Here is a 53,846-nt window from a genome sequence, read left to right on the forward strand (position 1 = left end):
AAATTCGCTTTTTTAAACAAATACGGTTTCTATTTTTTCAATATAATATTAAACCAACTTTCACTCTCTCTACCTTCTCTTACATCAGAAGTTTTAAAAATTTCTATACAGTTTTCTCTATACTGTGGAAATAAATTAAAAAATTTTTCCTCAGTAAAATTTATAAATTTTCTTCCATTTTTTATATAATTTTCATCTCCATATTTGAATGAAGCATAGAATATTCCACCTTTTTTTAAGCTTTTAAATATTTTTCTAAAAACTATTTCAATATCTTTTATTTCAAGATGTAAAATAGATGCACAAGCCCACACTCCTATAAATTCATCTTCATATTCAATATCCCTCATATCTCCAATAATTACATTTTGTTCAATATATTTACTAGCTTTTTTTGCCAACTCTTCTGAAGCATCTATAGAGATTACTTGAAATCCTAAACTTTTAAAATATTTAGAATCCCTACCACTTCCACAACCTAAATCTAAAATTTTTCCACTCTTCTTAGTCAAGTTTTCTAAAAACTTTTGATACATATAGGTCATGTCTGCTTTTAAAGTCTCATAAAAAAAGCTCTCACTATTTTCATTATAATATTTTACTGACATCATTCCTCCATATATTTTCTATGAAAATAATTTATCTTCCTATACTCTATCCTCTCTTTTACCTCTTTTAAAAACTCATCATTTTGTAACTCTTTATATAATTGATCACTTAAAATAAAATTGGGCTTAATATATTGAAAAAATTCGCTATTTTTTCCTTTTTCTGTTAAATATTTAATTGGATTATCCTCAGCCAATTTTTCAAATTTTTTATTATCCCAATTTATCAAATCACTATGCTTTTTATTATTCAAATCTTTTTTATGATAGCTTAAATTATAAAATCTCTTAAAATAACTGCCTATCTCCTCTATGCTTATATTTTTATTTAAATTTTCTATAAAAGATAACAATAAAGGTATTTTATAGGATTTTGTCATTGAGGTACTTTCTATAAACTCTAAAAATTCTAAGCCTAACTTTGAATAACACTTTTGTTCTGTTGTTAAAACATCCATAATTTCTTGAAAATTATACCAATTTTTAAAGCACCTTATGTAACTATTTACTGGTATATCACCATAAGTATATACATCCATTATACTTGGAACTTTCTCTAATTTTTCCATAAGTTCTAAATACTCAGTTTTTATGAGCTCTTCTAGCTTAATATTTTTTCTTTTTAACTTTTCAAACTCTTCAATGAGTTCAAAACTAAACTCTGCACTACATCCCTCTGGTAATAAAAAATTTTTATCTGTTACATTAACAATCTTACTTCCTCTTTTATAATTACCTGTTAAAAATAAAGGTCTATATTCTGCTCCCTTGTAGTTTCCTACAAAATCCAAAACTCTTAATTTTTCTTTTCCTTCACAAGTCCTTAATCCTCTTCCAAGCTGTTGAATAAATATAGTATATGAATTTGTAGGTCTCAAAAACAAAATAGTATCTATTTCTGGAATATCTACACCTTCATTAAATATATCCACAGTAAAAATTATATCTATCTCTTTACTTTTAAATTTTTCTATTATATCTTGTCTTTTTGCTATAGGAGTTTCACCTATTATTATTTCACTCTTTATACCTTTTCTTTTAAAATACTCATTCATCACTTGACAATGCTTTACACTTGCACAAAAACCAATACTATATTTTTTTCTAAACTCAATATACTTATCATAGACCAAACTCAGTCTTTTCTCTACTATTAAAGCGTTCTCAAGAGCTAATAAATCATATTTCCCACTTCTCCAAGGAATAGCTGAATAATCTATACTATCATATATTCCATAGTACTCAAAAGGTACAAGCCAACCATTATTTATCCCAACTCTAAAATCACATTCATATGCTATATTATAATCACATAATTTATAAACATTTCCATTATCATTTCTATCTGGAGTAGCAGTAAGTCCCAATAAGAACTTAGGTTTAAAATATTCAAGAACTTTAAGATAACTTTTGGAACTACTATGATGAAACTCGTCTACTACAATATAATCAAAATAATTTTCATCAAAATAATTCCTATTTAAATACTCTTTTTTACAAATAGTTGAAATACTTGCAAAGGTTATATCTCTTCCACACTCTTTTTTCTCTCCATTAAAAAAACCATATGTTCTTTCATCTTTATAAACATTCTCAAAAGAATTCTTAGCTCCCTTCAAGATCTCATCTCTATGAGCTATAAACAAAATCCTCTTATAATTCATAGAATCGAAAACTGCAAGATAAGTCTTTCCTAATCCAGTTCCTACAACTATCATTGCTTTATTATAACCCTCTTCTCTTGTCTTTGAAAGTTCATATAAAGCTGGAATCTGAAATTTTATAGGTTCAATTACCTTTTTCTCTACTCTTTCTTTATTATCAAAAAGCTCTCCATAGTCACTTTTTTTATATCTTTTTTCATACTCTCTAAGCCATTCTATAGTTAATTCAAAACTATTTTTTTCATATAGCTCTGTAAATTCATCAAGTATCTGTTCAATCTCACTAATCTCTTTACTAATAAAGTGATAGTTCCACTCAACACCACTTATCAATGCAGAATATGATATATTTGAAGATCCCACATAAAATTCAAAATCATTTTCTTTTCTAAAAATATATGCCTTAGGGTGAAATGATCTATTTAAAGGATTTTCAAATATCTTTATTCCACCTATTTCTAGTAATCTATATAAAGCATTCGGTTCAGTTACCTTCATATAGTCACTCGTTAAAATTCTAATTTTTTTCCCTTTTTCTTTAGCTCTTTTTAAATCATCTATTAATAATTTCATTCCAGAATCTCTTATAAAAGAAACATTCATTATAATTTCATCACAATTATCAATAGACCTTTTTAATGATTCATACATTGTAATATTATTATTAGAAATTAACCCATATAATTCACCAATTCCTGTTTTTTTCTTGCTTTTCTCTATTCTATCACGTTTTATTCACATTTTCAAATATAAAAAGAACTGGTACCTAAGTACCAGTCCTCTGTAATGATTTATTATGTAACAGTATAACAGTTTACTATTATTTTTTCTCAGATGAGAAGTCCATAGCAGCAAGTCTGTTGTATTGTCTCCATCTTCTTTGAGCTTCTGCTTTGTTTCTTTCATATAGATCTTTAGCTTCTTCTGGATTAGCTTTAGATAGAGTAGCATATCTTACTTCTCCTAATAAGTACTCTTCATATTTATCCCAGTTAGGCTCTTTACAATCTATTTGAAGAGGGTTTTTACCTTCTGCTTCTAATGCAGGGTTATATCTGAATATTGGCCAGTATCCACATTCAGTTGCCATCTTCATTTCGTTTTGAACTTTAGACATTCCTTTTTTCAATCCGTGGTTGATACATGGTGAGTAAGCAATGATTAGAGATGGTCCATTATAAGCTTCAGCTTCTTTTAATGCTTTTAAGTATTGCTGTTGGTTTGCACCCATAGATACTTGTGCAACATAGATGTGTCCATAAGACATAGCTATTGCAGCAAGGTCTTTCTTCTTAACTGATTTTCCTGCAGCTGCGAATTTTGCAATTGCTCCTGTAGGAGTTGATTTAGAAGCTTGTCCTCCAGTATTTGAGTAAACCTCTGTATCTAGTACAACAATGTTTATATCTTCTTTAGAAGCTAATACGTGGTCAACTCCACCATAACCGATGTCATATGCCCATCCGTCTCCTCCGAAGATCCATTGAGATTTCTTAGCTAAGTATTGTTTTAAGCTTAAGATTTCTTTACATGCTTCACAGTCTTTTCCTTCTAAAGCAGCGATTATCTTATCAGATACTTCTCTTGATTTAGCAGCAAATGATCTGTTTTCTATCCATTCTTTGAATAACTCAGCAACTTCAGCTGAAACTTTATCCATATTTTCTTCCATTATGTTTTGAAGTCTATCTCTCATAGTTTCTACAGCAACGTGCATTCCCATTCCGAACTCAGCGTTGTCTTCGAATAGAGAAGATCCCCATGATGGTCCGTGTCCATCTTTGTTAGTTGTATATGGAGTTGAAGGAGCTGATCCACTGTATATTGATGAACATCCAGTAGCGTTAGCTACCATCATTCTTTCTCCGAATAATTGAGTTATTGCTTTTAAGTATGGAGTTTCTCCACATCCAGGACATGCTCCGTGGAATTCGAATAATGGTTGAGAGAATTGAGATCCTTTTACAGTATCTTTAGACATTAAGTCACTTCTGTACTCAACTTTGTTGAATAAGTACTCAGCTTTCTTATCTTCTTGTTTCTCTAATGATTCTCCTATAGATACCATTACTAATGCTTTCTCTTTAGCTGGACATACGTTAGCACAAGATCCACATCCTGTACAGTCTAAAGTAGAAACTTGCATTCTATATTGTAATCCATCTAATCCTTTTCCAACTGGTTTAATTGTTGTTAACTCAACTGGAGAAGCTGCTTTTTCCTCTTCTGTCATTAAGAATGGTCTTATTACAGCGTGTGGACATACATAAGAACATTGGTTACATTGAATACAGTTTTCAGCTTTCCACTCAGGTACGTGTACAGCTATTCCTCTCTTTTCAAATGCAGTAGTTCCGTTTTCGAAAGTACCATCTTCGTATCCGTTGAATGCAGAAACTGGTAAGTCGTATCCTTTTATTGCGTTTATAGGTTTAGCAATTCTTTCTACGAATAACTCAGTTTTTGATTTCTCGTGGCATCCACAAGATCCTCCACAACAATCTTCTTCAACTGGTTTTAACTCTTCAACTGGTAATTCAGCCCAAGCTGGATCAACAGTTACTTCGATTAATCCTTCTGCTCCTTTATCGATTGCGTTATAGTTCATTTGTACTATATCGTCACCTTTTTTAGCATAAGATTTTTTAGCATAATCTTTCATATATTGTTGAGCTTCATCAAATGGAATAATGTCAGCTAATTTAAAGAAAGCAGCTTGCATTATTGTATTTGTTCTTTGTCCTAATCCGATCTCTTCAGCTAATTTAGTTGCGTTGATTATGAATAATCTAGCTCCGTTTTTAGCTAAGTCTCTTTTTACTTTATTAGGTATTTGTTTTACAGCTTCTTCAGCATCCCAGATACAGTTGATTAATAATGATCCACCTTTTCTGATTCCTGAAGTCATATCATATTGATGTAAGTAAGCTGGTACTGAACATGCTACGAAATGAGGGTTAGAAATTAAGTAGCTTGCTTTTATAGGAGATTTTCCAAATCTTAAGTGAGATCTAGTAACTCCTCCTGATTTTTTAGAGTCATATGCGAAGTATCCTTGAGCATATAAATCAGTTTTATCTCCGATTATTTTGATAGAGTTTTTGTTAGCTCCAACTGTTCCGTCAGCTCCTAATCCGAAGAATAGACACTCTTTTACATCGTCACCAGTTACAGTTACAGGTGCTCCTACTTCTAGTGAAGTAAATGTAACGTCATCTACTATTCCTACAGTAAATCTATCTTTTGGTTGATCTAATTTTAAGTTATCAAATACAGCTATAACTTGAGCTGGAGTAGTATCTTTAGAAGATAATCCGTATCTTCCTCCGATTATTACTGGAGCATTTTCTTTTCCGTAGAATAGAGATTGAATGTCTAGTAATAATGGCTCAGCTTGTGATCCAGGCTCTTTAGTTCTATCTAAAACTGCAATTTTCTTAACTGTTGATGGGAATACATCAAAGAAGTATTTAGCAGAGAATGGTCTGTATAGGTGTACAGATAAAATTCCTACTTTTTCTCCTTTAGCATTTAAGTAATCTATTGTCTCTTCTGATATAGGACAAATTGATCCCATAGCAACGATTATTCTCTCAGCATCTGGTGCTCCATAGTAGTTGAAAGGTTTGTAATCTCTTCCAGTTACTTTAGAGATTTCAGCCATGTAGTGTGCTACTACATCTGGTACTGCATCATAGAATTTGTTTTGTGCTTCTCTTGTTTGGAAGTAAACGTCATCGTTTTCTGCAGTTCCTCTAGTTACTGGGTGCTCAGGGTTAAGAGCTCTTTCTCTGAAAGCTTGAACTGCTTCCATATCGATTAAGTTCTTGAATACTTCGTAATCCATTACTTCAACTTTTTGAATTTCGTGTGAAGTTCTGAATCCATCAAAGAAGTGCATGAATGGAACTCTAGTTTTGATAGCTGCTAAGTGAGCTACTCCTGCAAGGTCCATAACTTCTTGAACTGAGTTAGTTGCTAACATTGCAAAACCAGTTTGTCTAGCTGCATATATATCTTGGTGGTCTCCGAAGATAGATAGAGCTTGAGCTGATAATGCTCTAGCTGAAACGTGAATTACTCCTGGTAATAACTCTCCAGCTATTTTATACATGTTAGGCACTTTTAATAATAATCCTTGTGAAGCTGTATAAGTAGTAGTTAAAGCTCCTGCTTGTAAAGAACCGTGTACAGTTCCTGCTGCTCCAGCCTCTGATTGCATTTCTACAACTTTTACAGGTACTCCAAATATATTTTTCATTCCTTTTGAAGCCCATTCATCTGTGTACTCTGCCATTGGTGATGATGGAGTGATAGGATAAATTCCAGCTACTTCAGTAAACGCATATGAAGCGTAAGCTGCAGCTTGGTTTCCATCCATTGTCTGCATTTTTTTAACCATTACAATTTCCTCCTATAATTCTTTTATGAAAGTATTTTTATAATTTACTTCTATACTATTATTTTAAATCATATTTAAAATTTGTCAACAATTATTTAAAATTTTTCAAATTTATTTTTTTATATAACCATTTTTATTTTTTATATATGATTTTCTTACATATTTTATTATTTTCCAGTAACAATTCTGTAAGTATCTCTAGCAATTACTAACTCTTCGTTTGTAGGTATTTTGTAGATTAATACTCTTGAATCATCTGTAGATAATTTTACATTTCCTTTTTGTCTTACTGAGTTTACTTCTTTATTGATTTTTGCTCCTAAGAACTCTAATCCTTCGATTACTCTCTCTCTTATTCCTGCTGCGTTCTCTCCAATTCCACCAGCAAAACAGATAGCGTCTACTCCACCCATAGCAGCTGCATAAGCTCCTACATATGATTTGATTTTGTAGATGAACATCTCTTCAGCTAATTTTGCTCTCTCGTCTCCAGCAGCTACTCCATCTTCCATATCTCTACAGTCTGATGATTTTCCGAAAATTCCTAAGATTCCAGATTCTTTGTTTAATCTGTTATCCATCTCTTTATCAGTTAATCCTCTTTTGTTTTTAACAAATAATACTGCAGCTGGGTCGATATCTCCACATCTAGTTCCCATCATTAATCCTTGTAATGGAGTTAATCCCATTGATGTATCTACTGATTTTCCATCTAATACAGCAGAAACAGAAGCTCCATTTCCTAAGTGACAAACTATTATTTTTGAATGCTCAGGATTTCCCATTATCTCTCTCATTGTTTCAGATACGAATAAGTGAGATGTCCCGTGGAATCCATATTTTCTTACTTTTAATTCTGTGTAATCAGCATATGGTAAAGCATACATAAATGCTTTTGCTGGCATAGATTGGTGGAAAGCTGTATCGAAAACTCCTACGTTAGGTTTTCCAGGCATTAATGCCATACAAGTTCTTACTCCCATTAAGTTAGCTGGGTTGTGTAGTGGAGCTAATTCGTTGTTAGCTTCTACTGCAGCCATTACCTCTTCAGTTAATAATACTGAACTTGCAAAAGTTTCTCCTCCGTGAACTACTCTGTGTCCTATTGCTTCAACTTCTTCTACAGATGCAATTACTCCGTGCTCTTTATCAGTTATTGCTCCAATAACTAATTCTAAAGCTTCTTTGTGAGTTGGCATTGGTTTTTCGATTTTTACTTCATAGTCTTTAGCTGGTACTTCATATTCCATTCTAGAACCATCTATTCCTATTCTTTCACATAATCCTTTTGCAAAAACTTCTCTTGTTTCTGGATTCATTAATTGGTATTTTAATGATGAACTTCCACAGTTAATTACTAAAACTTTCATTCTATTATATCTCCTCTTAAAATTATTATTCTGCTGCTTGTACTGCTGTGATTGCTACTAAGTTAACGATATCATCTACTGAACATCCTCTTGATAAGTCGTTAATAGGTGCTGCAAGTCCTTGAATTAATGGACCATATGCATTTGCTCCAGCTAGTCTTTGAACTAATTTGTATCCAATATTTCCTGCTGCTAGGTTAGGGAATATTAAGATGTTAGCATCTCCTGCTACTTTTGACTCAGGGCATTTTTTCATTGCTACTGATTTAACTAATGCAGCATCGGCTTGAACTTCAGCTGTGTAAGGAAACTCAACTTTTCTCTCAGCTAAGATTTTTCCTGCTTCGATAACTACATCTATATCTGGGTGGCTTGCTGATCCTTTAGTTGAGAATGTTAATAAAGCAACTTTTCCTTGCATTCCAACAACTTTATCAGCTGTTATAACTGATGCTTCAGCTATATCTGCTAATTGCTCTGATGTAGGAACTGGTATTACTGAACAGTCTCCGAATAATAAAACGTCTCCGTAAGTATCTTGTCTTTCAGTTAATTCCATTACGAAAACTGATGATACAGTTTTTATTCCTTTTCTTGTTCCGATTACTTGTAATCCTGCTCTTAGTACATCTGCAGTTGGAGAGTCTGATCCAGATACCATAGCATCTGCATCTCCCATTTTAACCATCATAGCTCCATAGAAGTTAGGATCGTTTAATAAGATCTCTCTAGCTTGATCTACAGTCATTCCTTTTTTAGCTCTTAATTCTGCTAATTTCTCTGCATAAGTTTCTAGTTTTGGAGGATTTTTTGCTTCGATTATCTCTACTCCTCTTAAGCTGATTCCTAAGTCGTTAGCAACTCTTTCCATATCGTCTCTGTGTCCTAAAACAACTGGTCTAGCTACTCCTAGCTCAACTATTTTAGCTGCTGCTGTTACAACTCTTTCATCTGTTCCTTCTGGTAATACAACTGATTTTTGTACTTCTCTTGCCTTTTCTCTGATTTTTACTAAAAAACTCAAAATACTCACTTCCTTAATTTTTTATCTTAAATATAATTTATATACAAATAAACACATCATTTTATGATGTTAAGTATATACTAACAAATTTTAAGTATAAATACAAATACTTTTTTAAAAGATATACAATATATATATTATTTTTTAATCAAATATAGCTTGTATATATTCTTTAGCTTCAAATTTTCTCAAATCTTCTATCTTTTCTCCAACACCAATAAATTTAATTGGTTTCTTTAACTCCTCTGAAATACTAAATACTATTCCTCCTTTAGCAGTTCCATCGAGTTTAGTTATAATGAACCCTGTCAACTCAGTCACTTCATTAAAAACTTTTGCTTGATTAAGAGCATTCTGTCCTGTAGTTCCATCTATAACTAATATAGACTCATACTTTTGATCTCCCAATTTTTTCTTAATTATGTGATGAATCTTCTCTAACTCTTTCATTAGGTTATTTTTGTTATGAAGTCTTCCAGCAGTATCTATAATAGCTATATCAGCTCCTCTTGATTGGGCAGCTGCTAAAGTATCAAACACTACTGCTCCCGGATCTGATCCTTGAGTACTCTTTACTATCTCAGCTCCAGATCTGTTAGCCCACTCCTCTAATTGCTCTATTGCAGCAGCTCTGAAGGTATCTCCTGCTCCTAATATAACCTTTTTACCCTCTTTAACATATTTTGAAGCTAGTTTTCCTATGGTAGTTGTTTTTCCAACTCCATTTACTCCTACGACTAAAATCACATTTAGCTTTCCATCTTCAATATGTATCTCATTATCCTCTTTTATTAGGAATCCTTCCATTACCTCTCTAAGTACGGGATAAACCTCTTTAGGATCCTTTACCCCTCTTCTTTTTACCTCTTTTTCAAGCTCTTTTACTATCTTTAAAGTCATATCCATACCGATATCTGACTGTACTAGAATATCCTCTAACTCCTCATACATCTCATCATCTATTACACTTCTTCCTAAAATAAATGATTTTAATGTACCAAACAGTCCCTCTCTAGACTTGAATAGTTTATCTTTTAATGAAGCAAAGAAGCCTTTTTTCTCCTCTTTAACCTCTTCTATCTCAACTTTTTCTGCTTCCTTTTTTGGTTCTTCTACTTGTTCATCTATTTTGTTATCTATATCACTATCTGTTTGCTCTATATTTACATCTTCTTTTTTCTCTTCAATGTTTTCTTTTTCTATCTTTGGAGCATCATTTTCAGTTTCTACTGATAATTGTATCTCCTCTTTTTCCTCTTCGCTCTCTTGACTTTTCTCTAGTAACTCATCTATTTCAACTTCTGCTACTTTCAAGCTCTCCTGCTCATCATCTTTTTTTCTTTTAAATAGTTTACTAAAAAAACCCATTCTTCTCCTCCTAGTAATCTCTTTCACTTCATTTTACCATAAAATATTATTTTTTTCAATTCAAAGCTATAAAAAATGGTGCCTTTTTCTCCAAAAAATGAAAGACAATGCACCATTTTTAACTCAATTATTTACTTATTATATCTCTTACTGCAAGCATTCCCATAACTGCTGCTATATTTAGTCCACTTCCATAACCAGAACTATCTCCTACTGCATATAGCCCTTTTAATGAAGTTTCCATATGTTCATTGATAATTAATCTTGTACTTCTAAATTTAATCTCAGGGAAGTATAATAATAGATCTCCTGAAGCAAATCCCGGAGTTATTTTATCTAAAACTTCAATAAACTCCATTATATTATCTAGTAATCTCTGTGGACAAGCTAGAGCTATATCTCCAGCTACATAGTCCTCTGTAGTAGGAACTATATTCAATCTCTCTAATCTCTCATTTGTAGATCTTCTTCCCTCTTTCAAGTCAGCATAAGATTGAACTAATAGTTTACCTCCAGTTAGCATAGATGACATCTTTGCTATAGCTGTAGCATATTCAAAAGGTTGATTAAATGGTTCAGTAAACTTCTTTGTACACAATAGTGCTAAGTTAGTATTAGTTGATTTTCTATCCTTATAAGCATGACCATTAGCTAATATAAAATCATCATACTTTTCTGCAGCTATAAATCCACTTGGATTACTACAGAATGTTCTCATCTTATCTCTATAGTTTCTTGAGTAGTAGATCATCTTAGCTTCATAGAAATTTTCATTTATATCCTTCATTATAATATCAGGAATTTCAGCTCTTACTCCAATATCAATTGCACCATTCTCATATTTGATTCCGTGCTTTTGACAAAGTTCCATCATCTTTTTAGCACCACTTCTTCCCATTCCTGCAACTACATTATCTGAATAGTATCTCTCCTCTTCTCCTTTATGAGATACCACTACACCCTTCACTCTATCATCTTCAACTATTAGGCTATCCACTTCTCTTTCAGTAACAAACTCTACACCCTTTTCTATTAAATAATCTATCAATTGTGTATAAAGTTTTCTAGATCCATCTGTTCCTAAGTGCATAGTAGGTGTATCTACTAATTGTATTCTATTTTCAATACAACCTTTTTTTATCTGCTCCATAGTTTGGTTATATTTTAACCCTGTAGGTTCCTCATTAAATCCAAACTTTCTATATACTTTAACTACATCATTGATAGTGTCATTAACAAGTTTTTTTCCAGTAATTACATGTACATCTCCACCTACTCTATAATCCATATTGAATTTTGAATCAGAGAAAGCTCCTGCTCCACTCACTCCATAGATTATTGCACAAGTTGGACAACTCACACATTTCCCTAATTTTTCCTTTGGACAAACTCTCTGCTTTAGCATTTTTCCCTTATCTAATATTAAAATGCTTAGCTCTGGATTTTTCTCAATAGCTTCATAAGCTCCAAAAACTCCAGCTTGTCCTCCACCTAGAAAAATAATATCATACTTTTTCATAAAAAATCTCTCTCCTGTTCTTTTAATAGTTATTCCAATCTATTCCTTGAGAATATATATTTATTGGTAAGTTTGCATGTATCTCACCTGTTTTTCCAGTATAGTCATAATTCCAACCACCATAGTTCTCATCTTGTTTAAAACTGTTTGTATTATAAATAGAATTGCTCTCCACTATATCTTCAACAGCTGGAGTTTTAGGTAGTGTATCATGACCATAAATTTTGGCAAATGATATAAGGTTACCATTCTCATCTGTATAATCCAGTATCCTCAAATTATCCTTAGCTCCCTCTAATGTCAAATTTGGGTACTCTCTTGTCAACTGATAATACTCTTCAAGAGCCACTCTCAATCCCTTTAGCTCCTCCAAAACTTTTTCAGCTTTTTTAGCTTCAGTTAGATCCTTAACATTATAGCTTCCTAAGATTATTACTAAGGCTGTTCCCAATATTGAAAATACTGTTGTTATTACTGTCCCACTCACTTCGTGCTTGAATATCTTCATAATTATCTTTTAGGCTTGATAAAGGCATCTCTTATTACAATTCCAGCCTCTTTTGGAGCTGTTACCTCTATCTCTAGTGGTCCTCTCTTAACTGAAATCCAACCTAGTCCTTTGAATACAAGCTCTTCTCCTGTTTTTACAACAATTTTTTGTTTTTTCTTTTCTAATTTTCTATACTCATCTCTACAGTGATCACAAGGTGGAGATAATAGATCTCCTCTATCACTCTTTAGTAACTCCTCTAATTTTTCAGAATTAGTCTCATGGAAAGTTACCTCTTTAGCTGCATATAGTGAAAATATTGGTTTGGTCTCTTCATCATTTAGAACTTTAAACCAAACTAGCTCCCCTATAACTAAGGCTCTATCTTTTGACATTTTAAATGTCTTTCTTGAGATCTCATTAGCAGGTATCATCTTTAAGTTACAGTTTTCACATACTAAATCTGATATTCTTCCCTCTGGAATCAATCCTGGTGTATCTATCAATGTTATCTTTGTATGAGGTATTTGATTTCTTACACTCTTCAAAGTAGTCCCTGGGTATTTAGAAACAGTTACCTTTTTCAATCCCAACAATCTATTTACTATACTTGATTTTCCTACGTTTGTTACTCCTAAAACTAAAGCTTCTACTCCATCTGGATAAAAGTGTTTTATCTTTTTAAATATTCCGTTAATTCCATATCCATTCTTACTACTTACAATGGCGATATCTAAAGGAGAAATTCCCTCTTCAGCAAGTCTTACCTTTACCCAGTTAGCCACTTCAGAAGGGTGTTTTTCATCAGGTATAAGATCCAATTTATTGATTACAACTATTGAATCCATCTCTCTTAATACATCTAATATCTCATCATCAAAAGATCCTTCAAAATCAATGATATCAAAAACAGCTATTGCCACTTGAGCATTTCCCATCTCATCTTGAACAACTCTTCTATAATCATCTCTTGTCAATTTTACTGGCATATACTTACCATAGTTTTTTATCTTGAAACATCTCTGACAATAATGGTCTCCAGCCTCTTCTAACTTAGCTGCCGGAAGATATCCATTCTTCTCTGGGTAATCACTTTGCAGTTCTATTCCACAACCGATACAAATTTTCTTACTCATATTATCTTCTCCTCATTTTAAATTACGTCATATGTAATATTTGAATTAGTATAAATACACATCTCACCTGCTATTGCCATAGCTTCTATTGCCACCTCTTCAGCTGAGATATCCTTTCCATAAAGAAGTATTCCTTTAGCTGCTGCATAAGCATAGTTTCCTCCACTTCCTATAGCTGCTACATCTCCATCAGGCTCTATTACATCACCATTTCCAGAGAGAACCAATATACTCTCCTTATCTGCCACTATCAACATAGCATCTAAAGTTCTTAAAGCCTTGTCACTTCTCCACTCCTTAGCTAGTTCTACAGCTGATTTTTTTAGATTTCCTGAAAACTCCTCTAATTTACTTTCAAATTTATCCATCAATGCAAAAGCATCTGCTGCTGCTCCAGCAAATCCAGCCATTACATTATATTTCTCTATTCTTCTTATTTTTTTAGCATTTCCTTTAAATACTACCTCTCCAAAAGTTACCTGCCCATCTCCTGCCATTGCAACTTTTCCATCTTTTTTTACTGCAATTATAGTAGTAGCTCTTATCATATCTGCTCTCCTCACACTATCCATTCTTTAAAGTTTCACTTCTATCAATTCTTGATAAACTCTTGTACTCTCAAGAGTTGCATGTCCCATCAACTCTTTTAAATATAGTAGATCCATGCCGTTATTCAGCATATGTACAGCAAATGTATGTCTAAAACTATACGGACTAATCTCACGATCTATTCCAGCTCTCTCAGCATACCTATCTATTATTCTACGTAGAGATCTATCACTTAATCTAGTAGCTGAACCATTTACAAAGAGTATATCTGGATTGTATCTCTCTCCATATTTCTCTTTTTTAGAATCTACATATCTTTTGAAAAACTCTCTAGTTCTCTCACTAAAAAATACAACTCTATTACTCTTTCCATTTGTAACATATAGCTCTCTTCTATCTAGATCAAAAACCTTCTCTCCAACTCCTAGCATCTCTGTAGAAGTTATTCCACTGGAATACAATAGCTCCAACATCAATCTATCTCTCAATCCATTAGCTGTTTTTAATGAGATCACATCTCGTAATCTATTGATCTCATCTAAGCTTAGTATATCTGGTTTCTCTACAAGAAAACTTGGAGAAGCTACCACTTCAACTGGACTTTGATTAACATTTCTATTTTTCACAAGATATTTAAAAAATGAACGTATAGATGATAATTTTCTATTTACAGTTCTTTTAGTTATCCCATTCTCTTGAAGAAAAGCTATAAATCCTCTAATCATAACAGAATCTACATCTATACTCGACTCTACTCTCTCTATCTCATTTAAATATTGTGCTAATTGAAGTAAATCTTTTCTCATAGATTTTACAGTGTTCGAGCTTTTATTATCTCCAAACTCTGCAAAATATAGAAAATCTTTAATATCTCTTTCTATATTTCTTTTCTCCATATTTAACTATACCACTCCAAATTATATAACATTTCTCTCTCTGGTACAACTATAAATTTATTTAACATCAGCTAATCTAGTATCTAAATACTCTAAAGCTATTGTAGAGATCTTGTTATATCTCTCTTTTTTATCTCTTATTCTCTCATCTAAGCTTCTTATAATTCCAAAATTTGGTCCCATTGGTTGAAAGTTTTTCTTATCCTCAGTTATATATTTAACCATTGCTCCAATAGCACTTCTGTCATCTAATACAAATGGCTCTTTTCCTGACAATCTATTAGCTATATTTATAGCAGCCATCATTCCTGTAGCCACAGAGGATACATAACCTTCACTTCCTGTGATCTGACCTGCAAAATACACATTGTCTCTAGTTTTTAATTTTAAACTCTCATCTAATAATTGAGTTGAATTTATAAATGTATTTCTATGCATAACTCCATATCTTATAAACTCCGCATTTTCAAGCCCAGGTATCATAGAGAAAACTCTCTTCTGCTCTCCCCATTTCAAATTTGTTTGAAAACCTACTAAGTTATATAATTTTCCCTCTTTATCATCCTGTCTCAATTGAACAACTGCATAATCCATCTTATCTGTTTTAGGATTTATAAGCCCTTTTGGTTTTAATGGTCCAAATACAAGTGTTCTCTCCCCAGTCATAGCTATTCTCTCTACTGGCATACAAGCATCAAATATTTTCTCCTCCTCAAATGCTTTTAATGGAGCTCTTTCTGCAGCTATTAGAGCATTGTAGAAGTTATAATACTGCTCCTTATCCATTGGGCAATTTATATACTCTCCCTCACCCTTACCATAACGAGACTGTCTGTATGCTATATCCATATTTATCGACTCCAATGTAACTATTGGAGCTGCTGCATCATAAAAATATAGATAATCACTATGAGTAATCTCAGCAATCTTTTTAGATAATCCTTCAGATGTAAGTGGTCCTGAAGCAATAAGAACAATCTTATCCTCTGGTATCTCAGTTAACTCCTCTTCGATTATCTCTACATTCTCCATCTCTTTTAAAACTCTAGTTATCTCTTGAGAGAATCCATCTCTATCCACAGCTAGAGCTTGTCCTGCTGGAACTCTATTTCTATCTGCACTCTTTATTACCAACGAATCTAATCTTCTTAACTCCTCTTTCATAAGTCCTGATGCATTGGCTAGGTTATCCGCTCCCAATGAATTACTACACACTAACTCAGCAAAATCATCACTTTTATGAGCTTCTGTCTTCTTATGTCTCTTCATCTCATAAAGTTTAACTTTTATCCCTCTTTTACCAAGTTGATAAGCTGCCTCACTTCCAGCAAGTCCAGCTCCTACTACTATTACCTCTTTATTTGTCATTAAGTACTCCTTATTTTTTATCTATCTTTCTTATATTCTTACACTCTGGGTATCCTGTACAAGCTAGGAATTTACCCCATCTTCCTCTACCAATTTTAAATGGTCTTCCACATTTTTCACATACCCCAGCTTCTTTTAAGATCTTCTCATCTTCAGCTAATAGTTTTGAAAGCTCTGCATTTATCTTCATAACTCCATCTTTCTCTTGAATCTGATTGTTAGCTAAAGCTTTTCTTATCTCTGGTGGTAATGGCATTCTTAAATTATCTTGAGCATATTTTTCACTCTCTAAATAGCTACCAAATCTTCCAACTTTCAATAGATACATATCTCCATTTTCAGTTTTTACATCTGTAGCTTTTCCCTGCTTAGTTTTAACTAATTCTTCTACCTTATCTCTCACAAAGATCTTACCTTGTTTTATCTCTTCAGCTGGAATATCTATCCCTTTCAAAGATATTTTTTCCTTGCACTCCCCGTCCTTATCAACCTCTGGACAAGCTAGATATCTTCCAAACCTTCCTGTTTTTAATATCATATTTCCCTTACCACAGCTACAAGGTACATCTGATTCTATTCTACGATTAGCTTCCTCCTCTACCTTCTCAGCAAACTTGTCTATGTACTCTTTTAACTCCTTATAGAATACAGAAAGTAGAGTTATCCAGTTCTCTTCTCCCTCTGCCACCTCGTCCAATTGATTCTCCATTTCAGCTGTAAATTTTACATTCATTATATTTGGAAAGTTTTTATCTAAAGCATCTTCTATCTCAAATCCCAACTCTGTTGGAATAAAGCTTTTCCCCTCTATTTTTACATACTCTCTCTTCTTCAATGTCTCTATTATCGAAGCATAAGTTGAAGGTCTTCCTATTCCCTCTGCCTCCAATTTTTTTACAAGAGATGACTCTGTAAATCTTGAAGGTGGTTTTGTGAAATCCTCTTTAATATGTAATTTTTCTAATTTAGTTTTATCCCCTATCTTAATCTCTGGGAAATCTCCTAATGGCAATTCATCTTCATCTTTAAATATTTTATAATAACCATCAAATATTATCTTATTGATTGTTCCTCTAAAGTCAAATTTATCATATGTAGCTACCAATTCAAACTGTTCATACTTCATTGGAGCTAATTGAGATATCAAAAATCTCTCCCAAATCAATTTATATAATTTCAATTGATCCTTATCTAAAGAGACCTCCAATATACTTGGAGTTAAGTTTATATCTGTTGGACGTATTGCCTCGTGAGCATCTTGAATCTTCTGCTTACTTTTACTCTCTTTTTTCACTCCTAGATACTCTTTACCAAAGTTCTCTAAAATATAGTTTTTAGCCATCTCTTGAGCATCTTCAGAGATTCTTGTAGAGTCTGTTCTCATATAAGTAATCAAACCTTTATGAGTTCCATTTACATCTATACCCTCATATAGCCCTTGTGCCACTCTCATAGTTTTGGAAGCTGAAAATCCCAAATATGATGAAGCTAACTGCTGTAAAGTACTAGTCTTTAAAGGTAGTGGTGAGTTCTTAGTTCTCTTACTTACCTTAGCCTCACTAATTGTAAATTCCTTTTTCTCTATTGATTTTATCTCTTTTACAATATTACCATCAGTTAATCTATCAACTTTTTTTCCTTCTACTTTATATAGAGCTAATTTTAGTTTGTTGGAAAAATCTCCCTTTACCTCCCAAAATTTTACTGGCACGAATTTTTTTATCTCATTTTCTAAATCGCAAATAAGTTTTAAAGCCACTGATTGCACTCTACCAGCACTGGTATTAGAAGCTATACTCTTCCAAAGCAGCGAACTTATTCCATATCCTACCAATCTATCCAATATTCTTCTAGCTTGTTGGGCATTGACCTTGTTCATATCGATCTGTCTCGGATGAGTAATCGATTCCTTTATTGCGTGTTCAGTTATCTCATTAAACTCTATTCTATTAGTGTCGTTTTCATCTAATTTTAAAGCATAAGCTATGTGCCAAGCTATTGCCTCTCCTTCTCTATCAGGGTCAGATGCTAGATAAACTTTATCTGATTTTTTTGCCAAAGCTTTAAGATTCTTTATTACATCACCTTTTCCCTTGATTGTAGAGTATGACGGAGTAAAATTATTCTCCACATCCACTCCTAATTTACTCTTAGGTAAATCTCTCACATGTCCAAATGATGCTACAACCTGAAAATTCTTTCCCAAAATTTTTTCAATTGTCTTAGCTTTCGCTGGTGACTCAACTATTACTAAATTTTTTTTATCTGTTGTCTTTGCCACTTACTTCACCCCTGTTGCTCTATTATCTCTTTTCCGTTTCATTCTACTAAATTCTTTAAAAAAAATCAAGATTTCTATTTAAATTTTTCTCCTATACTTTCCTCCAGGAACACTCATCACCACTTTTTTTACTTCTAAATCCATTAAAATAGATAGTATTTCACCTGGTTTCATCAAAGTTGCCATAATAATCTCATCTAGATTTTTTTCTCTCTCAAGAACATTGTATATTTTTTCTTCATATTCTGTCAAATTTAATTTCTTTTTTTCCTCACTTGCTCTCTTTTTCCAATTAAATTCATCTAATATATCCTCTACAGAGGTTACTAATTTAGCACTCGAATTTTTTATAAGATTATTACACCCCTCTGACACAGGAGAAAAGATCTCACCAGGGATTGCAAATACCTCTCTTCCCTCCTCCAATGCCAATTCAGCTGTAATTAAACTTCCACCTTTTATCTTACTTTCAACCACTGTTATACCTTGTGAAATTCCAACTATTACTCTATTTCTCATTGGAAAATTGTAAGCATATGGCAACGTTCCTAAGGGATATTCACTCATAATTAATCCCTTTTCTCCCAACTCTTGCCATAATCTCTCATTCTCTTTAGGGTATACCACATCCAATCCACTACCCACAATTGCTATGCTCTTTCCCCCATTTTCCAATGTTTTTTGATGACAGATTCTATCAATTCCACTTGCTAGTCCACTGACAGTTGTTACTCCATTTTCCACCAACTCTCTTACTAATTTTTCACAAGCTATCTTTCCATATGAGGTGGGCCTCCTTGTTCCTACTACCCCTATCTTTTTCCCTTTTAAAATAGAAATATCTCCTCTATAATACATAAATATTGGTGGCTTTGCTATATTTTTTAACTCCTCTGGATAATCTCCATCTTTGATAAAAAGAAGAGACACTCTATTCTCTCTTAATCTTTCTATCTCCTCTTTCAAGTCTACTTTTTGAGAGTCCCAAATCTTTTCTATCTCTTCAATCTCCAATTTGTAGCTATCTTGTAACACTCTTTTATCAACTTTAAAAATATCTTCATACTCTTCAAAGAACTTCAGTAGTATTCTAAATGTCCTGTCTTTTATATCCACCACTTTTAACCTATACCACTCCAAGCCCCTCACCTCTTTTGTGATTTTAATTATTTTTTAACTCTGCATATAGTCTTATTAACATATCTCTTATTACCTTCGAATTAGGATATCTATTTCTTCCAACTTCCAATATATTTTTTGCTTCTCCATAATTTTTAGTTATCATATAAACATCTCCAAGCCCTGTATATACTGCTTCATCTTGTCTATATTTCATATACTTATTAAAATCATTGATAGCCTCTGAATAGTTTCCAATATTTCTATTTATAACCCCTCTTCCTAAATATGCTTCATAGAAATTAGGATCCATCTCTATACTCTGAGTGTATAGTCTCAATGCATTCTCATTGTCATTTAAAAATCTTGCTGATGTAGCTGCCCCAAAAACATTCTTTATGTTTGTATTATCCCTTGAAAAAACCTCATAAGCTTTTTCATATCTTCCATTTTTAAAGTAGTAATCTCCCACATTAAAAAGCTCATTACTGTTGTTTTGTAGATAATCCATATAGATGTCAAATTCCTTTTTATACTCCTTATAATTCTTCTGTAATCTCCATTTATCCCTATCAAAAGAGATCTGTTGATCCAACTCTTTTATTCTCTCCCATCTCTGATTCATCTCTTGTCTACTTACATCTACCTTCTCTTTTTCACTGTCCCCTTTCCAGAATAAAAATCCCTCTCCATAAACCAAACTTCCCATTAAAAACAATAAACTTACTATCTTCTTCATCAAATATCTCCTCAAATCTTTATAATCTTCTCTACTCTTCCTGAAATTGATCCATCATTTAATCTGATATCAATCTCCTCTCCTATCTCTAAATCATCTACACTTTTTATGCTAACACCAGCCTTACTAACAACACTATACCCTCTTTCCAATGTTTTTAGAGGATTTAAAGTTATCAATCTCTGTATCTTATTCTCCAAACTATTTCTTTTACCCTCTATGTAATAGGTAATAGCCTGTTGTAGCCTTCTCTCCCTCTCAACTAAAACACTGTTTTTCTCCTCTATCACTTTTGAAAAACTCTTTATGTAGTAGTTGTTCTCTCTGCTCTCTAACTCTTTTCTCTTCTTATTTAATATGTTCTTCATAAGGGTATTTAGATATCTCTCTCTATCCTCTAATCCCTCTATACTCCTCTTTCTCTCTGGAACAGATAGCTCTACTGCCTGTGTTGGAGTAGCTGCTCTTACATCTGCAACCAAGTCTGTCAAAAGGTTATCTATCTCATGCCCTACTGCTGATATTATTGGTTTTTCAGAGTTAAAAAATGCCATAGCTGTTTTTTCTTCATTAAAAGCCCATAGATCCTCTATACTTCCTCCACCTCTTCCAGCTATTATCATATCTATTTCAGGAATCTGATTTAGAACCTCTATTCCTCTCACTATCTCATCACTTGAGCCCACTCCCTGTACTTTAGCTGGATACACATATATATTTATAGTATTATCTCTCTTTTTCACTGTTTTTATTATATCCTGTACAGCTGCTCCTGTAATTGCTGTAACTACACCAATATTTCTTGGATAGTTAGGTAGTGGTTTTTTGTAAAGAGATGAAAAATATCCCTTCTTTTCCATCTCTTTTTTTAACTCTTCTAACTTAGCAAACATATCCCCCAACATATTTTTCTTTTCAATATGTCTAACTAAAACTTGGAAATCCCCTCTATTTTCATAAAAGCCAACATCTCCAAATAATTTAACTGAATCTCCATCTTTTAAATCTTCAGCTATTCTCTTAAATTTATACTTGAAAGCCACACACTTTATCTGTGCTTCTTTATCTTTCAAATTAAAATAGAGATGTCCACTTTTATAATAGGTTACTCCTGAAAGCTCCCCTTCCAAAAAAAACTCTTTCAAGTTTGGGTTGTCTTCTATATACCCTTTTATCATTCTATTAAATTCAGTTACTGAATAAGTTCTCTCTTCAAACATAATTCTCCCTCAAATTAAAAATCTAGTAACAATTTTTTTAATTTTATCATCTCATCTCTTTTTATTATAGCATTTTCAAAATCCAGCTCCTTAGATAGTTTTACAATCTCTTTTTCAAGTTTTCCTATCTCTTTCTCAATATCACTCTTTGAACTAAAACTCTTGATATCTTTATCTTTTGTCAATTCCTCTGGTAGTCCATAATCTAGATTTATAACATCTTCACTTATCTCTCTTATCACTGTCTTAGGATCTATACCATTCTCTATATTATACTGATTTTGTATCTTTCTTCTTCTATATGTTTCATCTATAGCTGCCTTCATAGAATCTGTTAAAATATCTCCATAGAGTATAACTCTTCCCTCTACATTTCTAGCTGCTCTTCCTATAGTTTGGACCAATGAACGCCTACTTCTTAAGAATCCCTCTTTATCTGCTTCCAGTATAGCTACAAGAGAAACTTCTGGTATATCCAATCCCTCTCTAAGTAAGTTTATCCCAACCAATACATCAAATTCACCTTTACGTAACCCTTTTATTATATCTATTCTCTCTAATGTATCTATATCTGAGTGCATATATTTAACTCTAATTCCAAGTCCCAAATAATACTCTGTGAGTTCCTCTGCCATCTTTTTAGTAAGCGTTGTAACCAAAACTCTCTCTCTCTTCTCTGCTCTCACTCTTATCTCTTCCATTAGATCATCTACTTGATTTTTAGTTGGTCTGACCTCTATCTCAGGATCTAATATCCCTGTTGGACGAATCAATTGTTCAGCTATATTTCCATCTGATTCAACCATTTCAAAATCTCCTGGAGTCGCTGAGACAAAAACTGTCTGTCCAGTTAATCTTCGGAACTCTTCAAATCTCAAAGGTCTATTATCAAGTGCTGATTTCAATCTGAATCCATTATCCACCAAAGCTTCTTTTCTTGCTCTATCTCCATTATACATTCCCCTAATCTGAGGAACAGATATGTGTGACTCGTCAATATATGTAACAAAATCCTTTGGAAAATACTGTAATAGTGTATCCGGTGTCTCTCCTACTCCCTTTCCTGATAGGTATCTAGAATAGTTTTCTATACCCTTACAATATCCAATCTCTCTTATCATCTCTATATCATACTCTGTCCTCTGTTTCAATCTCTGAGCCTCCAAAAGTTTTCCCTTCTCTTCAAAGGCTTTAACCTCTTCTATCTTATCCTTTTGAATCTCTGCTATTATTCTTTCTACATCTCCATCTTCAGTCAAATATTGAGTAGCTGGATATATCATTATTCTCTCTAGATTCTTTTTTATTTTTTGTCCTGTTAAAGTATTTATCTCTGAGATCTCTTCTAAGTCCTCGTCCCAAAACTCCAATCTATATCCACTCTCCATATATGAAGGATATATATCTATTACATCTCCCTTTATTCTAAACTTTCCTCTTTCAAAAGCTAGATCATTTCTTTCATACCTAATACTTATTAATCTTTGGATTAGCTCTTTTCTACCAATCCCTGTTTTTCTATCAATAGGAATTGTCATCTTCTTATATGTCTCAGCTGACCCTAATCCATAAATAGCCGATACAGAAGCTACTATTATTACATCTCTTCTATTAATTAGAGCTGCTGTTGCTGCCTGTCTCAATTTTTCTATCTCATCATTTACAGATGAATCTTTTTCTATATATGTATCTGTTACAGCTATATATGCTTCTGGTTGGTAGTAATCGTAATAGGATACAAAGTATTCAACAGCATTCTCTGGAAAAAATGATTTATATTCACTATATAATTGTGCCGCCAATGTTTTGTTTGGAGCTAATATAAGTGCTGGTCTATCTGTCTCTTTTATTATATTAGCAATAGTAAAAGTCTTTCCAGATCCTGTTACCCCTAGAAGTACTTGGTCTGCTATCCCATTATCTATATTCTCAACTATTTTTTTTATTGCCTGTGGTTGATCTCCCATAGGAGTATATTTAGAATGTAATTTAAACATTGAATCACCTTTTTTATTTTTATAATTTAATTATACCATATTTACTCCCTATATCATAAAAAATAATAATAAAAATAGGATTGCTGTCTCCTTTTACAACAATCCTATTTTCTAATTTTTCTTATTTTAAAATTATATTAAAAACTTTTTTAAGTGGACATCTCTTTTTTAAGATACTCTCCATATCTATTTGTAAAGAGTAAATCACTCCCCCTATATAAGTTGTCATTGGAGCTACTACCACTAACCCTATGCTCCCTATTATTATTTTAATTATTTCAGAAGTTATCAGCTTCATATTTAAAATCTGTAACAATGTCATATCTCTTTCTAAAAATAGCATCATTAAAGTTAAAAATCCTCCTGAATATGCTAATAACAATGTGGTTGTCATTGTTCCTATTACAGATCTCCCTACATTAAATCCAGATTTTATTAGTTGAGGAGTTGAAATTTTAGGATTATGATATTTTAACTCCTCTATTGTTGCTGCCATATCCATTGCTATATCCATTGCAGCTCCACTTGCACCTATCACTATAGCTGAATAAAATATTTTTAATATATCTATTCTCATAGCACTTGCAAAAACAACGCTTTGAGCAAAAGGCTGATTCATTCCATCTATCCTAAATATATCTCCAAAAAGAAAAGTTAAACTTGCTGTAGTAAATAATCCAGACATTGTTCCTAAAAAAGCTGTGATACCCTTTCGTGTAAATCCTGCTACTAAAAAAATAATCAATGCCGATAAAAATACTAAAGTTATAATTGTTATAAAAAATATATTTTCACCATCTTTTAATGCAGGTATTAAGTATTCCCAAATTATTACTACACTTCCCACAAATGATATAAGTGATTTAAATCCTATTCCTCTAGCATAGATTAATAATAAAACTATAAAAATACAACCTAATTCCACAATTTTATCCATTCTTAATAACGATAGTGCTTTCCCTACTATTTCACCCTCATTCTCCCAAATTGCAACTAAAATTTTATCTCCAGTTGAATAAACCTCATCATATTCCATACTACCATTCAATAAATTATTTATCTCTATTACTTCCCCTTGGTACTTTCCACTTAATATCTCTACTTCTAAATTTTGACTTCCTATTCTAGAGATTCCTTGAGTTATCATATTACTGTTATCTATTGATATAACTCTCCCTATCTGCTCTTTTTTTAATACTTTTTCATCTATACATTCTCTTATTTTTTCATTAAAAATTAGAAAAGTAAGAGAAAATACTATTATCATAACTCCTATTTTTTTCAACCTAATTAACCCCCTAAGGTTATTTTATCTCTTTTCCCATGCTGTTAGCTATACTTCTAGCCACATCAGTGTTATCTTTAAATCCTGTAAATTTCTCTGCTCCTTCACCTACAACTGCCAATGGTACTTGTACTCCTGTATGTGCAAAAGTAGTCCATTGCATTCCTGATCTTTCTGATATAATATGGGCTACAGCTATTGCAGTAGGACTATATCCACCAAATGTATCTCCAACCTCTTCCTTCTCATCTTCTATTTTCATAGCTTTTAAAATACTTTCTTTTTCTTTATCAGTTAAATTTTTAAGTCCTAAGTTTTTTTCAATATAGTTAAAATACTCTGTTTTATCTCCTTTATATATCCCTTGTAATGTATCTTCTATTGAGACTTTTACATTTTTTAGCTCATCTAATTTCATATAGTAATTATTCCCAAATCCCAATCCCATTCCACCTGTTTCATGGTCAGCTGCTACAACTATTAATGTATCTTGTGGATATTTTTTGTAAAATTCATATGCTGATTTTATTGCATCATCAAAAGCTAGAGTATCATATATTGTCCCTGCAACATCTTGAGCATGAGAAGCATGGTCTATTCTTCCTCCCTCTACCATTATAAAGAATCCATCTTTATCTTTAGATAAAAGTTCTATTCCCTTATCAGTCATCTCTTTTAAAGTTGGATACTCTCCATTTTTATCATCTATTGTATATGGCATATGTGAAGCTTTAAAAGTAGCTAAAACTTTTTCTCCCTCTTTAGGATTCCACTTCTCAAAATCTTTTATTGATTTTTCCCCTAAATATACTTGATATCCTCTCTCTTTAAACTCACCTATTAAATCTCTATCATCTTTTCTTTTACTTGTTAATCCACTATTTTTTCCAACAAAATGTCTATATCCTCCCCCAGCTAAATAATCTACACCACTATCCACATAATCAACAGCTATACCATTTTCATCATCTCTATCTATATTATGTGAAGCAAATACAGCTGGAGTTGCATGAGTTATTCTTGTAGTTGTTACTAATCCTGTTGCCATACCTTTTTCTTGTGCTATTTCTAAAAGGGTTTTTAAATCTTTTCCATCTTTATCTTTTGCTATATATCCATTGTTAGTTTTGTGTCCTGTTGCTAGGGCTGTTCCTGCTGCTGCTGAATCTGTTATTAAAGTGTTTGCTGAATAAGTAGTTGTTATTCCTACTGTTGGTAGTGAGTTCATCAATAATTTTTCATCTTTTTTTAACACCTGTTTTTTAAACTCTTCAGTTATCTGTCTTTGACCCGCTCCCATTCCATCTCCTATAAAATAGAATACATACTTAGCTTGTGCAAAGCTTGTCACTGCCATCATTGTCATTCCTAAAAACATTATTTTTTTTCTACTTAACATAAATTCCCTCCACACTATTTTAATTTCTTTGACAAATTAATTTTATCTTTTCTATGTTAATTTATTATTTATTTCTTGTAAAATCTTTGTAAATTTATCTTAAATATTGACAAAGAATTTTTAGCACTATATAATTTAGTTAATTTTTATTAAATTGGAGGAAAAGATGAATTTTAGAAAAGCTGAAATCAAAGATGTAGAAGATATTTTAGAGATAATATCCCATGCTAAAGATTATATGAAAGAAAATGGTCTTACTCAATGGAATGGAGAATATCCAAATAGAGAGGTTATCTTAGGAGATATAGAAAAAAAGATAGGATATGTTTTAATTGTAGATAATCTTGTAAGAGGGTACCTTGTGGTAGATTTTGTTGATGATGAGATCTATAGAGCTATTAGAGGAGCTTGGAAAACTGATTCTGAGTACGCTTCTATACATAGATGTGCTATGCATAAAACTCTTAGAGGAAAGGGGTATGGAAGTGAACTTTTTAAATTTGCTGAGAATTTAGCAATAAGTAAAAATATCTCATCAGTAAGAGTTGATACTGCACCTGACAATCTAACTATGAAACACCTATTTGAAAAAAATGGTTATGAGTATTGTGGATTAGTATTTATTGCTGGGGATAAAATAGCATATGAAAAAGTTTTGAAATAATCTTTATACTATTTAATGAAAAAAGAAGAAAATTGTTTATCCAACTTTCTTCTTTTTTATTTACAATTATTTTAATAATCTTCTAATCTTCTATGATGACTCATCTTTTCAAAGCCACTTCCAGCTCCTACATAATCAGCACCACTATTTTCAATAACTTTTAGTACATTGTTTGACTTAGAAACTCTTGCTAAGTTAATAGCTGTTCTCTGATGATTATTTTTTATATCTAAATCTCCACCAAATTCTAATAAAATTTCCATTATCTTTCCACTATCTTTTTGAGCTGAAATATGTAGAGCTGTATTTCCATCTTTATTCTTAGCATTAGGATCTGCCCCATTGTATAATAAAGCATCTACAAACTCATACTTATCCATTTCTACACAAAGATGTAAAATTGTATTTTTCTTATCATCCAACTCCTCAATAGAGTCCATATCTAAATTTTCTTTAAATCCTTTTAGATCATCTTGTTCAACAAATTTTAAAAGTTCCATTTTGTTCTCGTAAATTTTCTCCTTCTGTTTTGATAATAAAAATCTCGTTGTCAATCAATTATAGTTACTTTTTTCTCTTTTAATAACCACTCTCCTCAAGAAAAAGAGGAGGCATTATCTCCAATTGTGCTTTTTTTCCTTTCCAAGCTTCAATCAAAACAAGATTTGAATTTTTCTCCTTAGAAAAATAGACAAATCTCACTCTTTTCAGAGAAAAACCACACTCTTCCAATACTTTTGCAATCTCTGTAAATCTATAACTTTGGTGTACAAAGGTAAAACTTCCTCTTGGTTTTAAAAGTTTTTTAGCACTTTTTACAAGCTCCAATAAGTTAAGTTTTATCTCGTGTCTAGCTATAGCCTTACTTGTTAAATCATTTTGTTTCTTTCCGTCTACCTTCATATATGGTGGGTTTGAAACTATATAATCAAAGGAATTACCCATTGAATAATCCTTGATATCACAACCTATTATTTTTATATACTCATCTAAGCTATTTAATGTTACATTTTTTTTAGCTAATAGAACATTCTCCTCTTGGATATCTATCCCTGTTATATCCTTTCCCTTATCCTTAGCATAAAGTAGTATTGGAATCACTCCATTTCCAGTTCCTATATCCAATATTTTTCCACTTTTACTAGGTAAAAAAAAGTCTGATAGTATCACTGCATCTACTGAAAATCTAAATCCATTTATTTTTTGAATAATCTTATAATTATCCTTTAGTAATGTCATATTTTCATCTTTACACAACATAACTATTCCTTCTCTAACTCCTTATGAGCTAACTCCTCTGCTGTCTTAGCATTTTTCAATCTATTTGCCTCTTTTATATTGAATCTAATCTCATCTACATCAAATTTTATCATACCTTTATTCTCTACATCTACAAACAGATACCCATTTAAAGGACTTATACTCATAACTTTTCCGTCTCCACTTGGAGTCTTTACATGCTGATTAACTGCTGGATAACGTCTTAATGCCTCTTCATATTGCTGATACTCATAATTTATACAGCAAAGTAATCTTCCACACACTCCAGAGATTTTTGCTGGATTTATTACCAATCCCTGATCTCTTGCCATCTTTATAGATACAGAGTCAAATTTATTAATAAAAGTTCTACAACATAGCTCTTTTCCACATACTCCTACTGTACCCAATATTCTAGCTTCATCTCTAACACCGATCTGTCTCAACTCTATTCTAACTCTAAATATATTAGCCAAGTCCTTTACCAGATCTCTAAAATCTATTCTTCCCTCTGCTGTAAAGTAAAATATCAATTTTGTCTTATCAAATGTATACTCAGTTTCTACAAGTTTCATTGGTAATTTATGATGATTTATTCTCTCTTTACAGATATTTTTAGCTTCTAGAGATAGTTTTTTTAACTCTTTGTACTTCTCCTCTTCCTCTTTACTTGCTTTTTTCAACACTGGTTTCAAAGGTAGAACTAGATCTTTTTCATTTATCATTCTTGGTTCTCCATAAACTACTCCAATCTCTTTTCCTCTTATAGTATCAACTATTACCTTATCTCCCTTTTTATACTCAACTTTATCTACAACTTCAAAGTAGTATCTCTTCTTAGTAACCTCAAACATAACTCCTAATACATTATAAAATTTAGGTTCTTGAGGTATCTCTTGTTGTTCTTTATTTAAATTTTCCATTAATCCTCCAAGTTTTGCTACACACATATTTTATATCATCTTATCATAATTTTTGTCACAATACAAGCTTCTAAATCAAGCCTTCTTCTAAAAAGCTAAAATATCCGTCTCTTGTCACAATTATATGCTCTAATAACTTTATTTCAACCAGTTCTAAAACCTCTTTCATATGTTCAGTTATCTGTATATCCTGCTTAGAAGGTCTAATATTTCCAGAAGGGTGATTATGTGCAAATATCACTCCCTTAGCCTTATAAAATAACGCTCTCTCTAAGATCTCTCTCGGATATACAGCACTCTTATCTATTGTTCCCGTAAAAAGAGTTTCACTCCCTGTAAGTACATTGAAATTATTTACAAATAAGACTTTAAACTCCTCTCGATTTGAAAATCCAATCTCACTTCTCAAATATCTCAAAAGAGAGTTTTTATCTCTAAGTTGTATCTCCTCTCTCTCTAATTCTCCTCTATAGAGATTTTTAGACAGATCTCCCAATATTTTTAGAAAGATTGCACTGCTCTCCTTTATCCCTGTTATACTGTAAAGCTCCTCATAATTAGCACTTACTACATTGTCTAAATTTCCAAATTTTTCTATCAACTCTTTAGCTATTGGCTTAGTATCTTTTCTAGGTATCACATATGTCAATAAAAGTTCTAGTATCTCATATTCGTGAAAAGCTGAATAGCCTCCCTGTAAATATTTTTTTCTAAGTCTTTCTCTATGACCCTCAACTTTACTCTCCATATATCTTCCTCCTAAAAAGAGTTCTATTTAAAAAGTTCATATACAGCTACTGGTGTTTTCATCCCGTTTATCATATCAATAGCACACTCTATCATTGGATAAGTGAGTACAGCACCTGTTCCCTCTCCCAATCTCATCTCCATATTCAAAAAAGCTTTTTCATCTAAATTATCCAATACAACCTTCATTCCTGGCTCTTCACTCATATGTGTAAGAAGTATAAAATCTTTTACTTTTGGCTCTATTCTACAAGCTGTTAAAGCTGCTACTGCTGAGATAAAACCATCTACAAGCATCAACTGTCTATATTTTAAGGCTCCTAGATACATTCCCACCATACAAGCTATATCCAAACCACCAACATGAGCTAAGATATCAACAGGATCCATCTCAAATGTGTTATATCTTTCACAAGACTCTTTTATCACTTTTTTCTTTTTTAGTAATCCAGAGTCAGAAAGACCTCCACCTCTTCCTACTATCTCATCTATATCCCCTCTAGTTAAAGAGTATAATACTGCAGAGCTTGTAGAAGTATTTCCTATTCCCATCTCTCCATTTGAAAAAATAGTTACTCCTTCAGATTTTTCCTTTATCATATCCATACCTATCTCTATGGCTTTCAAACACTCTTCTCTACTCATTGCTGGCTCTTTGTAAAAGTTATTAGTTCCTCTTTTTACATTTCTATCATACAGATTGGCATACTCTCTTGGAATTGCTTCCTTTATTCCAATATCTACTAAATTAAACTCAACGCCCAATCTTTTTGTAAACAACCCAATACAAGCTATTCTATTCAGCATTGCCTCTGATACTATTCTTGTATACTCCTCTGGACATGAAGATATACCCTCTTCAATAATCCCATTATCTGCAGAAGCTACAATATGACATTTTTTATCTATATTTTTTACTGGATATCCATATATTCCCGCCAATTTTAGAGCAATCTTCTCTATCACTCCCAAACTTCCCTGTGGCTTCATCTTTCTATCCAATTCCTCTTGAGCTAATTTTATGCTCTCTAGATCTTTTCCATCTACACTCCCTAAAATACTCTTTATTCCCTTCACTTTTATCACCCTATTTATATGTTTAATCCCTTCATTACAGGATATCTATCTACAAATTCAATTATACAGATCCCACCATTTTCTAATGAATACTTCCAATAACTCTCCAACTCTTTAGAGAAATACCAACTCAATATACAATTGATAACTCCCCAGTGAGTTATCACTAGATTATCCTTTGTAAGATCTAGCTGTTCCACAAACTCCACTGCTCTTTTTTGCATATCTCTCGGACTCTCTCCAGAAACAAAGTTATAAGTTTCCCACTCTTTTTCACTTCTTTCACACTCTTCAGGATATTTTTTCTTTATCTCCTCATAGGTAAGTCCTTCAAAAATTCCAAAGTTTATCTCTCTTAGCCTTTTATCTGTAACTATATCTCTATTTAAATAATTTATCATCTGAGCTGTTTCATAACATCTCTTTAAATCACTAGAGTAGATATTGTCATAATGAATCTGAGATAACTTGGTTGTAGCTTTCTTTACCTGCTCTCTTCCCTTACTATTAAGCTCTGGATCCAACCAACCAAAATATGTTCCATCTACATTCATGTCTGTCTGTCCATGTCTCACTAAGATAAGTTTTCCCATATTACACCTCTATAGTAAAACAGCTGTACACACATATAAAACGAATATTCCTATTACCTCTGAAAGTTCAACAACAGCTCCCAATGTATCCCCTGTTATTCCACCTATTTTTCTAGTCATAAGTTTTGCAAATATGTATCCTAACACCATTAATACTGGTATTGTAATTAATAGTGTATAAGGTAGCATAAAAATCTTACATACAACTGCACCATATATTAAAGTTAGTACTGTTGCCACTAACACTCCACAAGAATTAGTATGATCCACAAAAGTTTTTCCCATTCCAGTAGCTCTTGCATATGGAGCTGAAGCACAGTTAATTACACTATTTAATCTTGCAAAAGCTGGAATCAATAAAAATATAACCCCAGTTGATAAACCTACAACCATTTCCAATTCATAGATTAGAGCAACCTTAAGTATAAAATAAAGTATTAATACTAATCCACCATTTGTCCCCAATCTTGAGTCCTTCATTATATCCAACATCTTCTGCTTACTTCTATAACTGAATATTCCATCAAAAGTATCTGCAAGTCCATCTAGATGTAATCCACCTGTTAAAATTACCTCTATTATCACTAATATTACAGCCATTACCATTGGCGAATAAATTATATAACTTAACCCCCAATAAAATCCAAATAAAATTATTCCCATTACCATTCCAACTATAGGAAAAAATTTCATACTCTTTCCTAAGTTATCTGAATCAAATTTTGGCTCAAACCCAACGGGTAATCTTGTCATAAATTTAAAAAGTAGTGCTATTCCGTTCATATATTTCCTCCATTACATCTATTTTAATTTTAATTGTAAACCTGATACTGCCATATAGGCCTCATCTGCATAAGTTCCAGCTATTTGATTCATTCTTCCACATATATCTCTAAAATATCTTCCTAGCGGATAGGCTGGAACAACCCCCATTCCCAACTCATTGGAAACAACTACCACATCTATCTTTTGATTTTTCACATACTCAAAAAAGCTTTCAATCTCATCTTTAATCTCTAATTCTATCCTATCTACTTCATCAGTTGAGATATTATCCCAATCACACTCTCTATCCATTATCATAAGATTGGTTACCATATTAGTTAGACAATCTAAAAGAATTACTCCATCTCTCTCTGCATACGGTGAAATTTTTTCAATGAGATTGCTATACCCTTCAATTGTTATCCAATTTTCTCCTCGTTGCTCTTTATGCTTTTTTACCCTAGCTTTCATCTCATCATCAAATGGAATTGAAGTAGCTAAATATATTTTCTGTGTATACTCTTTATCAAAAATATATTTTTCTGCTTGAAGACTCTTTCCACTCCTAGCTCCACCTGTAAAATATACTATTCTTCCCATTTTTTTCACTTCCTAACTTAGCTTTCAATGCTCTAATTATACCATAAATAGAGAGCTTTGAGTAGTAATTATATTTTTTTATGAAAAAAGGAGAAATTTTATTGAATAAAAATTTCTCCCTTCTTCTATTTAATTATTTTAATATCAATTGTTTTTAGTTCTCTTTTTTCTTTCTTCTTGAGTTCTCTTTTCTCTCTTTACCTTTGCTAGAGTCCCCTGATTTATCCTTAGCTTTTTCTACTAATGGTTTCTTTCCATTTTTCTCTTTTTGGAATGCTTCAAGTATCATTTCAGCTTCTGTAAATGGAACTGACATAAATGAGAAGTTTTCAAATACCTCTACATTTTTTATCTTTCTATCATCAACTTTTGATCTTTTTATTACATAGTCCACCAATTTCTTAGGAGTCATAGCATTTTTTCTTCCCAATGCTATAAACAATCTAACTTTTCCAGATTTTTCTAGCTTAACTTCACTTATCTCATTGTAATTATTTTCATCTAGAATATCATCATAAGCATGTTTCAATAGAGCTGATACTATATCCAATGCTTGCTCACCGTTTAAAAGTTCCTTAGCAAACTCTTTAAAGTTATCATAGTTTCCTTCAGCTAAAATTCCATTTAACTCTTCCATAAGTCTAAACTTTTTAGCTTGAATTACATCTTTAACTTCAGGTACTCTCTCTTTTCTGATCTCAGTTTTAACTATTCTTTGAATCTGAAGAAGTCTTCTATACTCTTGTGGAGTTATAAATGTAATAGCAGTTCCCTCTTTTCCTGCTCTTCCAGTTCTTCCTATTCTGTGTACATAACTCTCAGCTTCTTGAGGAATAGAGTAGTTAATTACATGTGATAGATCATTTACGTCTATCCCTCTAGCAGCTACATCAGTTGCTACAAGTACATTTATCTTTTTAGCCTTAAATCTTTTCAAAGTAACTTCTCTATAGTTTTGGCTAATATCTCCATGTAATCCTTCTGCATCATACCCTCTATCATTTAACTTTCCTACTAGATCGTTAGCATCATTTTTTGTACGACAGAAAACAATTCCATAGAACTCTTTTGTTAAATCAATTATTCTGCATAAAGCTTCAAATTTATCTCTCTCATGCACTTCAAAATATATTTGGTCAGTTAAATCTGTTGTTAACTCTCTAGCTTTTACAGCTAATACTTCATACTCTTTCATATGATTTTTAGCTATCTTCAATATCTCATTTGGCATAGTTGCTGAGAAAAATAGCATTCTCTTATCTTCATTTGTCGCTTCAAGAATCTTTTCTATGTCCTCAACAAATCCCATATTTAACATCTCATCTGCTTCATCAAGAATGAAAAACTTTAAGTCTTGTAACTTAATAAGTTTTCTATCCATTAAGTCCATAACTCTTCCTGGAGTTCCAACAATGATATCTGTTCCTTTTTTTAATTGTCTTATTTGGAACTCTATTGATTGTCCTCCATATACAGGAGTAATTCTTATCTTCTTACCGTGTGCTAAGCTATTCATCTCCTCTGCTACTTGTAGAGCTAACTCTCTAGTTGGAGCTAATACTATAGCTTGAATATTTTTATTTGGTTCAAAATTCTCAAGTATTGGTAATGAAAATGCTGCAGTTTTTCCTGTTCCTGTTTGAGCCTGTCCTATTATATCTTTATCTCCATTTAATAGAGCTGGTATTGTTAATGCCTGTATTGGAGTAGGTTGTTCATACCCCTTTTTTGCCAAAGCCTTTAATGTTTTTTCACTTAATCCTAATTCTCTAAATTTTTCTAATTTTTCCATTATTCACATCCTTACAATTACAAATTTCTTATCTGTCCACCTATGTGTCCTATAATAAGTTGTTTACTGTCATATTATAGGAATCTCTCTGTTCTAATTTTATATAAGCAATTTAGCGGATAAAAAGATAATAAATTTTTTATTAATTTATAATTCAGAGAATAATCCTATGTTTTCTTAATGCAGTACAATATATTGTATCATACTTTTTAAATAATTGTAAGTTTTATTTTTTCAAAAATTGTACATTTTATTTTTTTCTTAGAAAAATTAGTCTTTTAAAGCTAATGGCATCAGTATATAAATATACTCCTCTACCTCGTTTTCTCTTATCTTTACAGAGTTATTAGAAGCGATAAATTCTAAAGTTATCTCCTTCTCTTTATCTAAATTTTGTATAAAGTCAGCTAAAAATTTTGTATTCAGTGCTATTCTTATATTATCTCCCTCATACTCTACTTTTAACTCCTCATTAATTTTAGCAATTTCATTTACACCATTTACTTTTAATTCACCATTATTCAATTGAAAAGTAGCTCCATATTTTGATTCAGAGTTATTTCTTACAAAAATAATAATTCTTTTTAACATTTTCATAAATACTTCTGCTTTTATTGTAAGTTTTTTATCATAGTTATTATTTTTCAAAATTCCCTTATAATTTGGGAATGCCATATCTATAACCCTACTTACAATCAATACATCTTCCATTTTAAAGAAGATACTTTTATTTATAAAATAAAATTTTATCTCTGTATTCTCTATACTTCTCAATAATTTTGTCATTGACTCAACTGTATTAAGAGGAATGCTAACTTCAATATCCTCTGTTATCTCATCTAACTCCTTCTCTAAATACACAAGTCTATATGTATCTGTTGTAATAAATTTTAATCTGTTTTTTTCATTTTCCATTTTTACACAGTTTATTGCTAAATTGTCACTTGAAAGAGCTGCTGCATACTTAACCTTTTCAAATATATTAGCTAACTCTTGACTCTCTATTTTAAATATCTCTGTCTTTTCTGAAAAGTTTTCATCTACTAATATTTTAGGAAAATCTGAAGCGTCCATCAATGAAAACTCTGAAGCTGAATCTGAACTCTCTATCAATAGATTTCCATCTTTTTCAATAAATGTCACAACCTCGTCTTTCAATTCTTTCAAATACTCTTCTACCAACTGGTATTGAAAAACAATTTTTCCACCCTCTATTACCTCACTACACTTCATCTCAGTTGTAATAGTTGACTCTAAGTTTGTCCCACAGAAAAATAGTTTATCTCCTCTTGTTTCCACATATGCACATGATATTATTGGTCTGATCTTATTTTCTGTTATTACCTTTTCTATGATTCTCAGTCTTTTTAAAAATTCTAATCTTTCTATTATAATCTTCACTCTATGGTCTCCTTTCAGAATAAATCATTATTAAAAGAATTTATTGTTATTTTTACTATATTGATTCTTTAATTTTTTTAAAGTTTTCTTTTCAATCTGTCTTACTCTCTCCCTAGTTATGTTAAAAGTTTGTCCTATCTCCTCTAAAGTATGTATCTCTTCACCATCTAAACCATATCTCAAGGTTAAAATCTGCTTTTCACGTGTATCAAGTACCTCTACAAGCTCTCTCAACTGGCTTCTTCCAATCTCTTCAATTATCTCATCTTCCAAAGTATGATCTATATTATCTGCTATTGTATCCTCTAAATATATATCATCACCTATACTTGCACTCAAAGACATTGGATCTTGGAAAGTTAAGATAATATCATCTACCTTATCCTTATCCAACTTTAGATCTTGGGCTATCTCTTCTACAGTTGGATAGACACCCTCCTCTTTAACCCTTTGAGTTACATACTTATTTACTCTGTTTAAAAGATCATATTTATATGAAGGAATTCTAATTCCCCTACCCTTACAGATAATAGCTTTATTAATAGATTGTTTTATCCACCATACAGCATATGTAGAAAATCTGAATCCCTTATCTATATCAAATTTTTCAACAGCATAGATCAATCCAAAATTTCCTTCACTTATTAAATCTATAAGACTCAACCCTCTGTTGGTATAACTTTTAGCAATATTAACTACCAATCTCAAATTACATAAAATCAACCTATTCTTTGCTTCATTATCTCCAGCTTTCGCTTTTTTTAGTAATTCTATTTCTTCATTTTTATCTAAAACATCATATTTTCTTATATCTTCTAAATAAAATGAGATAAGGTCCCTATCTAGCATATTACATCCCCACTTTTTGTTTATCTTAGTAAAATTCTACCTTTAATTCTCTTTCCATCAAAGCTTCTACCATATTTTTTGCGTTGGCATTATTATAAATAATATTGTATGTAGCCTCTACAATTGGCATTGATATTCCTAAGTTCTTAGCCTGTTCATACACTGCTTTTACAGTAGGAACTCCCTCAGCTACCATAGTCATATTTGCTAGTATCTCCTCAATTGTTTGCCCTTTACCTAAACATTCACCTACATGTCTATTTCTACTGTGCTTACTTGCACAAGTAACTATTAAATCTCCTATTCCACTCAAACCTGAAAAAGTTCTCTCATCAGCACCTAAAACCTTTCCAAATCTTACCATCTCAGCTATTCCCCTTGTTATTAAAGCTGCTTTTGTATTATCTCCAAATCCCATTCCATCAGCTATTCCAGCTCCTATTGCCAAGCAATTTTTTACAGCTGCTCCTAGCTCTACTCCTACTATATCCTCATTCAGATACACTCTAAAATTCTTTGTATTAAATAGTTCTTGTATCTCTCCAGCCTTTTCCTTCAGTCCAGCAGCAACTATTGTTGTAGGTATTCCTATAGCTACCTCTTCAGCGTGAGTTGGTCCTGATAATACCACTATATTTTTATGATATTTTCCTATTATCTCATCTTTCATAACTTGAGATAATCTCATTCCAGTAGAAACCTCTATCCCTTTTGCAGTATTTACCAATATCATATCTTCAGTTAACTGGTGTGAAAAATTTCTAACTACACCTCTTAATACCTGTGAAGGTACTGAAAATATAACATATTTTATCCCTTTTAATAGATCTTTGCTCTCAGATGTTACATTCAGATTATCTGGAAACTTTATTCCAGGAAGATATCTCTTATTCTCTCTTGAGCTTTGAATCTCTTCAGCTTTTTCTCTATCATATTCCCACATAGTAACTTCATACTCTTTACTTGCCAATACTAGTCCTAAAGCTGTTCCCCAGCTTCCTGCTCCTATTATAACAACTTTTTTCATAACTTCCTCCTATTTTAGTTTGAATTTATTCTCTGTTCCATTAAGAAGTCTTCCAATATTACTTTTATGTTTATATACAACAAATCCACCTATTAATGCTGTCATTATAACTAATGGTACTCTGTCTATTCCATTTTTTATTGGATAAAAATATGTTAATATTGGTAACATTGTTGAAGCTATTATTGATCCAAGAGAGATGTATCTCGTAATAGCCACTACCACTATAAATATTATTAAAAGTGTTAAAGTTACATTTGGAACTAGAAATAAAAATACTCCTAAACTTGTTGCAACACCTTTTCCACCCTTAAAGTTCAGAAAAAACGATAGTGTATGCCCTATTATAGCTATCATACCTATAAGTAACAAATAATTTCCTTCAACTCCATATTTACTAGCTATAAATGGTGGTAAAAATCCCTTTAATGCATCTGCTATAAGGACCATTATTCCATATCTAGCTCCCAGTACTCTATAAGCATTAGTTGCTCCTGAGTTTTTACTACCATAGTTTCTAATATCTATGTTTTTAAAATATTTTCCTATCCATACACCATTAGGTAAAGCTCCTAAAATATAAGCTAATACTATAAACAATATTATTTTCATAACTCTCTTCTCCTATTTATAAAATCTTCCTACTACCTCAGTATGAGATGTTCCTGGAAACATATCCACTGGCTGTACTTCATCTATTTTATAACCTAGTCTAGTCAAAATTTCAGCATCTCTAGCAAAAGTAGATGGATTACATGAAATATAAACAATCTCTTTTATTCCACTCTCTGATGTTTTTATCAAACTTTTTTCCTCTATCCCTTTTCTTGGTGGATCAAAAATAACAGCATCAACTTTATCTCCTCTGTTGATTAATTCTAACATCTTATCCTCTACAGCTCCATTTATAAACTGAATATTCTCTATTTCATTCTCCTGTGCTGTCTTTACTCCATCAAGTGTTGCTGATTCAACTAGCTCTATTGCATATACTTTTTTAGCTTTTTTAGAAAGTATCATAGCAATAGTACCAGTTCCTGAATAAGCATCTACTATATATTTATTCTCTATATTTTCAAAATAATTTATAGCTACATTGTATAATCTCTTAGTTTGTGGCAAGTTTATCTGGAAAAAAGATTTTGGTGAGATGTTGAAGTGTATCCCATCAATCTCCTCTTTTATACTCTTTTCTCCCCAAATAAAGATATTCTTCTCTCCTAAAGCAAAGTTAGTTCTTCTATTATTCAACGATACATATATAGATTTTATTTGACCTATTTTATTTTTTAACTCCATTAGGATATCTTTATATCTCTTCTCTACCTTTGTAGCATTTATTATTAAGACTACCATAGCTTCATCTTTTGAGTTTGTTCTTACCATAATATGTCTCAATATTCCACTGTGCTCTTTCTCGTCATAAACTGATACTTTTTCTCTGTTTAATATCTTTTTTAACTCTCTTATTATCTCATTTCCAAGTTTTGAATTTAATATATTTTCCTCCACTTGAAATACGTCATGTGATTTTCTTTTAAAGAAACCTGTAATAATCTCTCCATTATACTTAGAGAACGGCTCTATTATCTTATTACGATAATGGTATGGTTCTACACTTCCCAATACATCATTGACTCTCACATTTTCTAATTTTCCAATCTTTCTCATCACATCTTCAACCATCAGTTTTTTATACTTTAACTGTGCTGAATATTGCAACATTCCAAAATCACAACCTTGAAAATCTTCAAATGTTATCTTACTCCTGTCCTCTACCCTCTCTTCTCCAGCTTCTACAATCTCCTCTATCAGACCTCTAGCATAGCTTTTCTTTACAGATATTATCTTTATTTTTAGTATATCATTTGGCACAGACATTGGAACAAACACTGCAAAATCATTGTAGTATCCCAAACCTTCTCCGCCATTTACTATCTTGTCTATCTTTATCTCTATTATTTGATTTTTTTTTAACATTAGATATTACTCCTCTATTTTAAAGAACTTTATCTCATTTGAAATACTCATATTTTTCTTTTTTTTCATCTCATTTCCAATTCTCTCTAAATCCATGAGTGAATCGTACTGTAACTCTTTTTTTTCAAGCTCTTTTTGTAGCTCATCTAACTGTTTATTTCCAGTTTTAATGGATAACTCTAATCTAGATACCTTAACTAACAGATTCCCATGGTATAACCACACTGAAATCAATCCAACTAAAAATATTGCTACAATTCTCATCTTAACCTATCCTTTCAACTACTCTCAATTTTGATGAGTGTGCTCTGTTATTAAACTCTACCTCTTCTCCTTCTGGAACTATTGGTTTTTTAGTTATTAGTTTTACCTTTGCCTTTCCACCACACACACATATTGGCAATCCTGGAGGACACTTACAAGCAGTAGCCAAATCTTTAAATTTTGTTTTTACCAATCTGTCTTCTAATGAGTGGAAAGTTATAATTCCCAATCTTCCTCCCACTTTTAGAGAGTCCACAGCCTTATCTATAGCTTTTTCTAAAACCTCTAACTCTCTATTAACCTCTATTCTAATAGCTTGGAAAGTCTTCTTAGCTGGGTGTTTTTGAGCTCTCTCTGGATAAGCTCTCTTTATTATAGCTACGAGTTCTCCTGTTGTCTCTATGTTTTTCTCAGCTCTAGCTTCACATATAAACTTAGCTATCTTTCTAGCATTTCTCTCTTCCCCATACTCAAATATTATCTTAGATAATTTTTCCTCTGGGTACTCATTTACAACTTCATAAGCTGATAATGGGTTACTTCTATTCATTCTCATATCTAACTTTGTATCATATCTATAAGAAAATCCCCTCTCTGGATCATCTAACTGTGTTGAAGAAACTCCAATATCCATTAAAATTCCATCAACTTTATCATATCCAGCCATGTATAGTACCATATCTAAATTTTCAAAATTATTCTTAAATACTTCCCATTTTTTTCCATATTTTTCCAATCTCTTCTTAGCAAAATCTATTGCTTGTTGATCTTGATCTATTGATATAAGATGCCCATTTTCAGATAGTTCTTTTAAGATCCCCTCTGAATGACCACCTCCACCTAAAGTACAATCTAAATATACTCCATTCTTATCTACTACCAAGTTATCTATACACTCTCTGTATAACACTGGTATATGGTATTCACTCACTATATCTTCCATCTTTTTCTCCTTAAAAGTTTCATTTTTAAATTACAAAAATAGAGAAGCTTTAAGCTTCCCTATTAAAATATAAGCATAAAAATTAATCTTCTCAAAATTATAAAAAAGAAATATGCTATAATAGGCGAAATATCCATTCTCATATTTCCTATAGGTATAAGCATTCTAAATGGTCTTAATATTGGCTCCGTTGTATTATATATTAACTCTGTAAATCCATTTCTTGACATTGGTGATAACCATGAAAGAACAACTCTTATTAAAATAAGAGTGTTTATTACACTAACTAATAGATCTACTATCCTTACAATTAAAATCATATCTAGTACCTCTTTCTATTTTGAGTTTAAAAAATAATGTTTTGCTTTAGAAGTATATTCCCAACCAGACCATAGTGTTAATATAACTGGAATCATCATCATATAGATATTCCACTTATTATCCCCAAAAATAATCATTATAAGTATCACTATCATCTGACTAGTTGTCTTATACTTCCCTAGCTTTCCTGCTGGTATAACCTCTCCTTTAGCAGCAGCTAGCATTCTTATCCCACTTATTAAAAATTCTCTTGCAATCACTACAATTGACATCCATGAAGGGATATATCCCAAATCAACAAATATGACTAATGCTGATATAACAAGAACCTTATCAGCCAATGGATCCATAATTTTACCAAAATCTGTTACCAAATTATGTTTTCTTGCTAGGTATCCATCAAAAAAATCTGTAAGGGATGCTATCACAAATATAACAAAAGCTATTGCCCTATAACTAAATCCTCCCTCATTTGAAAACTGAAGAAAGTATATAAAAGGTACAGCGAGTACAAGTCTTAAAAATGTTAATTTATTTGGTAAATTCATTTTTATGCTCTCCTTTATATTTTTTATTCTCTATTTTTCATTTTTTACTATTGGTCCAACAAAATCATACTCAAAATTCTGTTCAAACTTAACTTTAACAATTTCCCCAGGTTTTGCTGTACCATCAGTTGTTAGAACTTTTCCATCTATCTCCAATGCCTGTCCTCTTGTTCTTCCTTCTAATAGGTACTCACTTTCACTAGAAACACCATCTATCATAACTTCTATCTCTTGTCCTAGTAATTTTCTATTTTTTCTCTCTGCTATCTCGCTTTGTAAATTTACAAGCTCTGCATATCTTCTCTCTTTTATCTCTTCTGGAACCTGATCAGGTAATCCATAAGCTACTGTATCCTCTTCTCTTGAATATTTGAATACACCTGCATAATCAAACTCGAACTCTCTTACATACTCCATTAACTCTTGGAAGTTCTCCTCTGTTTCTCCAGGGAAACCAACGATAAGAGTTGTTCTAATTGTAGCATCTGGAATAGCTGTTCTTATTCTATTTAAAACACTTTTTACCTGTTCTCCACTCTTTGCTCTAGCCATATTTCTCAATATATTGTCTGAAACATGTTGTATTGGTACATCAAAGTATTTACAGATCTTCTCTTCAGTTTTCATCACTTCGATTAACTCATCTGTTACATACTCTGGGTGCATATAATAAGTTCTTAACCATTTTAATCCATCTATCTTACATAACTCTTTCATCAGAGCTGCCAGCTTCTTGTCTCCATATAGATCAATTCCATACTCAGTAGTTTCCTGTGCCAAAAGATTTATCTCTTTTACTCCACTAGCCACTAATTGCTTAGCTTCTTGTACTATATCCTCTATACTTCTACTTCTTAATCTTCCTCTCATCTGTGGTATTATACAGTAAGTACAAGCTCTATTACACCCTTCTGATATCTTTAAGTAAGCTGTATGTGCTGCAGTTGTTATAACTCTCTCTGTGTTAGCATTAGCTAGGAAAGTTAGGTTTGTTGTTTCAACCACTTTTTTATCAGCTAAAATCTCATCTACAACTCTCTCTATCTTATCTATATCACCAGTTCCTATTACTGCATCAACTTCAGGAAGCTCTTTTAATATCTCCTCTGAATATTTTTGTGCTAAACAACCAGCTACTATCAATTTTTTTAAGTTTCCAGTCTCTCTAAGTTCACTTACTTCTAGAATAGTCTCTATTGACTCCTCTTTTGCATCTCCTATAAAACCACAAGTATTAACAATTACTATGTCAGCTTCTGCTACCTCACTTGTTAGCTCCATGCCCTTTCTTTTAGATAAAATTCCTAAATAGTGTTCACTATCTACCAAATTTTTACTACAACCTAAGCTAATCAAAGCTAATTTCATTCTTTATTTTTCTCCTTACATCTCTAAATATTATAATTACTCATACAGTTTAAAGAGATTTGAGTGTCATCTTTCAATGACACTCATATTCTCAATATTACACTCTCTTTTTACTTAAACTTATTTTTCCATTGTCAGTAGAGATAACTTTTACGTCAAATACATCTCCTACTTTTAATACATCCTCTACATTTGCTACTCTCTCTTGAGAGATTTCAGAAACATGTAAAAGTCCCTCTTTACCTGGTAATATTTCCATAAATGCTCCAAATTTTTGGATACTTACAACTCTACCTGAATAGATCTCTCCAACTTCTACATCTTTAACATAAGAATTTACCAATCTTACTGTTTCAACTAAAGCTGCCTCATCTTTACAGAATATAGAAACTTTTCCATCATCATTGATATCAACAGTTGCTCCAGTTTGATCAATTATTCCTTTTATATTTTTTCCTCCTGGTCCAATTAATGCTGCTATCTTATCAGTTGGGATAACCATTTGATGTATTCTTGGTACATTTGATTTGATAGGTGCTGGAGCAGGAATTGTGTTGTTCATTAGCTCAAGAATTTGATTTCTAGCTTCTAAAGCTTGTTTTAAAGCTATTCTCATTATCTCTTCTGTAATTCCTGTTATTTTTATATCCATTTGAAGAGCTGTTATACCATTTTTAGTACCTGCAACTTTAAAGTCCATATCTCCTAAGTGGTCCTCTAGTCCCATTATATCAGTTAATACAGTGAACTCTTCTCCCTCTTTTATAAGTCCCATTGCGATTCCAGCTACATGCTCTTTTATAGGTACACCTGCAGCCATCAATGATAGTGATCCACCACAGATTGAAGCTTGTGAAGATGATCCATTTGATTCAGTGATCTCAGATACAACTCTTATTGTATATGGGAACTCCTCCTCTGAAGGTATAACATATCTTAACGCTCTCTCTGCTAAAGATCCGTGTCCTAACTCTCTTCTACCAGGGCTTCCCATTCTTCCAGTCTCTCCTACTGAATATGGTGGGAAGTTATAGTGTAGATAGAATTTTTTGTAGTATTCTTTTTCTAAGTCATCTACTAATTGTTCATCCTCTTTAGTTCCTAGTGTTGTTACAACTACTGCTTGAGTCTCTCCTCTTGTAAACATTGCAGAACCATGTGGAATAGGTAGACAATCAACCTCTGCAAATAATGGTCTTATCTCAGTTGTTTTTCTTCCGTCTACTCTATGTTTGTGGTAAAGAATAGCATCTCTTACCAATTTTTTCATTAAGTCGTGGTAATATCCTTTGAACTCAATTAAAACATCTTCAGGGAATTCTACATCTTCTCCCTCTCCATAATTTTCCACTTTGAATGTTTCTAATAACTCTTCTTCTAGTGAATCTACAGCTTCCTCTCTATTTTTCTTACCTAAAGTTAGAACTGCTGCTTGTAATCTCTCCATTCCTCTCTCGTCAATGAAGTTCTTAACTAGTGGCATAACTTCTGGTTTTACAAATTCCATCTTCTCTTTTCCAACTTCTTTTGCAAAAGCTTCTTGGAAATCACATATCTTTTTGATATTTTCGTGAGCAAACATAATAGCTTTTAACATAGTCTCTTCATCTAACTCTTTTGCTCCTGCTTCAACCATGTTTATAGCTTCTTTTGTTCCAGCTACTGATAATTCAAGCTCACTTGTCTCTAACTCCTCTGGAGTAGGGTTTAGTATGAACTCTCCATCTTTATAACCTATTACAACACCTGCAACTGGTCCTAAAAATGGTAGATCTGATAACATTAATGCCATTGATGATCCAATTATTCCTAAGTAGTCAGGTGTATTTTTCTCATCAAATGAAAATACAGTATTTACAATGTGTACATCATAGTTGAATCCATCTGGAAACATAGGTCTTATTGGTCTATCTATAAGTCTTGCTGTCAATGTAGCATTTGTTGATGGTTTTCCCTCTCTTTTATTGAATCCTCCAGGGAATTTTCCAGCAGCATAAAACTTCTCTATATAATCTACTGTCAATGGGAAAAAGTCATTTTCCTTTCTAGGCTCCTTACTTCTGTTTACTGTACTTAAAACTACAGTATCTCCGTATTGTACCATTACAGCTCCACAAGATTGTCTCGCTATTTTACCAGTAGAAAAAGTAAGTGTTCTACCTGCTAATTCCATTTGAACTTTTCTCTCGTCAAACATATATCCTCCTATAAACTTTACAGATTAGGAAGTAAATAATAAGGAGTAAAGAAACAAGTTTTTATTTCCTTACCTCTTACTACTTAATCTTCCTAATCTTTTTTATTAGTATTATAGCATTTTTAATGGTAAAAATCAAACTTTAGATCATTCTTTATTTTATTTTTTTTAAAAGTTTGATATAATATAATAGTATGGAAAATATGGGAGGAAAAATGAAAAAATTTACTTTAGCTATGTATTTAATTTTTTCTATACTCTTTATTCAAACTAAAACTTTTGCTAAAACACTAACTTCTAAAGAAGATTTTGAGATAAATAATTTAAAAGAGCAGATTAAAATTTTAGAGAATAAAATTACTCAATTAGAAAAAATTAAAAAAAATAAATTTAAAAAGAATAAAAAGAATATAAAAATAGGCTTGGCATTGAGTGGCGGTGGAGCAAAGGGACTTGCTCATATAGGTGTCCTCAAGACTTTAGAGAGTTTAGGTATTCGTCCAGATTACATAACTGGTACAAGTGTAGGAGCTTTGATAGGAGCTCTCTACTCTGCTGGATACTCACCTGATCAGATTGAACAAATCTTATCTAAAAATACCTGGGATGAGTTTATCAACGGTGATTTTGTAGAGGATAAAATTCCCTTAGAAAAGAAAATTAATAACAAAAACTATATGGTTTCGGTCAAATATGACAATAAATTTAATTTCTCTCTGCCTAAAAGTTTTGGAAATAGTCAGATGATGTATTTTGAATTAAAAAAACTCCTAAATAGTGTAGAGGATATCAAAGATTTTGATAAATTACCAATTCCACTTAGAATTGTAGCAACTGATCTTAATACTGGAGAAGCTGTAGCTTTTAAAGAGGGAGATTTAGCTAAAGCCATTGTTGCAAGTACGGCTATCCCTACTATATTTGACCCTGTTGAGATTGATGATAGACTCTATGTTGATGGGCTTGTTTCTAGAAACTTTCCAGTTGTTGACGCCATTGATATGGGAGCTGATGTAGTAATTGGTAGTGATGTTGGAAATGAGATAAAAGATAAAAAAGAATACAATATCATCAGTGTGTTAAATCAGCTTGTTGCTATTCAAAGTGCTTCTTCTACAGATGAGCAGAGAAAACTTGCTTCTATATTAATAACACCTGATGTACTTGAATATTCAGCTACAGAACTAGATAAAAGTAGTCTTTTTGTAGAATTGGGTGAGAAGGCTACAAAGGAGAAACTACCTCTTTTGGAAGATCTTCCTAAAAACCTCACTAAACCAACTCCTAAGTTAAAACTAAACAACAATGTTTGTATTAAAAATATAAAGTTTAAAAGTGATATTTCTGAAAAAAATCAAGCTATTATAGATAGCTCTCTCTCTAATATCATAGATAAAGATATTTCATTAGAGGAGTTGGAGATGCAACTTCTAAAACTTTATGGTAATGAAATTATCAACTATCTATACTATGATATTGAAGATGATAATTTAGTTCTAGATGTTGGAATAAATCCTAATAACTCTGTTGGAATGGGAGTTAAGTATCTCACTGGTTATGGAACAACTTTTGATATAGGTACAACTATTACAAATTTTGGAAAAATTGGAAATAATACCCTTGTCAACTTACAAGTAGGGGATTATTTAGGAGTAAATTTTAAAAACTTTATATACTATGGTTATTCTAATAAGATTGGTATTTTTGCCAACTTTGATTACAACGAGAATCCATTCTTCCTATATAATGGAAATAAAAAGATTTCAAATCTATTGGTTAGCACCTTTGATGCAGAGATTGGAGCTCTTACCCAATATAACAATCAACTGACTGTAGCATATGGGATCAACAGTTCCTATGCTAAGCTAGAGCAAGAAACTGGTTCCCTCAATCCTAATGAAATCGAATATTCTAAAAACTACAATGGAGCTTTTTTCAAAGTTAATTTTAATACTCTTGACTCTGAAATATTCCCGCATTCTGGAGCAAAATTAGATTTTAAATACAGCTGGGAAGGAAGCTTTGATAAAGCAAACTCTAGTTTTTATGGTCCTCTCTATACTTTTGATGGTTACCTACCAATCACTAAAAAAATTACATTTAATTATGGTCTATCTGGTGGAGTTATTAAAGGTGATGAGGTTACTTCTATGGATAAGTTTATCCGTTTAGGTGGAACTAAAAATAACCTTCAAAATAAAGATTTTGCTTTTTATGGTTATTTCTATCAGCAAAAACTTGTGGAAGATTTTATGATTGGTAAATTGGGAGTAAGTTACAAACTTGATACAAATCTCTATTTAAATGCTCGTTGGAATATTGGAACTTACAGTGATTTAAAAGAGAGCCCATCCCCTAATAAAAAAGTTATCTGGGAAGACTACTCTCAAGGTTTCAACCTTTCATTAGCTTATGGAAGTATTTTAGGCCCTATTGAATTTTCAGTATCAAAAGATAATGAAAGTGGAGAACTTATCTCACAACTTAGTATAGGTTATATATTTGATTAAATAATTTAAAGGAAAAAATTGCTATAAAGTAATTTTTCCTTTTTTTTTATATCATTTTTTTTTAATTACAATTTTAAAAATTGCTCAAATTATGCTCTAGGGTTAATTTTTCCTTGACACTATTATAAATTTATCTTATATTATACTTATATTGTGTATAATTGTGTTAATTTTATATATTTTAAGATGTAAAAAAATACATTTTTTACATAAATTTAACTTTCTATATATTTGCACAATCAAAATATTTTAAATTTAAGGAGTGATTACTTTGGGTCAAAAGAAAAAACGTGAATTTCCCACAGCCTTTACAGTACTATTTGTCATCTTAATTTTTGCAGCTATTCTTACTTATATCGTACCATCTGGTAAGTTTTCTAGACTTACATATGATGATGCTACAAGAGAGTTTGTTATAACTGATCACAATGATGAAACAAAAGTTGTTCCTGCTACACAGAGTGTGCTAGATAACTTTAATATTCAATTGGATCTATCTAAATTTGAAGATGGATCAATTAAAAAACCTATTGCTATCCCTGGAACATATGTTCAGATTGAGCAACAGCCTCAAGGTTTAGTAGAGGTTATCAAATCACCTATTTTAGGTACAATGGATTCTGTTGATATTATGATCTTTGTATTGATCTTAGGTGGAGTTATTGGACTTGTTAATAAAGTTGGAGCCTTTGATGCTGGAATAGGAGCTCTTTCTAAGAAAACAAAAGGAAAGGAATTTATCTTAGTTATACTAGTATTTGCTCTAACTACTTTTGGTGGAACTACCTTTGGTCTAGCAGAGGAGACTATAGCTTTCTATCCTATTTTGATGCCTATTTTCCTAATTAGTGGTTTTGATGCTATCACTTGTATAGCAGCTATTTATATGGGATCATCAATTGGAACTATGTTCTCTACTGTCAATCCATTTTCAGTAGTTATTGCATCTAATGCTGCTGGAATAAGCTTCACTAATGGTTTAGTATTTAGAGTTATTGTATTGATTGTTGGTTCTATTATAACTTTAGCTTATATGTATTGGTATACAGTTAAGGTAAAAAATGATCCTACTAACTCACTTGTTTATGATGAAAACGAAGCTATAAAAGAGCGTTTCTTAGGAGACTACAACCCAGATGTTGTAATTGAGTTTACTTTGAGAAGAAAATTGATAATACTTGTATTTACTCTTGCATTCATTATTTTAGTTTGGGGAGTTGCCTTTGGTGGTTGGTGGTTCGAAGAGATGTCAGCTCTATTCCTTGGAGTTGCTATCGTAATCATGTTCCTATCTGGTCTTTCTGAAAAAGATTCTGTTAATACATTTGTTGACGGAGCAGCTGAATTGATTGGGGTAGTTCTTACAATTGGACTTGCTAGAGCTATCAATATAATAATGGATAATGGAATGATCTCTGACACTCTACTAAACTACTCTATAAATATGGTTAGTGGAATGAGTGGTTCTATGTTTGCACTTGCACAACTTGGAGTATTCTCATTCTTAGGTTTCTTCATTCCATCATCATCAGGACTTGCTGTACTTACAATGCCTATAATGGCTCCTCTTGCTGACAGTGTTGGTCTATCTAGAGATGTTGTTATCAATGCTTACAACTGGGGTCAAGGATTGATGTCTTTTATCACTCCAACAGGTCTTATACTTGTTACACTTGAGATGGCAGGAACTACATTTAATAAGTGGTGGAAATACATAGCTCCATTGATGGGAATTATGGCTATCTACTCCATAGTTGCACTTATTATTTCAACTTTTATATAAATTTAATGGGGGGATTTTTATGAGAAAACTAGACGGTTTAAAACCTGAGAGAGTCTTTTACCATTTTGAAGAGATTTCAAAAATACCTAGAGAATCATATAACGAAAAAGAAATTAGTGATTATCTAGTTGAATTTGGTAAAAAATTGAATTTAGAAACATACCAAGATAAATTTTATAACGTTATCCTTAGAAAAAAACCTGCTCCTGGTTATGAAAATGCTCCTAGTATAATACTTCAAGGACATATGGATATGGTGTGTGAAAAGGAGAATGATAGTAACCATAATTTTAAAACAGATCCTATCCAATTAATTGTCGAGGGAAATATTCTAAAAGCCAACAAAACAACACTTGGTGGAGATAATGGAATTGCTCTTGCTATGGGTATGGCTCTACTAGAGGACGACTCTATAAAATGTCAAGTTGAACTATTGGTAACTACTTCTGAAGAGGTTGATTTGAACGGTGCCCTATCTCTTGAACCTGGACTTTTACAAGGAGATATGTTAATAAACTTAGACTCAGAAGATGAGGGAGTGGTTACAGTTGGTTCAGCTGGTGGAATTGAGTTAGATATCAATCTTCCTATCTCAAAATATGAAGTAAAAGATTCTACAATCTACACTATCACATTGGATAAACTACAAGGTGGGCACTCTGGGACTGAGATAAACCAAAATAGAGGAAATGCTAACAAAATAATGGGAGAGCTTCTTTCACAATTAGAAAAAGTTGATAACTTTGATTTTATTGAAATCTCTGGTGGTAGTAAGGACAATGCTATTCCTAGAAGTGCAAAGAGTATAATAGCATCTAATAGTAACACTCTCGAAAAAAATATATTAGCAATTACTAAAAATATTAGTGACAAATACACAACTCATGAACCTAATATGGATTTCCAACTAGAAATAGCTCCTATTGATAAGATTTCAGCTATATCTCAAGAGGATTTCCATAAATATATTGAGGCTATTGAAAAACTGCCTACTGGTGTTAATACTTGGATGAAAGAGTATCCAGAGATCGTTGAATCTTCTGATAACTTAGCTATTGTAAATACTTTAGATAGATCTATCAATATTATTATCTCTTTAAGAAGTTCTGAACCTCTTGTTCTTAACCAATTAAAAGAGAAGATAACTACTGTCCTAGATGAAGTTGGAGCTAATTTTGAATTTTCTGCTGGTTATCCTGAGTGGAGATTTAGAGCAGAATCAAAACTAAGAGATAAAGCTTTAGAAGTGTATAAAAAACTTTATAACAGTGAAATGAAAGTGGAGGTAATTCACGCAGGACTTGAGTGTGGAGCTCTTTCACAAAACTATCCTAATATTGACTTTATAAGCATTGGACCTAACTTGAGAGATGTTCATACTCCTGGTGAATATCTAGAGATTGATTCTACTGAAAGAGTCTATAACTACGTTCTTGAGCTTATAAAATCTATGTACTAAAAATTATAAAATCAAAAAAGGAAAAAAGTTACTTTATTTATATTGTAATTTTTTTCCTTTTCTTTATCTTAAATTCTCACTTATTACTTTCGATAGATTATAAGCTCTCCACTCTCCAAAGGAATGTAGTGCTTATTAAACATTATGGGAGCTCCATCTTTTCCATAGAGTGTTTCAGATAAAAGATGACATCTATTATCCTTTGACAGTCTATATTTAACTGATGAAATATTTCCAATCTCTGAAAAACTTACCTTCAATATAGAACTTTTAGCAACCTTGTAAATCTCTTCATTGAGATAATTTAAAAATTTCTCCTTATCATTCAAATCAATCTTTCCAGCTAGTACTGTTTCAGCTGGAATTACTGAAATAGTATAGGCCACAATCTCTCCATCTATCTTAAACCATCTATCTGCAAATATAACTATTGATATCTGTTTACCAAATATCTCTGTTGTATAATCATTTCCTGGCTCAATTCTAAACTCAAACTCCACCTCTGTAATCTCTTGTGTAACAACAGAATAGATAGGATTCTTTAGTAACTCCAAGCCATCTTCTACTTTTATTCTCTCTTTTACTATAAAGCTTCCCTTTCCTTGAATAGATTTAATAATCCCATCCTCTTGTAATAATTCCAATGCCTGTCTTAAAGTTGAACGACTTACACTCATCTCTTTAGCTAACTCAATTTCAGCTGGTAATCTATTCTCCTCTGAAAATTTCCCAGATTTTATCATTTCAAAAAGTTTATTATAAACTGCTATACACCTAGGTGTTTTTTTAGGATAATTTATTTTATTCAACATACTTAAGGTGTCACTTCCTTTCCCAATTATCATACAATTAATTATATAACAACACTCTCTTTATTTCAAGAATGATTAATTTTTCTCTTTATTATCTCTTATTATTCAATAGTTGTCTGTAAAAAACAAACAAGTATTAAACTTGTTTAAAAACAATTGATTTTTCCCTTTAAATGTGATAATATTAACATAATTACTAAAGATACTTAGGAGGATTTATGATATTAGAAACTATTAAGTGCAACTCTTTAACTTATGAGCAGAAAATTATTACTTTAGCTAGATTAGCTGAAAATAGCTTAAATGTTCTCAATAAGAGTGAAAAATTAAAAGAGTATATGGAGAAAAATATCATCTGTGATCTAATGGAGGGAGAAGCTCCTTACAGACCTAGATATATTGTTCCTGACTATGATAAATTTATGAAACAGGGAAGTGAATTTTTAGGTTTAGATACCCCTACTAATATTTGGGAGGCTGTCAATAATCTTTTAATCCTTTATAAACATGTTCCTTCAATCACTACAATGCCTGTTTATTTAGGTAATATTGACTATCTTTTAGATCCCTTCATAACTGATGAAAATGAAGCATATCTAGCTATCAAATTGTTTTTAAAACATGTAGATTCTACAATAACAGATTCTTTTTGCCATGCCAATATAGGGCCATTAGAAACAAAAGCTGGAAGGATTATACTGAAGGTTATGAGAGAACTTCAACTTCCTACACCAAATCTTACATTGAAATATGACGAGTCCACTTCTAAAGCTCTTGCTCTTGACTCTATCGAAACTGCTTTGTCAACAGCTAAACCAAGTTTTGCTAATAACAAGATGTTTGAACAAGATTTTAAAGGGGAATATGGTATTGTTAGTTGTTACAATGGATTGAAAGTTGGTGGTGGAGCAAATACACTAATCAGAATCAAATTGGGAACTTTAGCTAAAGAAGCTCAATCGATTGAGGATTTTTTCACTAGAGTACTTCCTGATGTTACAGCTGAGGTTTTAACTTTTATTGATGAAAGATCTAGATTTTTAATTGATGAAAGTGGATTTTTTGAAAGCTCTTTCCTTGTTAAAGAGGGACTTATTGAAAAAGAAAAATTTACAGGATTGTTTGGAGTTGTAGGTTTAGCTGAATGTGTAAACCATCTACTAAATGCAACAGAGCAAAAAAAGAGATTTGGTTATTCAGAAATAGCAAATGAACTTGGAGAAAAAATTATAAAAACTCTATACACTTCCATAGAAAATCATAAATCTAAATATGCTGGTAGTTTCTTTAACAACTCTCACCTATTACATTCACAAGTTGGAATTGATACAGATGTCAACGAAAGTCCTGGTTGTAGAATCCCTATTGGAGAAGAGCCAGAACTTTTAGAACACATTTTACAATCAGCTCCATTCCATAAATATTGTCCTAGTGGAATAGGAGATATATTCATCTTTGATCAAACATACAACAACAATATTGAAGCTATCTTGGATATAATAAAGGGAGCTTTTGCCAATGAGATGAGA

45 protein-coding genes are annotated in these 53,846 nt (G+C 31.9%); 5 read left to right on the forward strand and 40 right to left on the reverse strand.

Features of this window, described 5'->3' with window-relative positions:
- Positions 1 to 29 precede the first annotated feature (29 nt).
- From ABNK64_RS01345 to ABNK64_RS01435, 19 genes are all read right to left on the reverse strand, one after another.
- Complete coding sequence (locus tag ABNK64_RS01345; protein WP_349763240.1) at positions 30 to 608, reverse strand: methyltransferase domain-containing protein; 579 nt, start codon at positions 606 to 608, stop codon at positions 30 to 32.
- Positions 608 to 2,923 carry a DEAD/DEAH box helicase family protein gene (locus ABNK64_RS01350; protein ID WP_502878726.1) on the reverse strand — a complete coding sequence of 772 codons (2,316 nt, stop codon included), beginning with the start codon at positions 2,921 to 2,923 and terminating at the stop codon, positions 608 to 610. The genes ABNK64_RS01345 and ABNK64_RS01350 overlap by 1 nt, the downstream gene beginning before the upstream one ends.
- Before the next feature lie 169 nt (positions 2,924 to 3,092).
- The gene (nifJ, locus tag ABNK64_RS01355) at positions 3,093 to 6,674 is read right to left on the reverse strand and encodes a pyruvate:ferredoxin (flavodoxin) oxidoreductase (protein ID WP_349763242.1); all 3,582 of its coding nucleotides are present in this window, start codon (positions 6,672 to 6,674) and stop codon (positions 3,093 to 3,095) included.
- A 167-nt stretch (positions 6,675 to 6,841) separates the two neighbouring features.
- The gene (locus ABNK64_RS01360; RefSeq protein ID WP_291255380.1) at positions 6,842 to 8,044 is read right to left on the reverse strand and encodes an acetate/propionate family kinase; all 1,203 of its coding nucleotides are present in this window, start codon (positions 8,042 to 8,044) and stop codon (positions 6,842 to 6,844) included.
- 25 nt (positions 8,045 to 8,069) lie between these two features.
- Positions 8,070 to 9,068 (reverse strand): phosphate acetyltransferase, encoded by a 999-nt coding sequence (gene pta, locus ABNK64_RS01365; RefSeq protein ID WP_291255381.1) that lies wholly within the window; start codon positions 9,066 to 9,068, stop codon positions 8,070 to 8,072.
- Positions 9,069 to 9,212: 144 nt separating this feature from the next.
- Positions 9,213 to 10,436: a signal recognition particle-docking protein FtsY gene (ftsY, locus tag ABNK64_RS01370; RefSeq protein ID WP_349763243.1), complete on the reverse strand. Its 1,224-nt coding sequence runs from the start codon at positions 10,434 to 10,436 to the stop codon at positions 9,213 to 9,215.
- A 127-nt stretch (positions 10,437 to 10,563) separates the two neighbouring features.
- Positions 10,564 to 11,955: an NAD(P)/FAD-dependent oxidoreductase gene (locus tag ABNK64_RS01375; RefSeq protein ID WP_291255383.1), complete on the reverse strand. Its 1,392-nt coding sequence runs from the start codon at positions 11,953 to 11,955 to the stop codon at positions 10,564 to 10,566.
- Positions 11,956 to 11,977: 22 nt separating this feature from the next.
- Entirely contained in the window at positions 11,978 to 12,463 is a 486-nt protein-coding gene (locus ABNK64_RS01380; protein ID WP_349763244.1) for a hypothetical protein, read from the reverse strand.
- A 2-nt stretch (positions 12,464 to 12,465) separates the two neighbouring features.
- On the reverse strand, positions 12,466 to 13,581 hold the full coding sequence (gene yqeH, locus ABNK64_RS01385) for a ribosome biogenesis GTPase YqeH (protein WP_291255385.1): 1,116 nt from the start codon (positions 13,579 to 13,581) through the stop codon (positions 12,466 to 12,468).
- Between the two features lie 17 nt (positions 13,582 to 13,598).
- A complete protein-coding gene (hslV, locus tag ABNK64_RS01390) occupies positions 13,599 to 14,129 on the reverse strand; it encodes an ATP-dependent protease subunit HslV (RefSeq protein ID WP_291255386.1) in 531 nt (176 codons plus the stop codon).
- Between the two features lie 27 nt (positions 14,130 to 14,156).
- Positions 14,157 to 15,026: a tyrosine-type recombinase/integrase gene (locus ABNK64_RS01395; protein WP_349763245.1), complete on the reverse strand. Its 870-nt coding sequence runs from the start codon at positions 15,024 to 15,026 to the stop codon at positions 14,157 to 14,159.
- Between the two features lie 57 nt (positions 15,027 to 15,083).
- Complete coding sequence (gene trmFO / locus ABNK64_RS01400; RefSeq protein ID WP_349763246.1) at positions 15,084 to 16,394, reverse strand: methylenetetrahydrofolate--tRNA-(uracil(54)-C(5))-methyltransferase (FADH(2)-oxidizing) TrmFO; 1,311 nt, start codon at positions 16,392 to 16,394, stop codon at positions 15,084 to 15,086.
- A 10-nt stretch (positions 16,395 to 16,404) separates the two neighbouring features.
- The gene (gene topA, locus ABNK64_RS01405) at positions 16,405 to 18,675 is read right to left on the reverse strand and encodes a type I DNA topoisomerase (RefSeq protein ID WP_349763247.1); all 2,271 of its coding nucleotides are present in this window, start codon (positions 18,673 to 18,675) and stop codon (positions 16,405 to 16,407) included.
- A 78-nt stretch (positions 18,676 to 18,753) separates the two neighbouring features.
- A complete protein-coding gene (gene dprA / locus ABNK64_RS01410) occupies positions 18,754 to 19,824 on the reverse strand; it encodes a DNA-processing protein DprA (protein WP_349763248.1) in 1,071 nt (356 codons plus the stop codon).
- Between the two features lie 13 nt (positions 19,825 to 19,837).
- Positions 19,838 to 20,533 (reverse strand): tetratricopeptide repeat protein, encoded by a 696-nt coding sequence (locus tag ABNK64_RS01415; RefSeq protein ID WP_291255391.1) that lies wholly within the window; start codon positions 20,531 to 20,533, stop codon positions 19,838 to 19,840.
- Positions 20,534 to 20,544: 11 nt separating this feature from the next.
- Positions 20,545 to 21,753, reverse strand: a complete 1,209-nt coding sequence (xseA, locus tag ABNK64_RS01420) for an exodeoxyribonuclease VII large subunit (protein ID WP_349763249.1) — start codon at positions 21,751 to 21,753, stop codon at positions 20,545 to 20,547.
- Positions 21,754 to 21,767: 14 nt separating this feature from the next.
- The gene (gene uvrB, locus ABNK64_RS01425; protein WP_291255393.1) at positions 21,768 to 23,750 is read right to left on the reverse strand and encodes an excinuclease ABC subunit UvrB; all 1,983 of its coding nucleotides are present in this window, start codon (positions 23,748 to 23,750) and stop codon (positions 21,768 to 21,770) included.
- A 121-nt stretch (positions 23,751 to 23,871) separates the two neighbouring features.
- Entirely contained in the window at positions 23,872 to 25,035 is a 1,164-nt protein-coding gene (locus ABNK64_RS01430; RefSeq protein ID WP_349763250.1) for a YibE/F family protein, read from the reverse strand.
- A gap of 19 nt (positions 25,036 to 25,054) precedes the next feature.
- Positions 25,055 to 26,434, reverse strand: a complete 1,380-nt coding sequence (locus ABNK64_RS01435; protein ID WP_349763251.1) for an alkaline phosphatase — start codon at positions 26,432 to 26,434, stop codon at positions 25,055 to 25,057.
- A gap of 166 nt (positions 26,435 to 26,600) precedes the next feature.
- Here ABNK64_RS01435 and ABNK64_RS01440 point away from each other — a divergent pair, with 166 nt between their 5' ends.
- Positions 26,601 to 27,098, forward strand: a complete 498-nt coding sequence (locus ABNK64_RS01440) for a GNAT family N-acetyltransferase (protein ID WP_349763252.1) — start codon at positions 26,601 to 26,603, stop codon at positions 27,096 to 27,098.
- Between the two features lie 71 nt (positions 27,099 to 27,169).
- Here ABNK64_RS01440 and ABNK64_RS01445 read toward each other — a convergent pair whose 3' ends face one another.
- From ABNK64_RS01445 to pnp, 20 genes are all read right to left on the reverse strand, one after another.
- Positions 27,170 to 27,598, reverse strand: coding sequence for an ankyrin repeat domain-containing protein (locus ABNK64_RS01445; RefSeq protein ID WP_349763253.1), 429 nt, complete (start codon positions 27,596 to 27,598; stop codon positions 27,170 to 27,172).
- A 79-nt stretch (positions 27,599 to 27,677) separates the two neighbouring features.
- On the reverse strand, positions 27,678 to 28,358 hold the full coding sequence (locus tag ABNK64_RS01450) for a tRNA1(Val) (adenine(37)-N6)-methyltransferase (protein ID WP_300341823.1): 681 nt from the start codon (positions 28,356 to 28,358) through the stop codon (positions 27,678 to 27,680).
- A 2-nt stretch (positions 28,359 to 28,360) separates the two neighbouring features.
- The gene (locus ABNK64_RS01455; protein ID WP_349763254.1) at positions 28,361 to 29,281 is read right to left on the reverse strand and encodes a PSP1 domain-containing protein; all 921 of its coding nucleotides are present in this window, start codon (positions 29,279 to 29,281) and stop codon (positions 28,361 to 28,363) included.
- Positions 29,282 to 29,351: 70 nt separating this feature from the next.
- Entirely contained in the window at positions 29,352 to 30,029 is a 678-nt protein-coding gene (gene radC, locus ABNK64_RS01460; RefSeq protein WP_291255400.1) for a RadC family protein, read from the reverse strand.
- Between the two features lie 23 nt (positions 30,030 to 30,052).
- Positions 30,053 to 31,105: a nicotinate-nucleotide--dimethylbenzimidazole phosphoribosyltransferase gene (gene cobT, locus ABNK64_RS01465; protein ID WP_498041121.1), complete on the reverse strand. Its 1,053-nt coding sequence runs from the start codon at positions 31,103 to 31,105 to the stop codon at positions 30,053 to 30,055.
- Between the two features lie 14 nt (positions 31,106 to 31,119).
- Positions 31,120 to 31,698, reverse strand: a complete 579-nt coding sequence (locus ABNK64_RS01470) for a histidine phosphatase family protein (RefSeq protein ID WP_349763255.1) — start codon at positions 31,696 to 31,698, stop codon at positions 31,120 to 31,122.
- A 9-nt stretch (positions 31,699 to 31,707) separates the two neighbouring features.
- Positions 31,708 to 32,481, reverse strand: coding sequence for an adenosylcobinamide-GDP ribazoletransferase (gene cobS, locus ABNK64_RS01475; protein ID WP_291255402.1), 774 nt, complete (start codon positions 32,479 to 32,481; stop codon positions 31,708 to 31,710).
- An 18-nt stretch (positions 32,482 to 32,499) separates the two neighbouring features.
- On the reverse strand, positions 32,500 to 33,063 hold the full coding sequence (cobU, locus tag ABNK64_RS01480) for a bifunctional adenosylcobinamide kinase/adenosylcobinamide-phosphate guanylyltransferase (protein ID WP_349763256.1): 564 nt from the start codon (positions 33,061 to 33,063) through the stop codon (positions 32,500 to 32,502).
- A 154-nt stretch (positions 33,064 to 33,217) separates the two neighbouring features.
- Positions 33,218 to 34,855, reverse strand: a complete 1,638-nt coding sequence (locus ABNK64_RS01485; protein ID WP_291255404.1) for a DEAD/DEAH box helicase — start codon at positions 34,853 to 34,855, stop codon at positions 33,218 to 33,220.
- 270 nt (positions 34,856 to 35,125) lie between these two features.
- Complete coding sequence (gene dnaN / locus ABNK64_RS01490) at positions 35,126 to 36,256, reverse strand: DNA polymerase III subunit beta (RefSeq protein WP_349763257.1); 1,131 nt, start codon at positions 36,254 to 36,256, stop codon at positions 35,126 to 35,128.
- Between the two features lie 30 nt (positions 36,257 to 36,286).
- On the reverse strand, positions 36,287 to 37,105 hold the full coding sequence (locus ABNK64_RS01495) for a sigma-70 family RNA polymerase sigma factor (protein ID WP_291255406.1): 819 nt from the start codon (positions 37,103 to 37,105) through the stop codon (positions 36,287 to 36,289).
- 25 nt (positions 37,106 to 37,130) lie between these two features.
- Complete coding sequence (locus ABNK64_RS01500) at positions 37,131 to 38,132, reverse strand: NAD(P)H-dependent glycerol-3-phosphate dehydrogenase (protein WP_349763258.1); 1,002 nt, start codon at positions 38,130 to 38,132, stop codon at positions 37,131 to 37,133.
- Positions 38,133 to 38,141: 9 nt separating this feature from the next.
- Positions 38,142 to 38,744 carry a glycerol-3-phosphate 1-O-acyltransferase PlsY gene (gene plsY, locus ABNK64_RS01505; RefSeq protein ID WP_349763259.1) on the reverse strand — a complete coding sequence of 201 codons (603 nt, stop codon included), beginning with the start codon at positions 38,742 to 38,744 and terminating at the stop codon, positions 38,142 to 38,144.
- A 12-nt stretch (positions 38,745 to 38,756) separates the two neighbouring features.
- The gene (rlmD, locus tag ABNK64_RS01510) at positions 38,757 to 40,112 is read right to left on the reverse strand and encodes a 23S rRNA (uracil(1939)-C(5))-methyltransferase RlmD (protein WP_349763260.1); all 1,356 of its coding nucleotides are present in this window, start codon (positions 40,110 to 40,112) and stop codon (positions 38,757 to 38,759) included.
- 6 nt (positions 40,113 to 40,118) lie between these two features.
- Entirely contained in the window at positions 40,119 to 40,376 is a 258-nt protein-coding gene (locus ABNK64_RS01515) for a hypothetical protein (RefSeq protein WP_291255410.1), read from the reverse strand.
- A gap of 1 nt (position 40,377) precedes the next feature.
- Positions 40,378 to 41,319 (reverse strand): 16S rRNA (cytosine(1402)-N(4))-methyltransferase RsmH, encoded by a 942-nt coding sequence (gene rsmH / locus ABNK64_RS01520; RefSeq protein WP_300341833.1) that lies wholly within the window; start codon positions 41,317 to 41,319, stop codon positions 40,378 to 40,380.
- A 62-nt stretch (positions 41,320 to 41,381) separates the two neighbouring features.
- On the reverse strand, positions 41,382 to 41,639 hold the full coding sequence (locus ABNK64_RS01525) for a YggT family protein (protein WP_300341835.1): 258 nt from the start codon (positions 41,637 to 41,639) through the stop codon (positions 41,382 to 41,384).
- Between the two features lie 15 nt (positions 41,640 to 41,654).
- Entirely contained in the window at positions 41,655 to 42,188 is a 534-nt protein-coding gene (gene pgsA, locus ABNK64_RS01530; RefSeq protein ID WP_291255413.1) for a CDP-diacylglycerol--glycerol-3-phosphate 3-phosphatidyltransferase, read from the reverse strand.
- 30 nt (positions 42,189 to 42,218) lie between these two features.
- Positions 42,219 to 43,556 (reverse strand): 30S ribosomal protein S12 methylthiotransferase RimO, encoded by a 1,338-nt coding sequence (rimO, locus tag ABNK64_RS01535; RefSeq protein ID WP_291255414.1) that lies wholly within the window; start codon positions 43,554 to 43,556, stop codon positions 42,219 to 42,221.
- 97 nt (positions 43,557 to 43,653) lie between these two features.
- Positions 43,654 to 45,753, reverse strand: a complete 2,100-nt coding sequence (pnp, locus tag ABNK64_RS01540; RefSeq protein ID WP_291255415.1) for a polyribonucleotide nucleotidyltransferase — start codon at positions 45,751 to 45,753, stop codon at positions 43,654 to 43,656.
- 215 nt (positions 45,754 to 45,968) lie between these two features.
- On the opposite strand from pnp, the gene ABNK64_RS01545 reads away from it, so the two are divergent.
- The 3 genes from ABNK64_RS01545 (at position 45,969) to ABNK64_RS01555 (ending at position 51,505) form a co-directional block, all read left to right on the forward strand.
- Positions 45,969 to 48,263, forward strand: a complete 2,295-nt coding sequence (locus ABNK64_RS01545; protein WP_349763261.1) for a patatin-like phospholipase family protein — start codon at positions 45,969 to 45,971, stop codon at positions 48,261 to 48,263.
- A gap of 271 nt (positions 48,264 to 48,534) precedes the next feature.
- Positions 48,535 to 50,046, forward strand: coding sequence for a YfcC family protein (locus ABNK64_RS01550; RefSeq protein ID WP_456878407.1), 1,512 nt, complete (start codon positions 48,535 to 48,537; stop codon positions 50,044 to 50,046).
- A gap of 19 nt (positions 50,047 to 50,065) precedes the next feature.
- Complete coding sequence (locus tag ABNK64_RS01555; protein WP_349763262.1) at positions 50,066 to 51,505, forward strand: aminoacyl-histidine dipeptidase; 1,440 nt, start codon at positions 50,066 to 50,068, stop codon at positions 51,503 to 51,505.
- Positions 51,506 to 51,588: 83 nt separating this feature from the next.
- On the opposite strand, the gene ABNK64_RS01560 is transcribed toward ABNK64_RS01555, so the two are convergent.
- Entirely contained in the window at positions 51,589 to 52,317 is a 729-nt protein-coding gene (locus ABNK64_RS01560) for a GntR family transcriptional regulator (RefSeq protein WP_300341842.1), read from the reverse strand.
- A 218-nt stretch (positions 52,318 to 52,535) separates the two neighbouring features.
- Between ABNK64_RS01560 and ABNK64_RS01565 the strand changes: the two genes are divergently transcribed.
- A partial coding sequence (locus ABNK64_RS01565) for a YjjI family glycine radical enzyme (RefSeq protein ID WP_349763263.1) occupies positions 52,536 to 53,846 on the forward strand: 1,311 nt, incomplete at its 3' end.

Source organism: Fusobacterium sp. SYSU M8D902, assembly GCF_040199715.1.
Classification (GTDB): Bacteria; Fusobacteriota; Fusobacteriia; order Fusobacteriales; family Fusobacteriaceae; genus Fusobacterium_A.

Coding starts and splice junctions, on each gene's coding strand:
- ABNK64_RS01345 (WP_349763240.1), bottom strand. CDS start 608: ATGTCAGTAAAATATTATAATGAAAATAGTGAGAGCTTTTTTTATGAG.
- ABNK64_RS01350 (WP_502878726.1), bottom strand. CDS start 2,923: ATGTATGAATCATTAAAAAGGTCTATTGATAATTGTGATGAAATTATA.
- nifJ (WP_349763242.1), bottom strand. CDS start 6,674: ATGGTTAAAAAAATGCAGACAATGGATGGAAACCAAGCTGCAGCTTAC.
- ABNK64_RS01360 (WP_291255380.1), bottom strand. CDS start 8,044: ATGAAAGTTTTAGTAATTAACTGTGGAAGTTCATCATTAAAATACCAA.
- ftsY (WP_349763243.1), bottom strand. CDS start 10,436: ATGGGTTTTTTTAGTAAACTATTTAAAAGAAAAAAAGATGATGAGCAG.
- ABNK64_RS01375 (WP_291255383.1), bottom strand. CDS start 11,955: ATGAAAAAGTATGATATTATTTTTCTAGGTGGAGGACAAGCTGGAGTT.
- ABNK64_RS01380 (WP_349763244.1), bottom strand. CDS start 12,463: ATGAAGATATTCAAGCACGAAGTGAGTGGGACAGTAATAACAACAGTA.
- yqeH (WP_291255385.1), bottom strand. CDS start 13,581: ATGAGTAAGAAAATTTGTATCGGTTGTGGAATAGAACTGCAAAGTGAT.
- hslV (WP_291255386.1), bottom strand. CDS start 14,129: ATGATAAGAGCTACTACTATAATTGCAGTAAAAAAAGATGGAAAAGTT.
- ABNK64_RS01395 (WP_349763245.1), bottom strand. CDS start 15,026: ATGGAGAAAAGAAATATAGAAAGAGATATTAAAGATTTTCTATATTTT.
- trmFO (WP_349763246.1), bottom strand. CDS start 16,394: ATGACAAATAAAGAGGTAATAGTAGTAGGAGCTGGACTTGCTGGAAGT.
- ABNK64_RS01415 (WP_291255391.1), bottom strand. CDS start 20,533: ATGAAGAAGATAGTAAGTTTATTGTTTTTAATGGGAAGTTTGGTTTAT.
- xseA (WP_349763249.1), bottom strand. CDS start 21,753: ATGTTTGAAGAGAGAACTTATTCAGTAACTGAATTTAATAGAATGATA.
- uvrB (WP_291255393.1), bottom strand. CDS start 23,750: ATGTTTAAATTACATTCTAAATATACTCCTATGGGAGATCAACCACAG.
- ABNK64_RS01435 (WP_349763251.1), bottom strand. CDS start 26,434: ATGTTAAGTAGAAAAAAAATAATGTTTTTAGGAATGACAATGATGGCA.
- ABNK64_RS01440 (WP_349763252.1), top strand. CDS start 26,601: ATGAATTTTAGAAAAGCTGAAATCAAAGATGTAGAAGATATTTTAGAG.
- ABNK64_RS01445 (WP_349763253.1), bottom strand. CDS start 27,598: ATGGAACTTTTAAAATTTGTTGAACAAGATGATCTAAAAGGATTTAAA.
- ABNK64_RS01450 (WP_300341823.1), bottom strand. CDS start 28,358: ATGTTGTGTAAAGATGAAAATATGACATTACTAAAGGATAATTATAAG.
- ABNK64_RS01455 (WP_349763254.1), bottom strand. CDS start 29,281: ATGGAAAATTTAAATAAAGAACAACAAGAGATACCTCAAGAACCTAAA.
- radC (WP_291255400.1), bottom strand. CDS start 30,029: ATGGAGAGTAAAGTTGAGGGTCATAGAGAAAGACTTAGAAAAAAATAT.
- ABNK64_RS01470 (WP_349763255.1), bottom strand. CDS start 31,698: ATGGGAAAACTTATCTTAGTGAGACATGGACAGACAGACATGAATGTA.
- cobS (WP_291255402.1), bottom strand. CDS start 32,481: ATGAACGGAATAGCACTACTTTTTAAATTTATGACAAGATTACCCGTT.
- cobU (WP_349763256.1), bottom strand. CDS start 33,063: ATGGGAAGAATAGTATATTTTACAGGTGGAGCTAGGAGTGGAAAGAGT.
- ABNK64_RS01485 (WP_291255404.1), bottom strand. CDS start 34,855: ATGGAAAAATTAGAAAAATTTAGAGAATTAGGATTAAGTGAAAAAACA.
- ABNK64_RS01495 (WP_291255406.1), bottom strand. CDS start 37,105: ATGCTAGATAGGGACCTTATCTCATTTTATTTAGAAGATATAAGAAAA.
- ABNK64_RS01500 (WP_349763258.1), bottom strand. CDS start 38,132: ATGAAAAAAGTTGTTATAATAGGAGCAGGAAGCTGGGGAACAGCTTTA.
- plsY (WP_349763259.1), bottom strand. CDS start 38,744: ATGAAAATAATATTGTTTATAGTATTAGCTTATATTTTAGGAGCTTTA.
- rlmD (WP_349763260.1), bottom strand. CDS start 40,112: ATGTTAAAAAAAAATCAAATAATAGAGATAAAGATAGACAAGATAGTA.
- ABNK64_RS01515 (WP_291255410.1), bottom strand. CDS start 40,376: ATGAGAATTGTAGCAATATTTTTAGTTGGATTGATTTCAGTGTGGTTA.
- rsmH (WP_300341833.1), bottom strand. CDS start 41,319: ATGGAAGATATAGTGAGTGAATACCATATACCAGTGTTATACAGAGAG.
- ABNK64_RS01525 (WP_300341835.1), bottom strand. CDS start 41,639: ATGATTTTAATTGTAAGGATAGTAGATCTATTAGTTAGTGTAATAAAC.
- pgsA (WP_291255413.1), bottom strand. CDS start 42,188: ATGAATTTACCAAATAAATTAACATTTTTAAGACTTGTACTCGCTGTA.
- rimO (WP_291255414.1), bottom strand. CDS start 43,556: ATGAAATTAGCTTTGATTAGCTTAGGTTGTAGTAAAAATTTGGTAGAT.
- pnp (WP_291255415.1), bottom strand. CDS start 45,753: ATGTTTGACGAGAGAAAAGTTCAAATGGAATTAGCAGGTAGAACACTT.
- ABNK64_RS01545 (WP_349763261.1), top strand. CDS start 45,969: ATGAAAAAATTTACTTTAGCTATGTATTTAATTTTTTCTATACTCTTT.
- ABNK64_RS01555 (WP_349763262.1), top strand. CDS start 50,066: ATGAGAAAACTAGACGGTTTAAAACCTGAGAGAGTCTTTTACCATTTT.
- ABNK64_RS01560 (WP_300341842.1), bottom strand. CDS start 52,317: ATGTTGAATAAAATAAATTATCCTAAAAAAACACCTAGGTGTATAGCA.